Raw genomic sequence first — 57671 nt, forward strand, 5'->3', positions numbered from 1 at the left:
ACTACTCCCGTTAAGATTCGCTTTTGAGCATGAGCTGTCACCGTGAGGGCCAACATCACAATCAAAGTAAATGCAATTGATAAAAATTTTTTCATAGCTGGTAATTTGAGGTTAGCAATAAAAACTTGAAGTCATTCTCCATCGGCCGACTTTCGGGATGGATTAACGGTAAATGATGTTCCATACTAGTTTAATTTGGGGGTTTATGATAAATTTTCTAGTGCCGACTCCCTAACAATTTTCCTATCTACCACTGTCAAAGATGATTAGCACATCATAAATCTAGAAAAAAGAATTATGTATCAAACACATACATATGTTTTTTTTCTATAAAACTGATGATCTTACTGTATTTTTTATGTTAAGTAATAAATAAAGAGTACTTTTTTTTCAAAATCGAACAGTAATTCTTTCACTTTTTAACATCATTTTATAAAATGAAATGGTTTTTTTAGAGCAAGAACACTACTACACTCTTAATTATTTAAAAATGTCCTAAATAGAGGGAGGGGCTTGTTTAAAAAAGTTATATATCTGAGTAAAAACAAAAAAACCGCCCCTCTCGGGGCGGCTTTGATTAATATTGAAAGTAAAGCTTATCTAAGAAAAAGCATTTCTCTATACTTCACTAGTGGCCATGACTCATCATCAACCAATAGCTCCAATTTATCTACTGCGTATCTAATCTTGTCGAAGTAAGCTTCTTTTACGTCGGTCTGGTAGCCTTTTGCCATTTTGACGATATCAGTCTCTTTGTTCAGCTTCTTGCGTGCCTCTACCATTGCAGTGATATTAGCCTTCAAGGATTCGATATGTCTAGACACTTCTTTGATTGTCTCTACTGCAGCAGTGTGATCCAACCCAAGGCCTTTCAAACCATTAGCGTTTTGGATGATTTTATTCTGGTATAGAATAGCAGTTGGAATAATGTGATTCAATGCCAAATCTCCCATCACACGCCCTTCGATCTGAATCTTCTTCATGAAGTTCTCTAGCATGATCTCATGACGGGCATGAACTTCAATACCATTCATTACATTATGTCTTTCGAAAAGCTCCTTTGTTGCTTTAGCGGCATATACATCCAAAGCCAACGGAGTAGATTTCAAGTTAGACAAGCCTCTTTTCTTCGCTTCAGCAGCCCACTCATCAGAATAGCCATCACCTTCAAACCTTACTTTCTTGCTATCCTTGATGTATTTTCTCAATACATTAACAATCGCAATTTTCTTTTCCTTGCCGGCAGTCATCTCCTTCTCGATGTCTTTAGCCATATCTGCCAATACATCTGCCACGATTACATTCAGTACAGTCATTGGTCCAGCCACATTCGCCTGAGAACCTACCGCACGGAATTCGAACTTATTACCAGTAAATGCAAAAGGAGAAGTTCTATTTCTATCAGTATTATCAAGGATGATTTCAGGAATCTTAGAGATACCTAATTTCATGTACATATTGTCCCCCTTCTCAATTTTGATATTACCGTTTTTCTCAAGCTCATTCAAAACTTCTGTAAGCGTTGCGCCTAAGAATACAGAAATAATAGCAGGAGGAGCTTCGTTAGCACCTAGTCTGTGGTCGTTGCCTGCAGAAGCGATACTAGCTCTCAATAGATCAGAGTGATCATAAACCGCTTTAATAGTCGCTACTAGGAAAGTCAAGAACTGAAGGTTTTCTCTTGCTGAGTTGCTTGGCTGGAAAAGATTTACTCCAGTATCTGTTATTAATGACCAGTTGTTATGCTTACCACTACCATTTACTCCTGCAAATGGTTTCTCATGAAGAAGGACTTTCAAGTCATGTCTCTCGGCCACTTTCTCCATCACATCCATTAACAATTGGTTGTGATCTGTAGCTTTATTTATTTCCTCAAATAACGGCGCAACTTCGAATTGACCCGGAGCAACTTCATTATGCCTTGTCATTACAGGAATTCCAAGTTTAAGCGCCTCGTTTTCGAAGTCCACCATAAAATCCTTAACTCTTGTAGGGATAGAACCAAAATAATGATCATCCAATTGCTGACCTCTAGCCGGGCTATGACCGAAAACAGTTCTTCCACCCATTACCAAATCTGGTCTTGCAGCGAAAAGCGCTTTGTCGATGACAAAATATTCTTGCTCAACACCCAAAGAAGGCTGTACTTTTCTCACATTTCTATCAAACAGTTGGCAAATAGCTACTGCTGCTTCATTGATCGCTTCGATAGATTTCAATAAAGGTGTTTTGTAATCCAATGCCTCACCTGTGTAAGACACAAAGATTGTTGGGATACAAAGTGTGTTTTCGAAGATAAAAATCGGAGAAGTAGGATCCCAAGCAGTGTATCCTCTAGCTTCAAAAGTAGAACGTATACCTCCATTAGGAAAAGAAGAAGCATCTGGCTCTTGCTGAACTAGAGCTGATCCTTTGAATTTCTCTAGGCCACCTAATGCATCGAAAAACGAATCATGCTTTTCTGCGGTCGAACCAGTTAATGGCTGAAACCAGTGAGTATAATGTGTTACACCTTTGGATAAGGCCCAAGTTTTTACAGCGGATGCCACTTCTTCTGCCGTAGCAGCGTCAATCTTGGTTCCTTTGTCGATGGCTTCCATTACCCTTTTATAAGCTGAAGGTGCCAAAGACACTTTCATTTGAGCGGTCCCAAAGGTATTGGTACCAAAAAAGTCCGAAATTTTGTTTGATGGGGCCTTTACAGCTACTCGCTGTCTAGTCTGCACCATTCCTAAGGCTTGTTGTCTGAGTGTTGCCATTTCTACAATATGTGGTTTAAAATTATACACACAAAAATAGAAAAATATGTATATGAAATCTCTTTTGACTGATTTTTGACCTCATTTTTCGAAAAAATTACACTTTTTTCAATAAAACATGAGTAAAAGACACCATTTTCGGTTAAATACTGTGAATTGCCTCAAAAAATTGGAGAATTGAAAACAAGAGAAGATTAATTACCTTTGCAATCTCATTGTCAGAAGCGTAATTGTGAAAAAAGTAGCCTTTTATACACTAGGATGTAAGCTAAATTTCTCTGAAACCTCCACTATCAGTCGCCAATTTGAAGAAAAAGGGTATCTGAAAGTCGATTTCCAGGAAAATCCCGACATTTTCATTATCAATACCTGCTCAGTTACCGAGAATGCAGACAAGAAGTGTAAAAAGATCGTAAAAGAGGCAAAGAAGATCTCACCAAACTCCTATGTCACTATAATAGGTTGTTACGCTCAGCTTAAACCAAAGGAAATTTCTGAAATCGAAGGAGTAGACGCCGTTCTTGGCGCAGCAGAGAAATTCCGCTTGATCGAATTATTGGATGATTTTGCGAAAGCACAGGACACCAAAATTCTCGCCTCCGAAATCCAAGAAGCCACAGTTTTTAATAATGCCTACTCTATAAATGACCGCACCAGAACTTTCCTGAAAGTCCAAGACGGATGTAATTACGGATGTGCTTTTTGTACGATTCCTCTTGCCCGGGGCAAAAGTAGAAGCAACACCATAGAAAGCGTGCTTCAGTCAGCCCGCGAAATCGCTGCAACTGACGTCAAAGAAATAGTCCTTACCGGGGTAAATATCGGCGACTTCGGAATCGTAGATGGCAAACGTAATGAACGCTTTGCAGATCTTGTCTATGCACTTGATGATGTAGAAGGGATTAATCGCCTACGAATTTCTTCTATCGAGCCAAATTTACTGACCAACGAAATCATCAGTTTCGCAGCACAATCCAAAAGATTTGTTCCACATTTCCACGTACCACTTCAATCTGGCTCAAATACCATTTTGAGAAAAATGGGTAGAAGATACCTGCGCGAATTATATGTGGATCGTGTGACCAAGATCAAAACACTAATGCCTCATGCGTGCATTGGCGTAGACGTGATCGTTGGTTTTCCAGGTGAGACAGATGAGCTTTTTCTCGAAACTTATAATTTTCTGAATGAATTAGACATTTCCTACCTACATGTATTCACCTATTCTGAGCGTGCTAATACTAGAGCAGCAGAAATGGATGAAGTAGTACCTATGAAAAAGAGAAATGAACGCTCAAAAATGCTTCGTATTCTTTCCGAGAAAAAGAGAAGAAAATTCTATACTGAGAATTTAGGCAAAACATTCACGGTACTTTTCGAAGAAGATATAGAAGATGGAAAGATCCATGGCTTCACAGAAAACTACATTCGCGTAGCTGCAAAATATGACCCAATGCTGATCAACGAATTGAAGCAGGTTACCTTAGATCAGATCAATGAAAAAGGAAATGTAGAGGTTTTTGAACCTGAATTGGTATATGAAAAGCACTAAAGCCAAATTTAATTTTATTCTTAACTCCTAAACAACTTTTTCTGAAGCTCGTTAGTTTAGTATGAACTCTTTATTTAAACCAGACGGAAGAATCACCAGAAGACTGTATTTGGTGATGTTTATCATTTTCTATTTTATTAATATCCTGTGCCTAATGATCATTTGGGACAGTTTCCAATCCGAGTCATGGGCTATTTTCTATGGGGCCGGTGTAGCACTGATTGCATCAATAGCGGTATTATTAATTCAAGCAATCAAAAGACTACATGATATAGGATTGGATTGGAAGTACGCTTTATACTTATTAATTCCGCCCCCAATAAATTTTATTGGCTTTATTTGGCTAGCAGCAAAAAAAGGGCAAGATGGGCCAAATGAATATGGTCCAGACCCGAGGAAAACAGATATTGTGTAAATGAAAATTGATAAACCTCTTTTCTCAGCAATTCAAAGCGGTATAGAAAGTAATATTTCTATACCGCTTTTGCTTTTTTAGATGAAAGAATCGAAAGGGAATCCTAAATCTGATGCGCATTTACTCGCACATTTTTCTAAATTCAAATCAGCAAAAATAATAGCAGTGGAAGATTCACATAAAATCGCCTTAGTTAGAGAAGAACCTTGGCTTACGCAATACGAACCGCAAATTCAGCGGAGATTTGATCGATATAAGGACGCAATCCGAGAAATCAATGACTTCAGTGGGAATATTCTTGAATATGCCTCAGTGCACAAATTTTACGGGATACATTTCGAAGCATGGAGGAAAGGATGGGTATACCGAGAGTGGGCTCCTGCTGCCAAACAACTTTATTTTTTCGGCGATTTCAATGATTGGGATCGATCTTCCCATCCCATGAAAAAAAGTGGTCGTGGAGATTGGGAGATTTTCCTTCCTTATGAACAATACAAGGATTTATTCACACATAAAAGCAAAGTCAAAGTTCATATCATCGCTGAAAATGGCGCCTTAGACAGAATCCCCGCCTATATACGAAGTGTAATTCAGGACGAAATAACTCATGATGTGGCTGGCCAGCTCTGGTTTGCAGAGGATTTCAACTGGACAGATACTTCTTTTACTACAAAAAACAGTCTTCATCAGCCTTTGATCTACGAATGCCATGTTGGAATGGCTCAGGAGAAATTAGGAGTAGGGTCTTACCAAGAATTCGAGGAATTTACCCTTCCTAGAATCAAAGCTGCTGGCTACAATACCATTCAGTTAATGGCAATAATGGAGCATCCTTACTATGGATCCTTTGGCTATCATGTCTCTAACTTCTTTGCTCCCACTTCCAGGTTTGGCACGCCTGAAGACCTCAAGTCCCTGGTAAATAAGGCTCACGAAATGGGGATTGCCGTGGTGATGGATATCGTGCATTCACATGCGATCAAAAATGTCAATGAAGGATTGAATGAATTTGACGGGAGTGATCATCAGTATTTTCATCCCGGAGACAAAGGCTACCACGAAGCCTGGGATTCCAAAGTATTTGATTACGCCAAACGTGAAGTGCAGCAGTTTTTACTTTCGAACATCCGCTACTGGCTAGAGGAATTCCATTTTGATGGGTTTCGATTCGATGGGGTAACCTCAATTATGTATCATCACCATGGATTATTCATGGATTTTGATTCCGTAGATCTATATTTCGATGCTAACGTGGATGAGGACGCGATTCTTTATTTGCAGCTAGCAAATACTTTGATTCATAGTCTAAATCCTCAGAATATTTCCATTGCGGAAGATATGAGTGGCATGCCTGGACTAGCCCGCCCGATTGCAGATGGAGGAATTGGATTTGATTTCCGAATGGCTATGGGAGTTCCTGATTTTTGGATTAAGACGCTCAAGCACAAGCAGGACGAGGAATGGGATATGTTTGAGCTTTGGCACCAACTGACCAATCGTCCTTCTGCAGAACGATCCATTGGCTACGCTGAAAGTCATGATCAAGCCCTTGTCGGAGACCAAACACTTGCCTTCAGATTGATGAAGGAAGATATGTATTTCTCCATGTCTCAACTTCAGCAAAACTTAGTGGTTGATCGAGGGATTGCCCTGCACAAACTCATACGACTAATCACACTTACGCTAGGTGGGGAAGGATATTTGAATTTCATAGGAAATGAGTTTGGACATCCGGACTGGGTTGATTTTCCACGAGAAGGGAATAACTGGAGCCATCAGCATGCGCGAAGACAATGGTCCCTAGTGGATGATCCATTATTGCGATATGGGCAGCTTGACGCATGGGATAAGTCTATCATCAAGCTGGCTACTGACTATCAACTTCTAGCCTCAGCCCCCGCTGTTCAACTCTACTTAGACCCAGACAAAAAGATTTTAGCCTACGAAAGAGCTGGTTTGATATTCGTGTTCTCTTTCCATCCTACCGAATCTTTTTTTGGTTTGCCTATTCATGTGAAAAATGCCGGTACATACAAGATTCTACTCAATTCAGATGAAAAAGAGTTCGGCGGTTTCCAGCGTCTGGATCAAAATATAAACTACCCAACTGACAAGCACGATAGCCTACAACTCTATGTACCAAATAGAACGGTGGTTGTATTAGAGAAAATATGAACACCTCCGCGGAAGCATACTTTTCAGAAGGCTGTGGCCGTTGTCAATTAGGCGGCACGCCACAGTGTAAAGTCCATAGTTGGACTGAAGAACTGTCCCTTCTAAGAAAATTAATTCTTGACTCTGGTCTGAATGAGGAAGCGAAATGGGGAGTTCCCACATATACCTTTCAGAAAAAAAACGTGCTCATCTTGGCAGCTTTTAAGGAGTATTGCTCAATTAGTTTTTTCAAAGGCGCACTACTAAGCGATGAACACAAAATCCTTGTAAAACCCGGAGAGAACACGCAGGCGGGACGATTAATTAAGTTTACGGATGTAAAAAAAATCAAAGAGCTAAAGGCTGTAATAAAAGCATACATTTTTGAAGCAATTGAAATAGAAAAAGAAGGATTAGTGGTTGAGTTCAAAAAAAATCCTGAACCTATTCCAGAAGAGTTGAAAACAAAGCTTGAGAATGATCCTGTATTCAAATCAGCTTTTGAAGCACTGACTCCCGGGAGACAGCGAGGTTATATCTTATATTTCTCAGCACCCAAGCAATCCATAACCCGAGAATCTAGAATAGAAAAGTTTGCACCAAAGATTCTCGAAGGAATAGGATTGAACGATCGCTAAAATCGTGATACATCGTTAAGAAATATTACCCTTCTTCATCTCTTTCACTGCATAATCAACAGCTCTAGCCGTCAAAGCCATGTAGGTGATTGATGGATTTTGAGTTCCGGTAGAAGTCATGCAAGCTCCGTCGGTAACAAAAACATTTGGAGCCAAATGCATCTGATTAAAGCCATTAAGCAAAGAAGTATCAGGATCTCTACCCATTCTAACTCCTCCCATCTCATGAATATCTAATCCTGGTGATTGCTTGCTATCCCCTCTTCGAATATTTATGCACCCAGCTTTGGTAAGCATCTCCTCCCCCTGCTCATAAAAGTCCGTTAGGATTTTCTCATCATTTTCATCGTAGGCTACACTAATCTGAAGCAATGGAATCCCCCATTCGTCTTTTTGATCCGGGCTAAGCGTAACGTGATTTGACTCTTTAGGGATGGTTTCTCCTTGCATCATCATATAAACTGACCAAGGACCGGGCGTGGAATTTGCCTCTTTGAAATCTTGACCAAAAGGGACATCAGCATGCCCAAACCCTGCCCTTCCAGCGGTATAAAAAGTCATATATCCTCGCAAGAAGTCCATTTCCTGCTTTTTGACATTTCTAAAATTGGGCATCATCACTGCAGTTGGCCTTCTTCCAAAGTAATATTCGTCCATAAAACCCTCGTAATTGGCATTGATCGATCCGCGGTAATTATGAAAAGCAACGTATTTGCCTAAGATTCCAGAGTCATTTCCCAGACCATTTGGAAAGCGCTTTGATATACTGTTCAGCAAAATCAAATTTGTATTAAGCGCAGAAGCATTTAGAAAAATAACATCAGCAAAATATTCTGACGATTCCTTTGTAATTCGATCGACGATTCGCACTCCAGTGACCTTGCCTTTTTGATCATCGTAAATAAGTGAATGAACCACCGAATCCGGTCGAACAGTCAAATTACCGGTCTTTGCGGCAGTTGGCAAAGTAGATGAGTTCGAGCTAAAATACCCTCCAAAAGGACAGCCTCTGTAGCATTGATTTCTGGCCATACATTGGCCACGACCTTGGGCGAGATGGACGTCTTTTGGTTCGGTGAGATGCGCGCACCGACCTATGATTACATTTCGGTCATTGTATGAAGCTTTAATGCGTTTCTGGATTTCCTTTTCCACACAGTTCATTTCCCATGCTTTCAAAAACTCTCCATCTGGCAAAGTGTCCAACCCCTCATAACTTCCGCTTATTCCCACAAATCTCTCCACATAGCTATACCAAGGTGCTACATCTTCATACCGAATCGGCCAATCCACAGCAAAGCCATCCCGATCTGGTCCTTCGAAATCATATTTACTCCACCGCTGAGTTTGACGTGCCCAAATCAGGGACTTACCACCAACTTGATATCCTCTCACCCAATCAAATGGCTTATCCTGTATGTATGGATGCTCTGAATCTTTTACAAAAAAATGCGCTGTATCTTCTTTATAAGCATAGCAGCGATTGACTACAGGATTCTCTAATTTATCATCTAGAGGAATTCTATTGCGATGAGGCATCTCCCAGGGTGCAGCAGTCATGGTAGGATAATCTTTTAGATGTTGCACATCCCTACCTCGCTCCAAGACCAAGGTTTTCAGGCCTTTTTCACAAAGCTCCTTCGCCGCCCAGCCCCCACTGATACCTGAGCCTACCACTATTGCATCAAACTGATTCGATTTCATCTATGTGTAAAATTTGCGTCAAAAGGCCGTTAAGCCTGTTTCGAAATTCATTTTAAGATCGAAATCTATCGAATTCTACAGAGACTTTAACTAAAAATTTTACGAAGTTCCTTTTAAAACTAAAGGATAAAAGACCAAAAAATATATTTGAGAATTTAAATTGACTAGCACGATTATCCCCCACCGATGGAGGAATAAATTTAGACAATCATCTTAATAAATAAACGAAGTGGGTCGAGTCTATGATTAGATGAAATACAACTCACGCTTAGCTCCTATTTTTATCTTTATCAACATTGCTGTACAAATTATTCTCCTCATCCTCTGAGCCAATTCTCTCTTGAGCATCGTCCAATTCACTTCCGGGAACATCCAAGTCATCTCCTGTAAAGTCAACTTTTTTCTTTCGCTCAATCAGTTGCTCGTCTGCGCCACCATCGTCACTTAAGTTAGCATCTTTTGGCCCTAAAGCTTCCAAGTCCTCTTTTGTAACTTTAGCATCTTCCACAAGTTCTTTATTAGTTTTATTTTTAGAATTTTGATCTTTTTCTGGATTGTTCATAATATCAACGTTTTTGTTCACCTTATTTAAAAGCAACATAGATGCCTGGCTCATAAGAAAGATGATTTTTTTCAACAACCCGCTTTTGAAGGCTTATATCAAAGCTTGAATCCATAGTCGTAATGGGAAAAACGAATAAGTCAACTTATTTGCTGTGAAGAAAAATACCCATTGTGAGTCATTAAGGCTCTTTCAAAACTGGAAAAACCCTAAATCAATCTATCATATAGCCATAATAAGATCATGACTATCGCTTTTTAGCAATCTTATTCCAAAGTTTTTCACCCCATTTATTGAGAAAGTTTTGCTCGTTTTTGTCTGCGATATCTTCATCGCCAAGAGCATAGCCGAAGGAATTCAGCATTGGGGTAGCATCAAAAATTATCTTAGCTATACCAGCGAACGGAATACTCAATATCATTCCTACAATGCCCCAAATGGAGCCTCCAAGAATCACAACAATAATGGTAACTAGTGGATTGATCTCCACTTTGCTACCTACCACATAGGGCTCTAGAATATAGCTTTCTATAAATTGAGCTATTGCAAATGTCACCGAAACCCCAACAAACCACCACAGATCAGCACCTGAAATCACACTCATAATCATGGCCAACACAAATCCAATTATGTTTCCAATAAACGGGATTAGTGAGAGCAAGGCAGCTATAACACTAATTAATAAAGCATTTTCAATTCCTGAGATAGATAAGCCTATGCTATAAATGATGGCTAAAAAAACGATTAAAATGAATCTTCCCACCACAAAGTCCAAAGCCAGTTCAATGGAATTCCCCATTACCTTTTTTGCTTCTTCCTGATTTTCTTTATCAATAAACTTTAGAATACTGCGCTTCACCTTATTCCTGTAGACCAAAAAGAAAAAAAGATAGATTAATGTAAGTGCAGCACTGCCTAGAAACGAGAAGAGATTTTTAACAATAACACCTATTTCCTTCGCAGCTTGTGTTACGATTTTACCTTGAGATGAAGCGTTTGAAGATTTTTGTGCTGAGGAATTTGTTGCATCTAATTGAGCCTCAGTCCGACCTGAATCTACAGAAGGAAAAAGCATTTCAACCTGCTGTTTTAGATTTATACCGGTCTTTTCATTTAAACTGACTTGGATGTCTTCAAGTTTAGGCCGAAGTTGATTTTTAATCTCTGGCCAACGATCCGAAATATTTGATATCTGGGCAGAAATAATGACAAAAAAAGAAATAAAAACTGCAAAACTAGATAAAACACTTATTAGCGCTGAGATCCCTCTGGATAAACCCCAAGATTCAAGTTTTCGGCAAATAGGAATACAAATCAAAGTCAACAGTATTGCAATTGAAATCGGCTTAAAAAATCCAGCAGCCTCAATGGTTCCCAATATCAAAAAGTAGGTTCCTATAATTAGGAATGTTAAAATCTGCAGGACTTTATTGGAATTCATAGGTGATGTGTTCTAAATCGAATGTATTCTTTAATCTAAAAAGATTCGAAATGAAATGCTAGATCATGAGTTTCGCAGGGCTGAGATCAATTCCTTTTTACTCATCTTGCTTCTTCCTTCAATCCCAATTTCTTGAGCTTTGGCATAAAGGTCACTCTTTGTCCTATCCTCATATTTTTCAGCTTTGCCACCTTTTTTACCCGAATTGGGGTCGTTTGCTATTCTGGCAGCCTTGCTTTTACTCATTCCTTCTTCTCGTAGAGCTTCGTATTGTTCATCATTTTTGATGCTTGGACCATGGTTCTTAGTCATTTTACCTTGAGTTTATGGTTAGATACTATGGATTTTAGGTATTCAGCAAGGCAATTTTCTGCTTTACCAAATGACCGTAAATCAGCTTTCTCCTCCATTTAATACATAAAAAATGCCGAAACGCCACTTCCTAAAATCAGAATTAGCACAAGTGGATTGAATAAGCATGGTTTTTATTAAAAAAGATTAGGTTTAAAAGCCAGTCTTTTTAGTAAAACATATCATACTCTTTTACCTCAATAAGGTCTACTTCAAATACAGACTATTAACTAAAAAAGGTCCTTCAATTCGATAATTGAAGGACCTTTCTACATTTATTGGAGGTATTTTCTATTCGTATCTCAACGATTCTATAGGGTCTAATTTGGAAGCTTTGAATGCTGGAAAATATCCTGACATCAATCCTACCACTATACAAATTACGAAGGCTACAATCATCCACAACCAAGGAATTAAGAACCCTCCTACTCCAATAACCAAGGCAATAATATTTCCGATGGCAATCCCTAACATAACTCCCATGGCTCCGCCTAAGATACAGATCATGATTGCTTCCAGAAGAAATTGTTGTCTGATTCTTAGTGGAGTGGCTCCGAGTGCTTTTCGAATGCCGATCTCTCTTGTCCGCTCCGTTACAGACACGAGCATGATATTCATTAATCCTATAGAGGCTCCAAGTAAAGTAATAAACCCAATCCCAAATCCGCCCATTCTCAAATAGCCTGCAACCTCCTCCAAACTTTCTGCAACCGACTGACTTTTAGCCAATTCAAAAGAATTATCCTGAGTTACTCGATCTTGTCGAATCTCCCTCATCATCCCGATAGCCTGCCCCATTTCATAGTCAATTCGTTCTGGACCTGAGGCTACTCCAGTAACGTTGTAGTTAAAATTCCCTCGTTGATCAAGACGACTCGCATTTTCAATCGGGATAAGGATTTGCCTATCCGCACCTTGATCTGGACCAACTCCTCCTTGTTTTTCAAGTACACCAACTATGGTATAAGGCCTACCTAGAAAAGTTATTTTTTGATTAAGCGGATCTTCATTTTCTTCGAAAAGGGTAGATTTCAGTTCCTTGCCTATAATGCAAATATTGTATCCATTCTGTGCCTCCAAGCTGGTGAAATTCCTGCCATCCTCTAACTTCATCGCCTTAATACTCAAATAATTCTCATCACCCCCGCGAATTCGGACATTTGGGTTAGTAGTTTTAGAACCTCTCTTGACTTCAGCTGATCCACTCACAGATACAAACACGCTGGAAATACCTATTTCATTATATTTCTCTTTGAAGCTCATCACTTCTCGATAGGTGAGGTTTGGATATCTTTTCTCTATTTTACCGTCTTGAATCGCCCTTCCTCCACTGAATCCTTTATTTCTAACATCGAATGAGTTAGCTCCCAGACCAGAGAAGCTTTCGGCGATTTGAGCCTTAATTCCATCGATGGCTGTAAGCATACCCACCAAAGATGAAATGCCGATTGCAATGATTGCTCCTGTGAGTACAGTACGTAATAAATTTACTTTTATGGATCGTACAGCTTCTCGTACGTTTTCGATCAGATTCATAGTATGTTCGTAATAGAACGGATTTTTATGGCAATTGCGACTCGATAAGTCAATAATAATTAAATACGGGGGAAATGACTATTTGACTAGAAAATTTAAGAGTTACTCAATGAATCCGGTCGCCACGTACCTCAAGATTTTTGATCACATCTGCCTCGAAAGCAAGCCATTCATTCCATCGTTTGTTCACCTTTTCTGGGGCATCATATTTTCTGGCCAACTCGATGAATGTGACATAATGTCCCGCCTCAGACACCATCAATTCATAATAAAATTTCTTTAATTCTGGATCTGTCAGGTTACTAGAGAGCAGCTTAAATCGCTCACAACTCCTTGCTTCAATTAAGGCGTTCATCAATAATTGTTCAGTAAGCTGCTGTATTCTACTTCCGCCTTTTTTGACAAAATCGGTAAGCTGAACTACGTATTCGTCTTTTCTTGGAAATCCAAACTTCAATCCTCTAGATCGGATTTGCTCCAAAACGCGCTCAAAATGCCCCCATTCTTCAGCGACGATTGGAGTTAACGTATCAACCAATTCATCTAAATCATTAAACCTCAATATCAAACTGATGCAGGAAGAAGCCGCTTTTTGCTCACAGTAAGCGTGGTCGGTAAGCACATCCTGCAAATTCATTTCTGCTATACCAACCCATCTAGGATCAGTCGGCAGTTTCAAATTCAACATCTTCTGTCTCGTGCTTTCTTCCCAACTCATCATCAATCGAACAAATACCAGGTAATTCCCAAGTCTATAAAAGACTTATATCCAGTGTAATCTGGTGTAACAAAATATCCTTCATTCTCCATCAATCCACTATTCAAATGATTGTATTTCAACAAAACCCGGGTACGATTGATCCGGAAATCAAGGAAAATATCGGCAACGGGATAAGCATAAACATTGAAGTCATTCTGAAGATAAAATTGCTGGGTAGAAGGATTATATGCCTCTGCGTAATAATCCGAATGGTATCGTATATCAAGCCCAAGCTGGACATACACATTCTCATTAAACATGGGGCTGTCGAAATAGAATTTACTATTCGCATAGAGCTGAGGAATCCTAAAATTATCACTAGACTCACCTGAGATCTGGGTGAAAATAACTTCAGTATCCCATTGGAATTTCTGACCAACTCTAATGCTGGACTTCAGCCCTGGGATCAACATAAAAGCTTCTCCGCTAGCTTGCTCCGCTTCCCTGCCTTGATTGAAGAAAACGTAATTATTTACTCGATTGATAGTGAGTGAAGGCCTAAGTTTGATATTGTTAAAATCCAATTTGAACACACCCCTGACTTGATCTACACCTATGTTATTGAAGTCATTATCCCATTGATAGTGATTTCCATAATACATCTGCTGCATTGCGGTAGGCTTGTAAACAGCCTTGGTGTAATCCACTTCGAGCCATGGCGAAATAAACAGACCATGAAGTCTAAAAGCGCCAGGAATCAAGTATTCTCCATCCGCACTGATAGACCACTGGTCTGAAATCTTACCAATCAGCTCCCCTCCAATATAAACTTCATTGAAGATATTTTTATCAGGGTAAAAAGTGCTTTCCATTCTACCTGCCCTGAATTTTCCGTAAGCATTGTAATAAAAGCCCTTGAAACTACCCTTAAAACCTACTTCATTACCCCATTCCTTGAAGTCGCTATAATTTCTTGTGGTGTCCTCTTGTGTATTATCTTCCTGTGCATTTAATCTTTCACTTGGGTAAAAAAATGAATCACTTCCAGCTAATGCTGCAGTTAAGGTAAAGTCCTTATTTTTTTGATCAAAAATATGGTAAATCTGCAACTCATCACGAACACTATATTCATGATAAAATCGATACTCTTGGCGCAGATCACTGGCTTGGGTATTACTGAGCCATACTTTCGCATCTTCATAAGTGAAATACACCGAGGTGCTATCTTCCTCAGGAGGAATGATGCCCCCAATCTCATTCACTTCATGAAGCATTCTGGAAAAATTACCTAGAAACCAATATTTCCCATTTTCTGACCGGTAATTGGTATGCAAAGAATAAGAGTTCTGTACCACCATATTATCGTCACGGGCATTGGGATTCAGCGTCTTTCTAGCACGAATGGTATGAAAATTAAACCCTACATTCCACCTTGGGTTGATATTTCTGGCAAAGGCTAGATCAAGCATATTCCGTTGACCACCTCCAAAAAAAGCAGACATCTCCGTAAAAGGTGATTTCGTATCGAAATACTTATTGTCTTCTGGGGCGTGATAATATAAATCGTAAACCGAGAACCCAGACCTAGTTCCTATAACATCCGGAATCTCATAGAAAATTGGCTTGGCTGCGCTTCCAATATTCCCCAGGTCCTGATACTTCCAGTTACTTTTAGCAACAGGATCATAATTATGAAAATTATTCAAGGCAGTGTCCTGAGGATATAGGATCAGGTTATTTCTCTTGATATCCTTTTCAAAAAAGTACAAACTCGTCGTAGGCCCATAAACCATCCTGGTGCTATCATCCAGCAATGATCTCCTACCTTCAGTCTCCTCCTCCTCAACAGGAAGGACTCGTTCTTCACTTCTCTGCTGATTTGGGTTTTTCCGTGTCGGAGGGGCAATCACCTGCGCAAAAGTGGAGGTTAGACTCACTGCAAGGAAGAAAAATATGAAACCGAGTATTCGTATATTCACTTAGCTTTTGCCTTTTTTGAAGACTTTTTGTTGGATTAGTTGGACCAAAGTAAGTTCGTCATCAGCTGAAAAACTCAATTCTATGGGTAGCACAAAAATCGGAATTTCTTCCAGAAAACCTTTGGGTGCATTAGATTTAACTTTCACAGCGTCTTTTTCAGTCGTAAGTACAACGGGATTTTGTGCTGCCAGTTGCTTATAAACCCCTCGTATTTTACTGAAATCACCAGAAGTATAGTCATGATGATCTTCATATCTGATCACATCTAGCAATTCATATTTCTGCTCCACAAATTCTACAAGCGTCCGATCATTTGCCAGTCCAGTCAACAAAATGATTTTAGAAGAAAAACGGTGATATACGAATAATGGAGTGGGGTTTCCGTAAGAAATGAATGAAAAAAGCACAGGTGAATCGGGACGTTTCCAAAAGGAAGCATTTTCCTCAAACCTACTCTTTTCCAAGTCAGAAATATCATCTGGACATTTGGTAATCAAAACCACATCAGCTCTTTTTGCGCCAGCTCTACTCTCTCTCAATCTGCCCATGGGCAAAAGATAATCAGAGAAAAAAGGCTGCTGATAGGTAGTCAAAAGAACCGTCAAATCCCCTTTCACATAGCGATGTTGATAGGCATCATCTAAAATCACCAACTCAGGAGAGTCTGTCTTTGACCCTATTATTTCAAGTGCATTGATTCGATCTTCTCCTACACATACCGATATCTCATTTCCAAACTTTTGATAAATCTGGAAAGGCTCATCTCCGATTTCTTCAGGAATAACTTGTTTGCTTGCCTGGAGAAACCCCTTAGTTTTACGCCCATACCCCCTACTCAAAGTCGCTACCTTCAGTTCCTTGTAAAACTTTCGGATCAGGTATTCCACCATTGGAGTTTTGCCAGTCCCACCCACGCTTAAATTCCCAACTACTACAGTTGGCATTGAGGCAGGAACACTTTTTAGCCAACCCATATCAAAAAATAAATTTCGAATTCGAGTGACCAAATCGTATAATAAAGCAAAAGGATAAAGCAAAAAAGCGTACCAGCGCATTCCAGAATTACTATTTTTGATCAAATAAACAGAAAAAATATGGGATACAAGATTAGCGATGTGATTTCCTACTTAGAGCAAATCGCCCCTCCATCCTATCAGGAGTCATACGATAATGCCACCTTGATCACCGGTGACAGAAGTGCGGAAGTAACTGGAATTGTTTGTTCCCTTGACTGCATAGAAGCCACAGTACAAGAAGCCATAGAGCTGGGAGCTAATCTAATTGTGGCTCATCATCCGATTGTTTTCAAAGGTTTGAAAAGTCTCACCGGTAAAAATTATGTAGAGCGGACTATTATCAAGGCAATTAAAAACAACATAGCCATCTATGCTATCCACACCAATCTAGACCATGTCGCACATGGAGTAAACAAGCGGATTTCCGATCGGCTGGAACTGTTGGACACCACGATTTTACAGCCAAAAAAGCAATTGCTGAGCAAACTTGTCTTTTTCGTGCCAGAGCCAGGAAAAGAAAAGGTGCTTCAGGCTATATATGCATCAGGAGCGGGCAAAATTGGTGAGTATTCGGATTGCTCCTTTCAAGTAAAAGGTACAGGGACTTTTACTCCTTCGGCAAAAGCGAACCCTGCCATAGGTGAACGTGAAAAAGCTCAAGAAGAGGCTGAAATCAGGGTAGAAGTACTGGTTTCGAATCACCTTCTCCCAAAAGTCCTAGGTAAAATGCGCCAAGCTCATCCTTATGAGGAAGTTGCTTACTACGTCCAAAGTCTTGAAAATGAAAATCAAGAAGTAGGAGCTGGAATGATTGGAATTCTTCCAAATGAGATGAATGAAGCGGAATTTCTAGATTACTTGAAAATCAAAATGAATTTGACAGTAATAAAACACACAAGTTTTATATCCCGGAAAATCAAAAAAGTAGCAGTGTGCGGTGGCGCTGGAATTTTCCTATTGAATGATGCAAAAAGAGCTGGTGCAGATGTTTTTATCACCGCAGACGTGAAGTACCACGAGTTTTTTGATGCTGACGGAGCGTTAATTCTTTGTGACATCGGACATTATGAGAGCGAAATTTTCACAAAAGAATTACTCAGGGAGTTTTTGTCACAAAATTTTCCTAATATTGCACTCTATTTGACAAAAGTAGTTACAAATCCCACATCCTACCGATAGTACATGGAAAGTACAGTAGCACAGAAACTCGAAGCTATTCACAACCTTCAACTTTTAGATTCAAAACTAGATGCCATCATTAAAGTCCGCGGAGCTCTTCCAGAAGAGGTTCAGGATCTTGAAGATGAGATTGCTGGTTATGAAACTCGATTGGAGAAATTTCAAAGTGAAATAGATTCTTTTGAAAACGAAATAAAGGCGCTTAAAGAAAGCATCAAGGAATCTGAGAAACTGATCAAAAAGTATCAGGAGCAGCAGATGAATGTTCGCAATAACCGCGAATACGATGCAATCACTAAAGAGCTTGAACTTCAGGATCTAGAGATTCAGGTAGCTAAGAAAAAAATCACTGAGGCTGGTTATAGAATTGACACCAAGAAAGTTGACTTGGAGGAATTAAGTGCAGTGAAGAAGGACCGTCAAAAAGATTTAGATCAGAAAAACAGCGAATTGACTTCGATTGTATCTGAAAGCGAATCTGAAGAAGCAAAACTTAAAAACGATCGTGAAAAAGCAACTAAGAAAGTTGATGAGCGACTTTTAAAATCTTATACCAAGATCAGAGCTAATGCCAAAAATGGTCTTGCTGTAGTATTAGTAAAAAGAGGAGCTTGCGGCGGATGCTTCAACACAGTTCCTCCACAGAGACAAGCTGATATCCGCGAGAAGAAAAAGCTGATCGTTTGTGAGCATTGCGGTAGAATCCTTGCAGGTGTGGAAGACGAGATCGTAGAAGAGGTAGCACCTAAAAAGAAAAGAGCAACAAAGTCAACTAAAGCAAAAGCTTAAGTCCAGACCTTAAAAATTATAAGTTCAAAGAAACCCCTAGCTAATATCTTGGGGTTTCTTTTTGATCTACTTTTTTGTTTTCCTCGTAGATAATTTTCTATATTGTCAACTATGAAAAGTCTTGGAATTCTAACGATTACCTTATTTCTCTCCCTTTCAGTATTTGCGAAAGAGACCGAACCCAAAACTTTTTTGGTCCTATTCAAATCAAAAGAATTAAAATCTCTGAACACCTCACTAAAGGATATTCAGTCCCAATTTTCTTCCGATTTCAAAACGAAAACCTATTCGGGCAATTCGGAACTAGCACTTATAATTGACATTCCAGAGTGTGAATTTGATGTGTGTTTTCTCGGACAGTTTCTGGTCTCGCTACAAAAAGACAGAGAAATAAAGCTTCAGGACATTGCCTTCAGGTTGATCGATATGACTGCTAACAAAAAGTCATTGAACACCTACTTATCTGCCTTCGAAGAAAGTCAGAAAAAGGAAAAAAACGATAAACGAAATGCTACAGCTCCTTAAGGTGCTCAGTGTCGTTTCTTTTCAGTAATTCGAACGTCCCATCTACTTTTTCTGCGATCAAATACAAACACAGATTTTTGTGCTCAAACATATCCATGTGACACAAATCCTGCTTCATTATCAAGCTTAAGAAAATCCGCATCGCACGCCCATGCATACAGACTAAAATTGTCTCGCCCGGCCCGGCAATGATCGCATCAATTCCTCTTTGCATGCGCTTTGCCACAATATTCGGACTTTCTCCACCTGCGATGCAGTAATCCAGATTTCCCTGCTGCCACTGATCCAACATATGCTGGTAATACTGGCTTTCTTCTGGTGACATCGGCAATCCTTCGTAATCCCCCCACGAAATCTCATTCAAATCTGTAGTAGAAATTGCTGGGATTCCTAAGTTTAAAAAAGATTGAATAGACTGCTTTGTTCGCTGTAGTCCGGTATAATAAGCCTGATCAAATGGGATATCTTTGTAAGCTTCAAAAAAAGCCGCTGCTTGCTTTCTGCCATTCTCATTGATGGGAGCATCAATTCCACTTCCCTGCACCACACCTTTGAGATTATAATCAGTTTGACCGTGCCTAACTAAGTAAATTTTTTTTCGATTCAAGATTCTTTATTTTTGTCGTCACCCCAAAGAAAACTCATTTACATTAAAATTCATGGTATTCTCCCAAAAGGCTTCATTGAATCAAATCAACCAGAATGGGAAAAACACGATGACGGATCATTTGGGAATAGTATTTACTGAAGTTGGTGATGATTACTTGAGTGCTACCATGCCTGTCGATGAAAGAACAAAACAACCCATGGGCTTGTTACATGGAGGTGCCAATGTAGTGCTCGCCGAAACTCTTGGAAGTGTGGCAGCTTCACTTACCATTGATTTACAAAAACAAATTTGTGTAGGGCTGGAAATAAACGCAAATCACCTAAAAGGCGTTAGGTCTGGATTAGTCACCGGAATAACCAAACCTATTCACATTGGAAAAAGCACACAAATCTGGGAGATAAAAATCACAAATGAGCAAGGTCAGCTTTGTTGTATCAGTAGGATCACAATGGCGATTTTAGACAAAAAGTAATGCATACTAACGTAGCTACAAATCATACTAAAGCAGATATACTTCAACTTTTACTTCAGTTGGGATTGACTTCTGCTGGTTCTTTTGCTATCTGGCGAAAGCCAAAATCAAATACCGTAGAAATTGTTTTAAATGACACCGCGGAACCCGTTAAAGTTGACTTGTCAATTGAAAATCTGGAGCCAGGGTTTATTGTACATCCCTTTGTCGACCAAGCGGATCATCAAGCCTACTTCATTAAGGCTAACAAATACTTTTCTTTTGACCTTGAAAAACCACTTTCTACAGAGGATCTTCCTGAATGGGCTAAAATCCAACTGAAAAATCAAGAAAGGCTTTCCCCTAATGAAATCAGAGAATTGCTGATCAATCAAACCTTGGTTAGTAAAGTACAGACTTCAAAACTGAGTGAAAATAAAGATCACTTCACCCAACTGGTAAAAGAAGGAATTAAGGCAATTCAGGAAAACAAACTTGAGAAAGTAGTTCCTGCGCGAACCAAAACTATCTCTATTCCACCAAATTTCAACCTAGGCTGTACCTTGTTAAGCTTGATGGAAGCCTATCCAAATGCCTTCATAAACTTCTTTCACCTACCTCATGTAGGCACTTGGGTAGGCGCTTCGCCTGAAACATTAATCGAGACAAAAGGAGATATTTTCTGCACCATGTCCCTTGCAGGCACCCAGAAAGCTACTAGAGACAACCCTCTAAAATCAGTGGCTTGGACCCAAAAGGAAATTGAGGAACAAGCTTTAGTAAGTCGTTACATCGTTTCTTGCTTCAAAAAAATCAGATTGCGAGAATACGAAGAGCACGGCCCAAAGACAGTTCTGGCAGGGAATCTTCTCCATCTACGATCAGATTTTAGAATCAACATGCAAGAAACTGGATTCCCTGAGCTTGGATCCATCATGCTAGGTCTTCTCCATCCTACTTCTGCTGTTTGCGGTATGCCTAGATCCGAAGCTCACAATTTTCTCCAAGAGTTTGAAGGATTTGACCGCTCCTTTTACGCTGGATTTTTAGGTCCTGTAAATATTCAAGGAGAAACTTCTATTTATGTCAACCTGAGAACTGCCAGTCTTCATGACAACGAAGCTACGCTCTATGCAGGTGCGGGAGTCACCGAAGATTCTGATCCTGAAAAAGAATGGGAAGAAACAGAACTCAAGTGTCAAATCATCGGTAAATTCATCCAAAATCCAAGCGCTTGATTCTTTCCCAGATCACAGAATTAGTGGCCATTTGTGCCAAAAAAGGCATCGAAAATGTAATCCTCTCCCCTGGATCGCGCTGTGCGCCTTTGACATTGGCATTTGCCAGACATCCCGAAATTCATGCCCGAACAATCTCTGACGAACGCTCAGCGGCTTTCGTTGCTTTGGGGATGGCTCAGCAACTAGAAGAACCTGTGGTTTTGGTTTGTACTTCCGGGTCAGCTGCTTTGAATTACTTTCCCGCTGTAGCTGAGGCATTTTTTCAGCAGATTCCTCTATTGATCCTGACTGCAGATCGACCTGCAGAGTGGATCGATCAATACGATGGGCAGACGATTTTCCAGCCTGAAGTGTACGGAAAGCACGTGAAAGGAAGCTTTCAGTTGCCTGATACAGTCCGTAATGCAGATCAACTTTGGCACTCATCCAGGATCGTAAATGAAGCGGTTAATCTTTCCAAGCAATTACCTTCTGGGCCAGTTCATATCAATATTCCACTGAGAGAACCTTTCTACCCTGATAAAGACGAAAAATTAGTTTTCCCAGAAAAACCTCGGGTTTTTAATTTAGTAAAAAACAAAATTCAGCTAACGGATGAATCCCTGATCAAGCTTAAAAACAGGCTGGAGATAGTCCAACGGGTTTTAATCATCCCGGGACAGCAGCGACCTGATTCCCAACTCCAGAATTTACTGGATGAGCTTGCCAAAAATAAAAAAGCGGTCATCGTCACTGATACGATCAGCAATCTTCAATCTGATCACACAATCTCATTTCATGATCACTGGTTGGGAAATGAAGTAATTTCAGAAGGTTTGAAACCTGATCTGATTATCAGCTTTGGGAAGTCTGTCATCTCAAAGTCACTTAAGCTTTTCTTAAGAAAAACTCAAGCTTCACATTGGCACATTCAAGAGGACGGAAATGCAAAAGACACATTCCAGAGACTGACGAGGAACATTGCATCTTCACCAGCATACTTCATGAATTGGCTAAGCCAAAATCTTGGAGCCCAAAATACTGAGTTTTATCAGGCTTGGCATTGGTTAGAAAAATCCACTGGCCATAAACTCCTGCAAACCTTAGAAAAACAGGCCTTTGGGGAATATCCAGCTTTGGCTTACTGCTTGAGTAAAACTCCCACCCTTTCCAAAATCCATGTAGCCAATAGCATGGCTGTCCGTTATTTGAATTTGATGGGAAAAAGAAGTCAAGAAATCATTTGTAACCGTGGCACGAGTGGCATCGATGGATCTAATTCCACGGCGGTCGGTTGCACGTTTACGACCAAGGAAATCGTAACGCTAATCACTGGCGACATGGCTTTCTTCTATGATCGCAACGCCTTTTGGCATAATTACGCGATGCCAAATCTTAGGATTATTTTGCTCAATAACCACGCTGGAGGAATTTTTAGATTGATTGACGGGCCAAAAAACCAGCCTGAGTTGGAGGAATATTTTGAAACCAAACAAAAGTTAACAGGGCAGCATCTGGCAACTGAGTTTGGATTCTTCTATTCCAAAGTGGTGAATGGGGAAGAGTTGGAGGATTCACTAGCCGATTTTTATGAAGAATCACTTCATCCCAAAATCCTGGAGATCGAGACCTCAAGTCTTGAAAATGCCGAAATTTTGAAGGCCGTGAAAGAAAAAATTAAGCTGTCACTTGAGAACTGAAAGTAGAATCGGGAGAACTGGTTCCCCCGATTTTTTGAATCCAATAAATCATCAAACCAAGTTGCCCCAATTCTGCCAAAGTCAAAGGAATCAAGGCTAAAAGTGCGCCTATCCCCGAAAACAATAACACCCCTGCAACTAAAGTCAAGGCTCCAATCACCATAGGAATGGAGGAGAATTTATTTTTGTAGCCTAAAAATCCAATCCCAATAAATGCATATGCAAAACCGAATGAACTGATTTTGACAAAATAATAATCACTAATCTCAAAAGCGAGGGAAATCATGGCTACCATATCTGTCACATACCAAACCAGAGTAAAGGAAAGCATGGTCCATAAAGCATATTTCAATAGCTCATTTTTATAAAAAGCCACTAGCCTGATCCAGCCATAGATAAATATCGAATAACCAATAAAACTGGCACTTTTTGCCAGAATAAAACCAATCATTTTAAAGGAGTATTCTCCAGCAACATATTCAGCCTCCATGCTGATTTCGAAGATCGAAGCGAAGAAATAGACGATGCCCGCAGCAAACCCCAAGTATAAAACCCAAGGAGCTTTAGCAGGCTGAGTTACTAATTGCTCCGGTATGCCTTGAAAACCCAACGCTTCAAATAATGCCTTGATCGTGTAACTCCTCGGAGTCACTTCTCCTGATTCGATGCGCTGTATGGTCCGCACATTCAGGTTGCACAGTTCGACCAACTCTTCCTGAGTCAATCCTTTTGCCTTTCTCAATTCAGAGATTTTCTTGCCAAGTTCTGGTTGTTTCATCGTGTGTATAGTTTGATTTACCATGGCAATTTCTGTTTTTGAACTGTGACTTGGGACGAAATAGGCTCGGTTTTGACCCGACATTCGCCCGACATTAGGGTTTAAAGGCTCAATTTAAGGATTTACCTAAATCAATGGCAAAACCTGTCTTAGCGCCGGGTTCCTATTTCCCGCCTTCCAAATTGCGGAAAGCTCCGTGAATTGCGGAATATGCGGAATCTGCATAAATCGGACATTCAGTTCATATCCTTCCTTTAAAGAAGTTGGTACAATTGCCACTCCCATCCCATTTTCCACCAATTTGAAAATCGTCAGCGCATGCACAGACTTATGCCTGATCCTAGGTGAAAAGCCCGAGTCACGACAAATGCCGATAATCTGCTCGTAATATAGATTGCTATAATCTGAGGAAAAAAGCACAAAAGATTCATCTTTAAACTGACTGACTGAGGTAAAGTCATGTTCCTGAATTGGATGATCCTTCGGAACTACCAATGAAAAACTATCACGTAAAACCACCTTCATCTCGAGATCACTTGGCACCGACGCCAACCTTACAAAACCCAGATCCAACTTGTCTTTTTCTATCATTTCCACTTGAACAGCGTTACTGAGCTCTTCCAAACTTGTGCTGATCAAGGGTTGATGAGCATTCAATTTTGAAAGCAAATCCGGCAAAACCTGATTGGACGCTGATCCCAAGAACCCAATTCTCAGCTCACCAACTTTTCCCTTAGCTATCAATTTCAATTGGCTTTTAGTAAGCTCCAAGTGGTTCAAAACAAAATCTACTTCATCCTTGAAAAATGCTCCTGCAGCTGTCAGTTCCACATGCTTTTGATCCCGCTCAAAAAGTTTTACCTCCAGCATTTCTTCCAATTGCTTGATTTGTCTACTCAATCCTGGCTGGGAGATAAATAGTCTTTCTGCTGCCTTTCGGAAATTCAATTCCTCTGCAACTGCCTTGAAATAACTCAAATGTCTTAATTCCATGATGCCTCAAAGGTATCAAATAATGACAATATTGATATCAAAAATTATCATTAATGCTTGGTATCTTTACACAGACCCTAGAATATTTACCCAAATAGTTATGGAAACTTTCAACTACGGATTAGACCAACTGACAGTAGCTACAGCAATGAAGCTCGCTCGGAAAGAGATCAAAGGGATTTTGAACCCTGAAACTCGCAGTAAAGTAGAAGCTTCTGCTTTGGCAGTTTCAAATATTGCCAGAGGCGAAAAAGCCGTCTATGGAATCAATACAGGATTCGGCCCGCTTTGCACCAGCAAAATCTCAGCTGCTGACACGCAGACTTTACAGGAAAACCTATTGAAAAGTCATGCCGTCGGATTGGGGGAACCTGTCCCGATTGAAATTTCCAAATTGATGCTTGTGCTGAAACTTCAGGCTTTAGCTCAGGGATTCTCAGGAATACAGCTTGAGACTTTGGATCGAATGCTTTGGATGTTGGAAAATGAGGTAATTCCTGTAGTGCCTATTCAGGGATCAGTTGGGGCATCCGGCGATTTAGCCCCACTTTCCCATTTGTTTCTACCTCTATTAGGTTTGGGAAAAGTGCATTATGAAGGTAGCATTTTCAAAACTTCAGAACTCTTCGAAAAGCTTGGAGTAAAAGCCCTTTCCCTGGGCCCGAAAGAAGGCTTAGCCTTAATAAATGGCACCCAGTTCATGGCGGCCTACGGCGTAAAAATCGTGGACCGTTTGCATAATTTGCTAGTTCATGCTGATATCACCGGTGCGATGATGATCGAAGGCTTGATGGGTTCTATCAAACCTTTTTCACCTGAATTGCATCAGCTAAGACCTTTCGCAGGAAACCAACATGTCGCTCAGACTATCTTGAACTTACTCCATGAATCAGAAATAGTCAATTCACATTTGGATTGCGCTCGAGTTCAGGATCCATATTCTTTACGCTGTATGCCGCAGGTTCATGGAGCATCGAGAAATGCTTGGTTACATTTGAAGGATGCCATAGAAACAGAAATCAATTCCGTCACGGATAATCCGGTTGTATTCAGCGAGGATCACACCATCTCGGGCGGAAGTTTTCATGGTCAGCCTATCGCTTTGCCTTTGGATTATGCTTGTCTTGCAGCTTCGGAATTGGGAAATATTTCGGATCGTAGAATCTATCTTTCCCTTGAGGGTGACACGCCAGGGGTGCCAAAATTACTTTTGAAAGAGACTGGTTTGAATTCCGGCTTGATGATTCCACAATACACCACCGCAGCTTTGGCATCTGAAAACAAAGGACTTTGTTTCCCTGCTTCTGCGGACAGCATACCTACCTCGCTTGGTCAGGAAGATCACGTGAGTATGGGTTCAATCGGTGCAAGGAAAGCTTTACGAGTTATAGAGAATGTGGAGAAAATCCTGGGAATTGAGCTATTTAATGCTGCTCAGGCGATGGATTTTCATGCTCCGCTGAAGTCAGGAAAAGTCATGACAGCCATCCATGAGCACGTGCGTACCAAAATCACTCCTGTTATTAATGACCGAGTGATGACCGAAGATATGGAAACCGCCATCGAGATGATTCAAAGTGGTGAGTTGATCGAGCTTGCAAATCGCATAGCAACGCAAGAAGGATTGCCGTTTGAGACGGAGTGGAGTGAGATATTTAGACTTTAAGTCAACAGACCACAGTCCACAACCATCCAAATTTCACAACAAATACATTAGTTCTCAATTCTTTAAATTAGATTCATTATGGTAAAACTAATCGGCCCAATAACTCAACTTCTAACACTGAATAATCTCCCAGTCAAAGGAGCTTTGAAAGACGAGCAACTGGAAATCTTAGAAGATGCTGGGATTTTGATGGAAGATGAAAAGATCCTGGAAGTCGCAAGTTTTACTGAACTTTTGAAAAAAACTAAGGCTCACAATATTGAAATCATCGAACTGGAAGGTGAGTTTGTCGCACTTCCAGGCTGGATAGATTGCCATACACATATTTGTTTTGGAGGTACGAGAGCTAGGGATTTTGCCATGCGAAATGCTGGAAAGACCTACTTGGAAATCGCTGAATCTGGTGGTGGCATTTGGGACACGGTAACTCAAACTCGGAAACTAACTCAAGTAGAGCTTGCTGAGAGAACCGCTAAAAATGCTAATCGCCATTTAAATGAAGGCGTGACCACGATTGAGGTGAAAAGCGGCTACGGTCTGACGATAGATGAGGAGGTAAAAATGCTACGTGCCATCAAGGAGGCCAACAAAGAGACTTCAGCTGATTTGATTTCAACTTGCTTAGCAGCTCACATGAAACCACGTGATTTTGCCGGAACAAATGCGGAATATCTGGAATTGATTTCTCAGGAGCTTTTCCCCATTCTTAAGTCAGAAAACCTCACGAACAGAATAGATTCCTTCATTGAGAAAAGTGCTTTTTCACCGGAAGAAATAGAAAGCTATTACCAAAAGGCAATCGATTTAGGCTTTGATCTCACCGTTCATGCCGATCAGTTTACCAGTGGCGGATCTGAAGTTGCTGTTAAATTCAACGCGAAATCAGCAGACCATTTGGAAGCTTCCACTGAAAAAGAAATAGCAATTTTAGCCAAATCAAATACCATTCCCGTAGCACTTCCTGGAGCTTCGATTGGCTTGGGCTGTGCCTTTACTCCCGCCCGCAAAATCTTAGATCAAGGTGGTTCGGTGGCCATTGGAAGCGATTGGAATCCTGGTTCTGCTCCCATGGGTGACTTGGTCACTCAAGCCGCAATTTTAGCAACCTTCGAAAAACTCAGTACTGCAGAAGTATTGGCAGCACTTACCTTGCGAGCAGCAGCAGCTATAGGATTAAAAGATCGAGGAATTCTCAAAGAGGGAATGATGGCAGACTTCAACCTTTTCCCAACTGACAATTACCAAGAAATCCTTTATCAGCAAGGTAAACTCAAACCAGCACAAGTCTGGAAAAGAGGAAGTAAGATCTGAGACTTTAGGCATTAGATTTTAGATCCAAGAATCAAGACATTCAGTATAAACTTCAGATCATAGAATTACGACAGAGGTTCAAATAAAGCTCGTAAATCGTAATTCAAAAATCGTAAATAGCATGACTTTTAAAGAGCAAATATCACAAGGTATTCCTTCACAATTCCCTCCCAAAAAAGATAGAAATACAACGGTAAGCCATGCTCCTAAGCGAAAGGACATTCTTTCGACGGACGAGAAGAAACTGGCTTTAAGTAATGCGCTACGCTATTTCCCGAAAGAATGGCATGCGGAATTAGCAAGTGAATTTTTAGCCGAACTCAAGGAGTTTGGTCGAATCTACATGTACCGGTTTATGCCAGATTACGAAATGCGAGCTAGACGGATTCAGGATTATCCCGCAAATTCCCAGCAAGCTGCAGCCATCATGCTGATGATCCAAAACAACCTAGATCCTGCAGTCGCTCAGCATCCAGAAGAGTTAATTACATATGGTGGAAATGGGGCAGTTTTCCAGAATTGGGCGCAGTACCTTCTAGTGATGAAATACCTCTCGGAGATGACTGAGGAGCAAACTTTACATATTTATTCAGGTCATCCCATGGGACTTTTCCCCTCTTCCAAAGAAGCCCCACGAGTAGTAGTCACTAACGGAATGATGATTCCAAATTACTCCAAACCCGATGATTGGGAGAAATTCAATGCGCTTGGCGTGACTCAATACGGACAGATGACTGCGGGTTCATTTATGTACATCGGTCCGCAAGGAATTGTGCATGGCACGACGATCACGGTGATGAATGCTTTTCGCAAAAAACTGAAAACTGGAGAAAAGCCAGCGGGTAAGATTTTTTTGACGGCAGGTCTTGGCGGTATGAGTGGAGCGCAACCAAAAGCTGGAAATATCGCTGGTTGCATTACCATTTGTGCAGAAGTGAATCCATCTGCAGCAAGGAAAAGACATGAACAGGGATGGGTGGATGAATTGCTAGAGAATCTGGATGAATTGGTACTCCGCACTCAACTGGCCAAGCGAAACAATGAGGTGGTTTCCATCGCTTACATTGGAAATGTTGTTGATGTATGGGAGCGATTTGATACTGAGGATGTTTTCGTGGAACTTGGCTCTGATCAGACTTCCCTTCATAATCCTTGGGCTGGGGGCTATTACCCTGTTGGCCTTACTTTCGAAGAATCCAATCAATTGATGGCAGAAAATCCCGCAGAGTTCAAGGCTAAAGTTCAGGAAACCTTAAGAAGCCATGCTGATTCAATTAACAAGCATGTGGAGAAAGGAACCTACTTTTTCGATTATGGAAATGCCTTTTTGCTGGAAGCATCCAGAGCTGGTGGTGAGGTCATGGCGGAGAATGGAATTGATTTTCGCTATCCTTCCTATGTACAAGACATCTTAGGTCCCATGTGTTTTGATTATGGATTTGGTCCCTTCCGCTGGGTTTGTACTTCTGGAAAAGCTGAGGATTTGCGAAAATCCGATCAGATAGCTGCTCAAGTTTTGAAAGAAATCATGCAAGAATCTCCTGCTTCTATCCAACAGCAAATGCAGGATAATATTACTTGGATCGAAGAGGCTGAGAAAAACAAATTGGTAGTGGGCTCCCAAGCTCGTATTCTCTATGCAGACGCCGAAGGAAGAGCAAAAATTGCGAAAGCTTTCAATGATGCGATACAATCCGGCGAAATCTCAGCTCCAATCGTTCTTGGTCGAGATCATCACGACGTCAGCGGAACTGATTCTCCATACCGCGAAACGAGCAATATCTACGATGGAAGCAAGTTCACAGCCGACATGGCTATTCATAACGTAATTGGCGATAGCTTCCGTGGTGCCACTTGGGTTTCGATCCATAATGGAGGTGGAGTTGGCTGGGGGGAAGTGATGAATGGGGGTTTTGGGATGGTGCTGGATGGGTCAGAAGATGCGGAGCGAAAGCTGAAGTCTATGCTTTTCTACGATGTGAATAATGGAATAGCGAGAAGAGCTTGGGCAAGGAATCCTGGTTCTTTGGAAGCTATTCAACGAGAAATGGATCGAAGTCCGGGGTTGAAAGTTACTATTCCTAATCTCGTGGATGATGAGATTTTGGATCTAGATTCTTGAAATCCTACTTCTGGAGAAGCAGGATAAGGTTTTAACGTGATTCATTAATTATTTATCCTTCGAAAATAGCTTCGAGATTGAGAGAAAAACCTGGAAGAACAATCGACTTGATCTGATCTCCCGAAGTAAAAAGCCTAGAAGGCTCGAATCTTCCATTGACCAATGTATAAATCAAAACGGTACAATCGGTGGGATGAACTACCCAGTATTCTCTCACCCCATATTCCTCGTACAAGTCATATTTATTCTGAACTTCCACCCGGCTATTTCCCGGAGAAAGAATTTCTACAATTAAATCCGGAGCTCCCCAGCAGCCTTTGTCGTCCAATTTGCTAAGATCACAAATCACAGAAATATCGGGCTGTACTACCGAATCTGTTTTCGAATACTCTGGATTTTTAGAAAACCTTACATCGAAAGGAGCCGAGTATACTTTGCAGGAATGACCTTTCAGAAAATTGAATATTTCATTAAATATATTCCCTGAGACTTCCTGATGCCTACGATTCGGAGCGGCAGCTTTGGCAAAAATTTTCCCTTTGATCAGCTCAACGATTTCCTCAAAATCCCATTTCAAATAATCTGCATAAGTATATACTGCTCCTTCAGGCTCATTGAAAGCATCCAAATCAATCTTTTCTTTTTGGGGAATTCTATATTCTTTCATAACCTCTGATACGATCTAACTGAAAATTTGAATACTACCTAAAAACCAAATACATAATTTCTGGTATCTTAAGTATCAAATCGCGTTTTTTAAGTTACTATAAAATAATACCATCATCAATATGCTGCATCAAAACCCTAATCCTTCACTTTGGTCTGGAAGAAAATCCGAAGAAATTGAATACTGGCATCAGGCAACTATCTCTGTCAAAGACCTGAATCTAGACGATAAGCAAGACACCCCTAAAGTCGGCATATTAGGATATGCAGGTGAAGAAGGGGTGAAAAGAAATCAAGGACGATTGGGAACTGCAGAAGGTCCAAATGCCATACGTAAGAATCTAGGCACCTTGGCCTTTCACCTACCTGAAAAAAGTAGAATTTTCGACTATGGTGATATTTACACAGAGGACGATGATATGGAGTCCAGCCATAAATTGATTTCAGAGACTGTTTTCAATCTCTTGGAAACAAAGCATTTTCCTATCCTTTTGGGCGGTGGACATGATCTGGCTTTAGCTCACGGAAGAGGGATTTACAGGCACCTTGCTTCCAAAAATCAAAAATTGGGTATAATCAACATGGATGCTCACTTTGACCTTCGTCCTACCCTAGATGGCAAAGGACATTCTGGCTCTCCATTTTTTCAATTAGCTGAAGAAAACCCTGATTCTTTCCAATATTTATGTTTGGGAGTACAGCGCTCTGTAAATCCAAAATCGCTCTTTAGTACCGCGGAAAGTGTTGGAGCAAAATGGATGGTAATGGAAGATTTCAGGATGAATAACTGGGAAGTAATCCAGGAAAAAATCCTCTGGTTCCTTGACTCAGTAGACAAAATCTATCTCAGTGTGGACATGGATGGTTTTTCCTCAGCTTTTGCTCCAGGAGTATCGGCTCCTTCTCCTATGGGTTTCCGGCCTGAGTTTGCCTTCAAGGTTTTCGAATTACTCGCTTCATCAAAAAAACTCATTTCAATGGATGTTGCGGAGTTAAATCCAGCATTTGATCATGATCAAGCAACTTCCAGATTGGCAGCCAGATGTGCCGAGTATGTAGCAAGGAAGGTGTTAGCCCTCAAAGACTAAACGACACATAAAACAAACTTGCAATTTCATGAAAAATCTATCCCACAGCTTTTTCATCATTCTAATATTTTCATTTTTTAGTTGCCAATCTTCTGAAGAAGGTTCTGAAATTCAGACTTTCGCAATTTCGGAGTCAGACATCTCCGCATTTGATGAGGTGGTCACTTCAATTGAATTTATCCCACTGAAAAACAAAGCAGATGAACCTGTAAATCTGAATTGCAGTGTCTGGAATCTGAAAGTCACCGAAAAGTTTTTGGTCTATACGACTCTTTGCAATCCTGAATCAAAAATCCACCTTTTTGACCATAACGGAAATTATCTAAAAAGCTTCGAAAGAAGCGGAAATGGTCCCGAGGAATATCAAATCATGCAAGGAATAGATTTAAATCAAGACACACTTAGCATTACAGTCGGTGCGGGCCTTATCAAACAATACCACTTTCCTGATTTTGAGTTTATTGGGACAGTTAATTTGGATAAAGAGGCAATGTTCCTTCCGTATTTCACCAAGATTTCAAAAACCAAGTGGCTAACCGCACCGATGCATACTGGGGAATTGGATGAAAATGGGGAGTATAAACTTTACAAAATAATGGACAGCTCCGACGGTAAAACAGTCGAATTGCCAATTGGAGCAACTCCATTGACTGCAGAAATCAGCGAGGGGGAATTCGCAAAATTGGGACAGAGTTATTTACTGAACTATGCATTTTCAGACACCATATATCAATATAAAAATGACCAAGTGACACCCTATGCCAGCTTGGATTTCGGGGAGAGAAAACCATCCGCAGATGATTTGAAAATGGACGGGGCACAGCTAGAAGCAACTGTCACCAATCAGCCTTTTGTAATCAACATGGGTAAAATATGGCAGACTGATTCTATCTCTAGAATAAAAACTTTTGCGCTCGCAAAGAATCCTGACATGGACATCACTAACATGAGAACATTTCCTGTGCATGAAGTTTTTCTAAACCATGAGACAAATCAAGTCACCGCATTCAAATCATTAGCCGGCTGGTCGAATGGCAAAGGAGATGCAAAAGATGGCTATTTCTATGACGTTCTTCGAACGGATGATTGGATTTACGCTTTGGAAAATGGGACGCTGGGCAAATATGCTGAACAGCTAGAAAAGTCGATTGGAGAACTTGGAGATTTCGAAGATCCTATTCTTATTAAATATCAAGTGAAAATGAAAAATTAAGAGACTAAGATTCTCAAAGAAAACCTAAATACAATAAACCTATACCCATGAAAAAACCTATTCTAACCTTATTCGCCTTTGCCATCCTCTATTCGGCCAATGCGCAAAATATTACGCCTACAGCGACTATAGAATTCCTGTCTGAGGATCTTTCCCGAATTATTCAAAAGAATGCAACTGTAGAAGTGATCGCCGAAGGATTTCAATTTACCGAGGGTCCTCTTTGGATAGAAAAGGAAAAAATGCTTCTCTTTTCAGACGTTCCAGCCAACACGATTTACAAATGGACTGAGGAAAAAGGGAAAGAAGTTTACTTAAAACCAGGTGGTTATACCGGAGCTAAGGAAAGAGGGGGTTTTATGGGACCAAATGGATTGCTACTTTCCCCGGATGGCAAGCTTTGGATTTGCCAGCATGGGGACAGGCGGATCGCAGAGATGGACGCTCCCCTCTCAAAGCCTAATGAGTCTTACAGTACCGTAGTGGATTCTTTTGACGGTAAAAAACTAAATAGTCCCAATGATTTGATTTTATCCAAAGCTGGGGATCTATATTTTACTGATCCATCTTATGGTCTGGCAAGTGATGCAGAAAAGGAAATTGACTATCAGGGAGTTTACAAAATGAGCCCTACCGGAGACGTCACCTTACTTCTTGACTCCATCGATCAGCCAAATGGAATAGCTATTTTCCCAAATCAAAAAACCCTATTGGTGTCAAACTCTGATCCTGTCAAAAAGAAATGGTATGCATATGACTTGGCAAAAGACGGCTCAGTAACTAGCGGGAAAGTTTTTCATGATGCCAGCGATGCTTCAGAGCCGGGCTTATGTGACGGATTCAAAATTGACAAAAAGGGGAATGTATTTGCCTCCGGCCCAGGAGGAATCTGGATATTCAATCAATCAGGTGACTTATTAGGGAAGATTAAATTAGAAGGAGCTTCCGCTGCAAATTGTACTTTATCCCCGGATGGAAAAACACTTTATATAACAGCCGAACAGTATTTACTCAAAATGAAGATGAGATAAACTCCGCCTCATTAAGCCTAAAAAACCTCCAAGAGATCCATTTCTTGGAGGTTTTTCTATTTCTATACTATTGAGGAATTTAGATATTGATTTGGCTCAGACCAAATCGACTGAAACCTTACCGCTGATCATCCTCTCCCATCACATCATAGCCACGCCATTTATATGACTCTGCTAGTTGAGAAGCAGCCGGCCAGGCAATCTGGTGCTGTGGACTAGCCACCCATTTCATTCTGTTTTCTTCTGTATCAAAGGAAATCTGGATTTGATAATTGAAGGCCGTAGGCTCTGCTTCTATACCTTTTGCTTGCTCCTCTGGAAAAAGGCGAAGTAATTTGGAGCTCAGGTATCCATCCTGAACGAGCATGGCCGGGACATATATAGAGTGATACATTTTCTCAAAAGCGGCTGCATTTTCTAGCGAAACCACAAAATCCATTTGCAAAGCCATAGCTATCGGCTCAGGCGATCCACCAGAGTAATTGGCACTTTTATCTGCAGAAACTGACACGCCAATGACCAACAATTCAAGATCATCAGCACCCGTATTTTCCAACGAAATACTTTCTCCCAACAATCCTGTGAACGCATCATCAGCTGCAATCTCATTCGTCACACCATCAATGGATAACTTGCCCTCACCTTTCAAAACATAATAAACCTCCTCGATGCCTTCCAATTGCCGAGGACCAACAGATTTCCCCGCTGGAATCACCAAATGATCTACACTATTCCAGCTTGTTCTGAATACTTCTGGACCAAAAGCTCTGCGGGCAAGCACACCATTTCCCAAATAGGGGTGATTATCAGCCCGAAGTTTATCTTTTGTGAATTCATACGAAACAAAAACAGGAACCTTATCTATTTCTGCTCCTTCCCGGGTATCACCCAGATCAAAAGCATCACCCTGAGCTTTTCTTTCCGAAACAGCATAATTCAACCATTTTAAAGGTTTATCACTAGAATTATAAATGGCATGAGCATCTCCCAGCTTGCAGGGTACTGCCACAGGTCCCTTGAGTGTAGAAGTACGTCCATTGACAGTAAACTCAGCTTCACCATCGAGTAGAATATACATCTCCTCGATCGAATGATGAAAATGGTGACCGATGCCCGACTTTGGCTGAATCACTCCAGAATGCAGGTAGAGAAAATTAGTAGATAGGTCATTTCGCCCAACCAATTGAGTAAAGCCCATTTTACCAGCCCCTGCATGTACAGCGGATAGTTCCCGGTACTTTGCTGGGTCATTATGGATTATTCGTTCTTTGGATTCAGATTGCTGAGCCCAAGATGCCATCGTGGCAAGAGAAATGGCTAAGGTTAAAATACTTTTCATTTTATTCTAGGTTTAAGAGATTGAATAGAAGTAATAGGATTAAGCTGCTCCTTTATCAGTTCAGGTTATTACTCTGGTAGAGAATAAACCACGTATCCTTTTGGCAAAGCCCCAGGCCTTTTGGAGAAATCGTAGCTCGTAGGGTCAAACCTGTTGGAAGCATTGATCACTAAATATTGCTTTCCATTTACCACGTACATTCCAGGCTGTCCGGTCGATTCGTTGTCCAAGGTAGTTTCCCAGAGGATTTTTCCGTTATCAGCATCGAATGCATAGACAATCCCTCCTTTGCCAGTGGCAAAAACCAGATCTGTTGAAGTTATCACCATTCCTTTTCTTATCGTTCCGCTTGGAGCACCTGTGGTTTTATCTCCATTGGTAAAAGCAGAATCCAGCCCTATTGGCTGTCGCCATTTGATGGTTCCATTGTTAAGATCATACGCAAATATAGATGCCCAAGGAGGAGCGGTTAGCGCTTGCCACTCTGTACCGTAAGCAGTAGTATATCTATCCTCTGGGTGAATTACATCCTCTGGATAATCCTCTAAAGGGGCAGCACGAGTTGTGTCTTCTGGGATGTTCACGCCTCCAGAAGCTACTATCGGCCCAGTAATTTCAGGAGCTTCTGAAGCATTCATCATTCCTCTAAACCGGTTTGGGGATCCGCCAAGATATCTGTGCATTGCCAAAACAGTAGCTTCCTCAATATGGACAAATGCTGGCATTCTTCCTCTGCCTTCCGAAAGCAGGGTTTTAAATTCATCGTATGAATACCGTGCACCTACATTTATTAACGAGGGACCAGCTCCTCCTCCTTTCATTTCCTCTCCGTGACAGGTCTGACAAGACCCCGCGTAAAGCGTACTTATTTTATTCTTTTCATCATCCGAAAGAACCGGCTCCACCGGAACTACTTTTGAAAGTTTATAGATTGATGCATAGTCTTGGGCCATGATGTACATGATTCCTTTGTCAGGGTTTGTTCCCGTATTCCCATAGCTGGCGCCTCCCAAAGCACCTGGCATAGTGACGGTTTCATATTTATCAGACGGAGGAATATACAATCCTGATTTTGCGGTATCCAATCGAGCATACCACTGTTGCTTCAATTCTTCGGAGAAATATGGGTTTAAGGTTTCCTTCGTTACTTCATGCCTGGTAAAATCCGGAATTACGGCAGGTATAGGTTGGGTAGGCCAAGCTTTTTCACCTGGCATTTCGCTGGCTGGAAATGGTCTTTCTTCAATTGGAAAGACCGGCTCTCCAGTATCTCTATCAAAAACAAAAACAAACCCATGTTTAGTCGCTACTGCGACCACATCAATCTCTTTTCCATCCTTATTAATTGTCAATAATTGTGGTGCTGAAGCCAAATCATAATCCCAAAGGTCATGATGTACAGTTTGATAATGCCAGATTCGCTTGCCGGTTTTGGCATCTAATGCTACCAGAGAGTTCCCAAAAAGACCTGTGCCTTCACGGTCTGCTCCATAAAAATCATATGTTGGTGAGCCTATAGGTAAAAATACTATCCCCCGTTTTTCGTCCACTGTCATTTCACTCCAGACATTGACGGCTCCTACGTACTTATAGGCATCTTTTGGCCAAGTGTCATAACCAAATTCACCGGGCTGGGGTATCGTGTGGAATGTCCATTCTAACTTTCCAGTTACAACATTATAAGCCCTCACATAACCAGGTGGAGAAAAAAACGTCTCTCCTGGTGCGGAACCTAAAATCACCAAATCACCAAAAATAACACCCGGCATCATTGATTGCATTCGACGAATACTTGTCGGATCGCGATCCAGACCTATTCGTAAATCTACATATCCGCCAGTTCCAAAATCAGTGATACTTTGGCCTGTGAGCGCATCGATTTCCTGAAGCGAGTTATTCAGTGTAAATACGAGCCTTCTATCGCTTTTATCCCTGCTTTCCCAGTAGTTTATCCCTCTTCTAGACAAACCTCTCAAGTCCGTATGTATCCAGAGCTCCTTCCCCGTGACTGCATTCAAGGCAATCAGGGAGTTGTTTTTCCCATACACATACATGATGGTATCGACGATAATCGGGCTGAAACTGTAGAAGCTATTATCCTCTACGGGATAATTCCAGACTACTTCTAGCTGATTCACATTTTCCTTGGTGATCTGTGAAGCGTTGAAATACTTGGATTGATCTGGACTGCCACCGTAATGCGACCAGGTAGTATGATCGTTTTGTTGGTCAGATGTACAATTGAAATTAGTCCCGAGAATTAAAACAATAATGAGACTTTTTAATAGGCTTAGGGTATTTTGGAATTTCATTTTATATAATGAATTAATTTTGCTTAAAGCTAATTTTTCAATATATACTTCGCTAATACCAATTGCAATATTAATTATATAATGACAAGAATTTTAGGTGAATTTGGCACCCAGAAACCTTAGGGTCAAGTACTTTTCAAGAGTTTTATCTGAATACTAAAGAGATAAACGCTTTCAGAACAACGAATAATACCCAAACAGCAAAATGAAAATCAACATTAAAGGTTAGATTTTACTCGTATAAACTCTTGATTTTTACCCTCAAATTCTATTGAATTAACCAGACTGCGCCCCATTCCTTCCCATTGTACTTTCATCTGATCACCTGTTTGCAAACTAATGCCGGCGCCGAAACTAAAGGCTCCTGTACCAAAAAAATGAACATGTGCCTGAAATGGCTGACGATGATCAGGATATTTAAAATGATGATATTCCAGGTTAGCTAAGCTATGGGCCATGTTGTTTTCACCAGTTTTTAGATCGGCGGACCATAGCACTTCTTCTCCACGGGACACACTTACCTTTCCACTCAAATCCGAAAACTCATCAGTAAGAACGAGTTCAGGACCGATGGAGCAAGTACGCAATTTGGATGGCGCCAGGTAGAGGTAATTCTGCTTTTCCATGACATGATCTGAGAATTCATTACCTGTTGTAAACCCAATCCTAATCGGCTGGCCTTTTCTGTCTATGATATAAATACCAGCAATCTCCGGTTCTTCTCCACCATCATTTCCAAAAGCAGGAACATCCAAGGCCTCACCATGTCCTTTTAGAATAGACCCAGTTCCTTTATAGAACCATTCTGGCTGAATACCGATTTTGCCGTCCGAAGGTTTTCCGCCCTCTACTCCCCACTGATAAACCTTCATGCTGTCTGTCAAGGCGTTTCCCGCTTCGCTTTGATGCATGACATTTCGATTCATCGCGCTGCTGTGATGTGTCAAGCCTGTGCCAGATACCATGCAATTTGAAACTACATCTGGATTATCGAAAGACGGCAACAACCTCCATTCGCTTGTTCCAAAATAAACTTTATCGTAATCCAGCTTTTCAGTTGAAAGTTGTTGCTGTAAAAGCATATGAATCGAGACCTCAGAGTCCAGTGATTTTAAAGCTAACTGGTAAATAGAAGTGAATTCATTCAGCAAAACCAGGAAAGGTTCTGCTACTACTGCTACTTTTCTCCCCTTTACTGGATGGATAAGCTGGACTAATCTAGTATTCTCTTTCATTTTGGTTTATTTAATAGGTCAAAAGTTATAGTTGCAAGTTGAAGTTATAGTAATCGACATAAAAAGCCTTATTTCTTTTTAAGTAATTCCGCAACTTTTTAGCCCGACCATACATGTTCTGCGAAAACCTACTGCAAAAGGGTGTATAATAGAATATTTCTCTTGCTAATTCCCCTTTTACATATCCAAACTTTTTTCCTCAAAGCCTTCGGGCAATTTTTATTTTAAATCCCTCAATCCAATCTCATAACTCACTTCGTATATAAAAAAGAAGAGTTTAAACGCTTTAAAAGCCCTTTTAAAAGATCTAGCAAATTTTAAGAAGAGAGCTTAAAGGCTTTAAATGGTATTATTTTTTAATCTTTTATAGATAGGAATCAGAGTAGTTTAGTATATATTTTATTCTTTTTTGAATTTAAAATTACCCATCTAATAATGGGTTGAGGTACTCTGATTGTTCGAATAATTTTAACCATTTAAAAACAATCATCATGTCAAAACAAACTTTACTAGATGAGTCAAATGCTGCTTTGAGCCAAAACAAAGGCGACCGCAGAAAATTTCTCAAGTTCAGTGGAGCAGCTATTGCTACCACTGGAATTTTATTATCAGGCTGTCAGGAAGTATTCGAAGCACTACCGAATGCACGAACTGAAGGAAAAGGACCTGCAATGCGATCAGTGCCACTTGGAAAAGGAGACATTGGTATTCTAAATTATGCCTACGCTTTAGAACAACTGGAAGCGGCATTTTACCTGCAAGTTGTCGCTACGATGTATTCAGGAATCTCTGAGTCGGAAATGGTAATGATGGAAGATATCAAAAACCATGAAGTAGCACACAGAGATTTTCTAAAAGCTGCCTTAGGGAAAAATGCCATTGTCGACCTGAATTTTGATTTTAGCAGTGTAGATTTTAGTGATAGAGATAGTGTATTAGCTACCGCTAAAGTTTTTGAAGACTTGGGAGTGGCTGCCTACAATGGAGCTGGCCAACTTTTAGAAAGTCCTGACTACCTACTAATTGCAGGTAAAATCGTCTCTGTAGAAGCTCGCCATGCCGCAGCCATCAGAAGTATTTATGACAATGATTTCACCTCTTTTGCGGGAGATGATATAATTGATGCAAATGGATTGGATAGAGCCTTTTCACCTACTACTGTTTTGGAAGCTGCCGCACCATTCATCATGAATAAAATCATTGCGAATCAACTTCCTACTTCCTAACCTTAAAGAATCACAACATGAAAATATTAGAAGTACTTAAAAAATATGACATCAAGACAGAAGAGCTTGATGCATTTACCTCAAGACGTGAAGCATTCAGGAAACTGGCAAGCTTTGGAAAAAGCGTGGCATTTGCAGCAATTCCTGCAGGAATGGTCGCTGGAAGCACACAGAACGCATCTGCAGCGCATATTCCTACGGTAATCAATGTGCTCAACTTTGCACTCACGCTAGAATACCTGGAAGGAGAATACTACACTACTGGTATCAATTCTCCGGGACTGATTCCAGCTGGCAAAGACATGGCTATTTTCGAAACCATCGAAAAGCATGAAGTAGATCATGTTGCTTTTCTGAAGGCAGCAATTGCAAGTTATGGTGGAACTCCAGTGGAAAAACCAACATTCGATTTTACGGCTGGAGGAAATTTCTCACCATTTACCGATTATGAACAATTTCTAATCTTAGCTCAGGCATTTGAAGACACTGGTGTACGAGCCTATAAAGGTCAGGCAGGAAATCTTATAGAAGAGAATTCCGCCCTGACAGCTGCACTGCAAATCCACTCAGTAGAAGCGAGACACGCATCTGAAGTCAGAAGACTAAGAGGGCTGAAAGGCTGGATCACTCAAGCGGAAAGAGGGACTGGAATGCCTGCAGCAACACAGGCAGTCTATAACGGAGAAGACAATTTAATCCAAGGGGGAGTCGATGTTACTACCGTTACTCCAATAGGTTCTGATGGTATTACAGAGAGTTTTGATGAACCACTAACCACCGAAGAGGTTTTGACCATAGCTGGATTATTTATAGCTCAGGCCTAAAAAGGGTCGTTTCAAAACATATAAGGCCGGATCAATATCCGGCCTTATTTTTTTAAACGCTTACAAACCACTTTTCCTAATTCAATGCCTCCCACAAAATCTCCACGGGATGCTTGGCTTTTCGCCCAGTCCCATCGGCAATCTGATGTCTGCAGGAAGTACCTGGCGCTGCAATGACGGTTTCAGCCTCGGCGCTTCTTACTGCTGGAAAGAGTACCAACTCTCCTACTTGCTGTGAAACTTCATAATGCTCCGCTTCGTAGCCAAAACTTCCGGCCATTCCACAGCATCCACTTGGGATAGTTTCCACAGAGTAATTGACTGGCAATGACAATAACTTCTGAGTCCAAGTCATGGAAGAAAGTGCTTTCTGATGGCAATGACCATGAAGTTTTATCTTTTGGGTTTTGGTGGTAAAAGAATCAGATTTTATGTTTCCCGCAGCGATTTCCTGAGCCAAAAACTCATCGATTAACTTCACATGAAACTTCAGTTTCTTCGCTTCCTCCACCAATTCTTTTTTTACAATTCTCGGATACTCATCCCTAAAACTCAGAATAGCCGAAGGTTCCAAACCAATCAAAGGAGTATTTCCATCAATGATTTTTGAGAAAATGGACACATTTGCTTCAGCATGTTTCTTAGCTTTTGGCAACAAGCCCTTAGAAAGCGCCGATCTACCACTTTCCTCATGATCCACGACTTTTACATCGTACCCTAGCTTTTTAAGAAGAGAAATAGCTTTTATTCCAATCGCAGTATCGTTGAAATTTGTAAACTCATCTACAAAAAAGTAAACCGATTTGATCTGTGGCGTAGCACTTGGCAAAGATTGATAATTCTTTTTGTACCATTTGCGCAAGCTAATCTTACTGATCTCAGGGAGATTTCGCTGCGGAGCTACACCCAAAATGGACTTCATTATACCTCCAGTCAGCCTATTTCCCAACATGAAATTCGCCAGCCCACCAGTTTTTGAGCCAAGCTCATTCAGTTCATTGATGTAGGCAAAAGCTCTGGATCGAAGCGGTATTCCATTTGTCTTTTGATATTGATAGAGGAATTCAGCTTTCATGCTGGACATGTCCACATTGGAAGGACATTCGGCAGTACAGCCCTTGCAGGAAAGACACAAATCCATCGCTTCCTTGATTTCGGGATGGTTGAAGGCGTTTTCCTTTTGGTCCATCGTAAGAAATTCACGTAAGGTATTAGCTCGGCCACGAGTCGTATCCTTTTCATTCCGAGTCGCCATGTAGCTAGGACACATCGTACCACCAGAACCTGGCAATTTTCTGCAATCTCCAGAGCCGTTACACTTTTCTGCCAAGCGAAGTATTCCACCTACATTGGAGAAATCCATCAACGTATCATGCGTAGGTGTCTCCATATCCGGCTCGTAGCGCAGAAATTTATTCATCGGAGCAGCATCAACTATTTTCCCTGGATTGAAAATATTCTGTGGATCCCAGGAGAATTTGATCCTTCGGAAAAGCTCGTAATTCTTTTCCCCAACCATCAGCGGAATAAATGCAGCACGAACTCGACCATCACCATGCTCGCCACTCAGGGAACCCTGATACTTTTTTACCAATTCGGCAGAGGCTTTAGAAATATTGTAAAACTCCTCCACGTCTTTGGACTTTTTCAAATCCAAAATAGGTCTCAAATGTATCTCTCCAGCGCCAGCATGTGCATAATAAACCGGCTTTTGATTAAAGCCATCCATCATTCCTCCGACCTCATCAATGTAATCCGCCAGATCTTCTATATCCACCGCAGTATCTTCAATACAAGCAACAGCCTTCGCATCGCCTGGAATATTTGCCAAAAGTCCCAATCCCGCTGAGCGAAGAGCCCAAGCGGTAGAAACCATCGCAGGCTCAATAATCGGATAGGCGTAACCAAGTCCAGTGGCAATCAAATCATCGACCAAAGCCTTGCCTTTCGCCATAGCTTCTTCTAGAGTTTTTCCCCGAAACTCCACCATCAAAATCGCCTCAGGATCACCCTCAACGAAGTAGCGATTTTTGCTATATTCAATACTCTCTTTGGTGCAGTCCAAAATAATTTTATCCATCAACTCAACAGCTGTAGCTGGATGCTTCATTGCCGTCTGTGCAGAAACCATACTCTGATGAATCGTCTCAAAATGTGCTGCAACTACGATTTCGATAGGTTCAGGAAGTGGATCAAGACTGATTTTGATTTCTGTGGTAAAAGCCAATGTGCCTTCTGAGCCACTCAAGAGCTTACAAAAGTTGAATTTTTCTTCTCCCTCAAAAACATCAGCTTTCAGCAATTCATCAACAGCATAACCCGTGTTTCTTCTATGAATTGACTTCTTCGGGAATTGTGCATGAATCTCTTGCCGAGCTTCTTCGTCTCCTAACTCCTCTACTACTTTTCTATAAATATCGCCTTCGAGTGATTTTAGTTTGGTTTTCTTTTCAAACTCACCTTTCGAAAGTGCCTCAAACTTCACCGGGTTCCCATCACTTAAAATCGTATCAAGAGAAATGACTTTGTCCCGTGTCACTCCATAGACTATCGAAGTGGTTCCCGATGAATTATTTCCCACCATTCCACCAATCATCGCTCGGTTGGCAGTAGAAGTAATCGGACTGAAGAAAAGTCCATGTGGTTTCAAATAGCGATTGAGCTCATCACGTACTACCCCTGGTTGCACTCGAACCCATCGTTCTGCCACATTCAATTCCAGTATTTGAGTAAAATGTTTGGAGACATCCACTACGATTCCGTTGCCCACACATTGCCCGGAAAGGGAGGTGCCAGCAGTTCTAGGAATCAGAGAAGTGCCATTATTGGAAGCAAAAAGTATCAGCTTCTGTATATCTGATTCAGTCTTTGGAAAAGCAACAGCTAGCGGCATTTCCCGATAGACTGATGCATCAGTGGCATATAGAGTTTTTGTTAATGAATCAACTTGCAAGGTTCCTTCCAGTTGAGCGGAAAGTTCTTGAAGCAAAGGCAATAAGTTAGGCTGGTTTGAAGACATGCCCAAAAATAACCCGATGTGATGGAATTAAGGAAAAGTTGAGGGAAAAGAATTTACAAATGATCAATCTTCAAATTCAATGCTCAATGGATCAAACTTGGAAATTGAATTTGAACCTTGAGAATTGATAATTCCGCCATTCTCTCCTTTCTTTGGTTCTTGATCAAATCAAAACCATGTTCTTCTACCTCTCCCAATTTCTGAGTTTCTTGGCAATGCCTCTAACTATCATCAGTTTGCTGATCGTGATTGGGGCTTTATATGTGAAAGAGAAATGGGGCAAAAGAAGTCTCTGGACAGGAATAATACTATTGTGGTTTTTCTCCAACCAGTTTATCTCAAACCAAGCCATGCTAGCTTGGGAACCGGATTTTAAAGAGTTTTCTGAGATCAAAAATTATGAAATAGGCATTGTTCTTACTGGTGTGACCAACCTCAGCAAAACTGCCTATGACCGCACTTTCTTCAATAAAGGCGCAGACCGGATCACTCATGCGCTCCAGCTTTATCGCATGGGAAAAATCAAAAAAATCCTCATTACTGGAGGTCAAGGATTAAACCCAACCAATTCAAATTCAGAGGCTTTACTATTAAAAAATTTTCTACTCATGACTGGAGTGCCAGAGGCAGAGGTACTCATAGAAGATCAGTCCAAAAACACAGCTCAGAATGCTGAGTTCACGAAGGAATTTTTAATTAAAAACGGAATCAACACCGATCAGGAATTTTTATTGATTACCTCAGCTTTTCACATGTATCGTGCAAGAGGCTGCTTTGACAAAGTTGGGTTAAAAACTGAGACTTTCCCTACAGACTATTATGGTCACGATACACAGTACGATGTCCCTGCCTTTCTTTATCCTAACCCTACCTCGATCGAAAACTGGCACAAACTGTCAAAGGAATGGATCGGGATTTTGGTGTACAAGATAGTGGGCTATATGTAAGTGAAAATTGTGAAATGGAATTGTAAATCTTTCAATTTATTACGTACTTTACGTAACGTACTTTGCGTAACGTACTTTGCGTAATAAACGTAGCTGATAAAATGAAAGAACCATTCAATCCATTCGTAATCAACACCTATCAGGGAAAAGAGTATTTCTGTGATCGCGAAAACGATCTAGAAATGCTCATTTCTCACATAGAAAATGATAGAAATGTAGTGCTTTATGCCTGGAGAAGACTAGGAAAATCAGCACTTATTCATAGACTTTTTGATGAATTAGAGTCTTCTCAAAATTACGAAACACTCTACATCGACCTTCTCGCTACGCAAAATATCGATGAAGCCATCCAAACTATTTCGGCTGCGATCTATCAGAAATATGGAAAAACAAGCGGTGGGATCAGCGCAAGTATTCAAAAACTGCTGGCTTCCATAGGCGCGACTATTAGCTTTAATCCAATATCTGGAACTCCCGAGCTCACACTTGGAGTAAACAAATCCGAGCAGCCAAGACAGTCTTTAGCTGCATTGGGCGAATTTCTGCTCTCTAGAAAAAAACGGATTGTAATCGCAATCGATGAATTCCAGCAAATCAACGACTACGAAGGAGAGAAAGCGGAAGCCGTATTCCGAGCGTGGGTGCAGCAGATTCCTGAAGTTCGCTTTATCTTCAGCGGAAGCCATCGCACACTGATGGAAGATATGTTCACAGAGAAAAAGCGGCCTTTCTATCAAAGTTCAATGCTGGAATCTCTACAGCCCATTTCCTTGGAAGCTTATACTGAGTTTATCATCCAGCATTTTCAAGCAGCCAAAAAGACAATCGAAGCTGAATCTATAGCAAAGATCTATACTTGGAGTCGTGGCCAAACCTACACAGTTCAGTTGGTTTGCAATCACCTTTTTTCCAACTACAAAAAAGTCACAAATGCTGATGTTGACACGGTATTTAATCAAATTCTAGTTCAGCAGCAGGCGATTTATGCCAATTTCCAAAAAATGCTCACCCGCACGCAGTGGAATGTATTCCGGGCCATCGCCAAAGAAGAGCCGCTTCAAAACCCCTTAAGCAAAGATTTTCTTCAAAAGCATAAGCTCGGCGCAGCAAGTACCGTGAGCACGGCTTTAAAAGCCTTAGAAAGACTGGAACTGGTGATCAAAGACGAAGGAAATTACCTGGTTCACGAAGTGCAGTTAGCGAGATGGATGGCGAGACTTTAACTCCGCGTTGTGCTGCTTCTCCAGAAGCAGCACAGCAGTCAAACTAACAAAGTCACCGAATCAAACAACGTAAGAAACATAAAGAAAATGCTCAACCTGAGCCTCACCCGAAAATTAAGCCAGTCCCGTAAACCTCTGCTCACTGATCACTTGACAACTCACTCACACTATACTAATAATGTATTCTGAATCGAATTGCCGATGTGAGTGTCTTCACTCATATCAAATCAGTAAAGTGCTTTGAATACCATCTCTCAATTCAGTTTCCACTCCCACTTCATCCGCAAAATCCCTCCATCGTCGAATAGCAGCCTTCACTGATTCTAACTTTTCCTCCGGCTTTTTGATATTCATTTTCTTGGCTACTTCCAAAAAATCATCACCTGTAATATTTTCTCTCTTCCCATTCACCATCAGCGACTGAGCACTCACCCAGAGACTTCCAGGACGATAAGCATAGCAGATATCATAGGCGGGAGAAAGTCTCCATTTTCCAGTTTTATCCATCAAAAACGCAAAGTTCTTGGTATGATCATCACAGTTCCTCGCCAGCACATTGAATACCATACGAATGAACATTTGCTCCGCCTCAGGATAAGTGAGTCGAAGCATTCTCATAGTTTCGAAAACTTGCTCATAACTATAGAAACCAACTTGATTGAAGTCAAAATGACGAATTCCACATAAGCTTTGCATGTGAACTTTCTCACCATTTTCCAATCGATCAAAACGTTTGGTCATAAAATGTGCTCTGCCATTTTCCTCTAGCAATCGACATTCACTCATTTCAACCCCAGCTTCCACAGCCATCAAGTAATAGGCCATTTCCACCCTTCCATACCCTACCGTGGCTCCAAACTGAGAATCATGAACGCCATCAAACTTGATAATCCAATACGAAAATCCGGCTGGAGCTTTCACTTGCCCACTTTTAACTGCCCCTGTTTTTGGATTAAAAGCAATCACAGCCTTTGCACGAGCACCGCCTGCAGAAGTACCAATCTTGAGAATATCAGAAAGAGCAGATTGCTCCTCACTTGTCAAATTTGATTGAAAATCGGCTCTGGAATTGAGAATCTTACCTGCAATATCAACCAAACTATCAATCTCAATCGCACTTGCTTTCACTGCCTCAGTTCTGAATGAAGGCCTGATTTCCAAAGCCCCAATCCCACGCTTCCCTATAAAACACAGTTGCTCAACAGGATTCAGACTATCAACCGCTCTGCCATTTTGGGTGAGCCAAGCATTAATAAGCTGATTCCCATATTTGTCAGGAAGCATATCGGCCAGCAAACCCGGAAGACCCTTGAATGTATCGAAGACATCACCCCGGGACTTACGGATTTCAGGAAATGAATAAATCCTTTTCCCCTGACTCAAAGGCATTTTTATCGGTGATATATCGAGACCTGAGCGGAGAAAATTTTGGTCAAACTCAAAACTTCCTAATTGCTCAGAATCATCCCAGAGGATAGCACCGGCAAGCTTATCCCATATCCATATTTCTGCCGCTACTACCATTCTAAAGGAGGATCTTCAGCTGCCATATTGCTATTCCTCACCCGTTGACGCTCATGCTTCTTTTGAAGCTTGATGTAGGACATAGGGCTAATGACTGGCTTTACTTCAAATGACTCCAGCCATTGTAACTGATCGAGCACTCGGAGCACTTGGATCAAAGTGATCAAATTCACCTTTTCACCACGCTCCAACAAACTCAGGGTGGACCTACTCACACCAGCCTCTTTCGCCAACTGCTCCTGAGACCTGTTTTGCTCCATGCGATGATGCTTGACAAAATCTCCCAGCTTTTGTAGAATTCCTAAATCGCTTAATTGCTTGTAATCCATGACTTAAATATCATTCATTATCCTCAAATATACATATTATCGAATGAATTATCATACAATTATAAAAATTTCAAATGAATGATAATTCATTCATTTGAAATGAAAATACGACTTAAGGAATGACTTATAAGTCAAAAATAACTAGTACCTCTTGATAAATAGTTGCCTGCTCCACTTCCACTCAAACCGCCAACCCTTCTGTTCAAGTAAAATAGGATGATATGCTACAGCTGCTTTTGCCGTAGGCGTATTAAAAAATCGCTGATCATCTGTAAGGATTGCCTTCATTTCTCCTTTTGAATCATCAAAAACCAAGTCCATCACAACTGAAGGGGTTTCTTTGGTATAGCCTTTATTTTGATCCATCAATATATTTTTTAAGCTCCAATCAATCTCATAGCCTTTAGCAGTAGGCTCTGGGGCAAGAACTAAGGCACTTTTACTGTGCTTCTGTACAAAACTCAAAAACTCTCTCAATAGGACCAATCCAGGATTCTTAAGTTGGCCTGGTCGAAAATCTGAAGGCTCAATACTACTGATGATATGCATCTTTTTTCGACTTCGGGTGATCGCAACATTAAGGCGATTTTCAGCCCCAGCTTTACCCAACAGCCCAAAGTTGGTCACCAACTTCCCATCCGGGTTTGGAGCATATCCCAAGGATAAAATCACCTGATCAAACTCATCACCCTGCACATTTTCAATGTTTCGAACCTTGATCTTTGAATCCTGAAAACCAGCAGTCCAGAGTTTTTCGCGAATTAACTCCATCTGGAAATAATTCCCCGTAACTACCCCAATAGTATCAGTTGGGCTTGAGCTTAAAATTGATTCTACTTTTAAAACCACTGCATCAGCCTCCATTTTATTAACCTGACTAGCCCATATTCCTTGGACTTTTTCCCAAGTAAATGCAGGTTCAGCAGCCATAGAAGTAGAGAAATCAGGTAATGTCTCTAACTGATTATCGTAAAAATGTGTATTGGAAAAATGAATCAAAGCAGGATCAGCCGAACGATAATGCCCTTTTAGCTGATGCTTTTCAAAGAAATTCCCAGCCAATTCCAAAAGAGACTCCGCTTCATACTCCAAGCCTTCCTCATCCGAGTCCCATTTGACCTGATAGAAATCCGAAGGGCGCAGCTGTTTGGAATCACCTGCCACAACCACTTGCTTGCCACGGAGCATAGCAGGTAACCCTCGCTCAACCTGACATTGAGAAGCCTCATCAAAAATCACCAAATCGAATTCTTGACCAAGTGGAAATAAGGCAGAAACAGTTTCTGGACTCGCAAACCAACAGGGTAATAAGCGAAAAACTTCCTCTCCCATTTCTTCCATCAGCTTCCGAATCGGCCAACGCTGACGCTTTTTACTCACCTGATGGAACAAATCCCGATAAGTCAGTCGATTGCCCAAGCGATTATAGTCTAGCTCAGAAGTAACTTGTTCTCTAAGACGGAGCAAAGCGATATGCCTGGCTATATTCCTTTTCTCTAGAATCCCTTGCTTCAATTCTTCCAATTCATGTTGCATCGTCAAACTTCCAGCTTCTGCCAAAACAGGAGTTTTAGCTTCCAACTGAGCTATCCAAGCCAAATACCACGAATTCCAAAAAGCGCTGGTCTGATCCAAAACACTCAATTCAGAGTACTCTTCAGCAATTTTTCCAGCTAGGTCAAGAGTGATTTGGTCCAAACTATCCAGAAATCGATCAAATGAAACCAGTTCCGAAAATGTCTGATTTAGCTCTAATTCAGAACCAATTTCCGGTATTCCATTTTTGTATGCATCCAAAATCTGGGGAATACTTAGATAAGATTTCCATTGGATTGATTTGGTATAAAATAACTCAGAAAACGCCCAAAGCTCGCTAATTTGAGTCCTGAAGTCAGAGATGTTCCATTTTGCTAGTTTGTGAAAATCACTCTGATTTCTCCAGCTTAAAACCCATTCTAACACCGGATTTACCTCATCGAGAATACCTTGTAAACCCTCGATAGAAAGCTCACTTAATTCTAACCCATCAATTTTAGGCAACTTCTCAAACTCTTGATTTAGCAATTTCAATCCCTCAAGCTCTCTTTGCAAGTCAGATAAAACCACTGAATTAAGCTTTAAATTACCAGAAGCTAGTATCGAAAAAGTCAGCGGAAACTTACTTTTATTGAAATTCGCTTGAAGCCTACCGAACCAAGAGCCTACTTTAGACTCAAGCGTATTCAACTCTAATTCTAAAATGGAAAGGTTTTGGTCCGCAGGTGAAATCCCGAACGAATAGTTTTTAAGCTTCTCTATGGTTTTAGTAGACCATTCCTGAATCTTTGCCAGATTCTCAAAACACTCAGTATCTACCACTGAAGAAATCGCCAACTGCGGTTTTTCCAGTTGAAAAAAGGAAGAGTTTAGCTTCTCAACATTCTTAGAAAAATTCGAATCGGCTAGAATAAGTCTGACCAAACTCTCAAAATCAAGTTCTGAATACTCCCTATACTTAGAATTGAAGTCAGCGACCTCTTTCAAACTTTGAGCTATTCTTGGAAAAACTGCTGGCACAAAATGCGCAAAGGAAATTCGCTTTTCCCAGAATGTCCCGCTGAACTGTTTTTGGTACGAATGATAAATATTAAAAGACCTCTCAAACTCCTGAGCAGATTGAAAATCAAGCTTTATTAACCCTTCATGCTCGAAGAAGGACTTCTTCAAACTAGCCTTCAAATACATTCCTTTAATTGGAATACCTGCTGTATTCACATCAAAAAGCGCAGTTCGTAGGTTTTCAAACTTCTCTGAAAGTCTGGAAATAGTCTTGGAGTAATTTGAAATTTCCCGCTCTAGTTCTATGGAATCAAATCCCCGGTTATGCTCTTGATAGCTGTCAATTGACTCAATCTGCCCTTTTATTTTATGAAAAAGTTCCTTTTGATCGGCACGAAAATCATGCACCAAACCTAAAAAATCTCCAAAACCTGCATTTGATAATCGCTCAAATACAACATCCAAAGCTGCTCGCTTTTGGGAAACTACCAAGACTTTTTTGCCTCTAGAGCAATAGTCAGAAACTAGGTTAGCTATCAATTGAGACTTACCTGTACCTGGAGGTCCTTCTACAACTAGGCTTTTTCCTTTGCGAACTTTCACTAATACATTCTCCTGCGAAGCATCCAGTGGAAAAACAGGAAAAAGCTGATCTTCTCTTGGAACAGGCTGATTTTCATCACTAGTGAAATGCTCAGTGAATAAATCATCCAAGGTCTTTTCTCCAAATTCTATCTCCAGCTTTTCATAATCAGAATATAGAAAACTGCCTTTTTGAGCAAACAAACCTAAGAGCGCATAGCTTTTCAAAACCAGTTTCCCATCTTGAAAGAGACTAGAATCAAGGCTTGACTGGGAAATCGGAAAGGAGACGAGCTGATCCTCGAAAAGGGAAGAACTCAACTGAATCGAAAAATGCTCATTGAGAAGCACGGTAAGTGCAGTTCGGAATTCTGTCGCATCGTTGGACAATTCCTGCAAGGCCAGATTTAAAACTTCCTCATCTAGCGCTTTGCCGTATGCAAGACTATAGGCCAAAAGAAAAGCAGGATTCCACTGCCAATCATCTGTTTTGGAAAGATTCCACTGTTCTTTATCTACTTTTAGCTTTACTCCTAAAAGCAACAAAGGAGCACGAAGAACTTGTCCATTAAGTAATTTCCCCTCCACAAATGGCCAACCAAGATAAAGGGTTTGCTCGCCTGTCTCTTCCTGTGTAAGTTGATCTCGAAAGGAAAGTCTGGAAAATGCCTTGGAAATACTATTTACGTCAGCAAGCCGAGGGTCTGATTCTGGAATTAACGAAATTTGTTTATTTGAAGAAATAGCCTTCTTGATGATTTCAAAGCTATTTTCCCCATTCAAAAAATCTAATTCTTTCAGATCTACAACTCCGAAACCTTCTGCCTTTGGCAAATAAAGTGACCTGTTTTTGGTGGACAGGTCGACAAGACGGTTTCGGTAAGTCTGAAAGATCGATTCCTGCATTTACTGGAATGGTGAGTCTTTTTCCTTTTTCAACTGATTGTAAACGATGTAATCCAACCTTCCTGGCATCCATTTATTAAGGAATTTCAGCCACCATCCTTGAGTAGTCAATGTCAGATCGCGCTTTCTTTTTAAAGTGGCTTTCAGGATTCTCTCTGCTACCTCCTCCGAACTCATCATTTTTGATTCATCTCGTGGTGATTCGCCTTGCAAAGCACCGTGCGCATCTAGCGCGTTCTTACGGATATTTGAGGCAGTAAATCCAGGACAAGCCACCAGTACATGAACTCCTTTTTTCATCACTTCCGTTCTAAGAGATTCGAAAAACCCATTCATAGCATACTTACTGGCTGTATAGGCAGTTCTCGCTGGCGTGCCTCGAAATCCGTTGACTGAAGAAATTCCAATCACAGATCCTTTTTGCTCTAAGATTGACGGCAAGCAAAACTTTGTAGCATAGACTGCTCCCCAAAAATTTGTATTCATTACTTTATGAAACACCTCGAAGTCTAGATTTTCAAACAACGCTCTCATGGTTATTCCGGCGTTGTTAATCAGAATGTCAATTTTACCAAACTTCGCCAAAGTAGCCTGAGCCATTCGCTCATTGTCATCAATCACGGCCGCATCTGCGGTGATGGCTAGCACTTCTATGCCTTCAGCTTCCATTTTGGCTTTGACAGAATCCAGCTTATCCTGATTTCTGCCTGTAATGACGATTTTAGCACCTGCTTTACCGAATGCAAAAGCACATGATTCTCCTATTCCTGAGGAAGCTCCAGTGATGATTACTACTTTATCTTTTAGGCTATATTGTTTCATTGATGGTGCAAATATAGAGAAATGACAAAAAATAGATAGGATAGGTTTCAATTGAGATAAAAGGATGGCGCAACAAATCGCACCGCTGGTGCTCTGACCAATTCTGGATCACAATGCTACAGTCAAAATGCGCCGCTGGCGCTTTCCAAACACCATTTGTTTCAAAAGCTAAATGGTTTCAAAAACTAGCAGCTTGTAAGATCTTCTAGCTTCAGAGAAGCTTATTGATTGTAAAAAAACGATGAATGTTAACAGCATGAGCTTCGGAAAAGCGATTTTCTTCCATAAAAAATTGCACCGCTGGTGCTCTGGTTAATTCTGGATCACATTCCTACAATCAAAGTGCGCCGCTGGCGCTGCTTCCATACAAAGCAACCTAAGGCATTTGCAAGTCTTTCAAACTAGTTGCAAATCATTTTTAGCTTCGGAGAAGCTTTTTGATTGTAAAAAAATAATTACTAAAGTAAACGAGCTTCTGAGAAGCGATTTGATCCTCACCATACATTCACTTATAAGGGTACGTCATCCAAAAATTCGAACAAATATTCATCTTTAAACTCAATCTCAAATTTCTTTAGAAGCATCATATACTCATCTTTAAAAGTAATTTTTTGATGATGCGCTTCTTGATTTAAAATGTACTGATACACCCGTTCAACATGGGATTTGGAATACGAAAAAGCGCCATACCCTTTCTGCCAGGAGAAACTTCCGTCAGCCCAGTTCTTATCTTTTAAAAAATGATTGGATGATGTCTTTAATTTTTCAACCAAATCCGAAATTGTTTTGTCGGGATTTAACCCAATAAAACAGTGGACATGATCAGCCACTCCATTGACTATAATGGATTTGTGACCAAGATTTTGAATCATCGAAGACATAACTTTGAAAAAATCCTGACGAAACTCCCTTTTCAAAAGGCTTCGTCTTCCCTGTACTGCAAAAATCAATTGGATGTAAATCTGATGATAGGTATTTGCCATATTTTATAGCCTTATTAAGAAAGTAATTTACATAGTTCATTCTTAATTTCTACGCTCTCATTTAAGTTGCACAAAGGTCTTACGCCCTTTTTTCCCTAATTTTGCGCCCATGTCGCGAAAAATGAAAAACAAGGTGATCACCAACCTGCATATCGAGCGTATAGCTTCGGAGGGAAAATGCTTGGGACATCATGAGGAAAAAGTGGTTTTTGTCACAGGTGTAGCTCCGGGAGATGTGGTGGATGTGCGGATTACGAAGGGAAAAAGCTCCTTTATGGAAGGTGAACCGGTGAAATTCCACGAGTATTCTAAAGAACGCATCGATCCTTTTTGCTCGCATTTCGGAATCTGTGGCGGCTGCAAATGGCAGCACATCAATTATGATTTACAGAAAACCTACAAGCGTCAGCAAGTCCTCGATCAATTTCAGCGAATAGCTAAAGTGGATATCCCAGAAGTGATGCCAACTTTAGGCTCTGAAAAGACCCGATATTATAGAAATAAACTTGATTTCACTTTTTCCAACAAGAAGTGGCTGACCATAGAGCAGATTCAGTCTGGAGAAGATTTTGACAGAAATGCATTGGGTTTCCATATCCCAAAGATGTTTGACAAGATCGTCGATGTGGATCATTGCTACTTGCAGGGAAATATCTCCAACGATGTCAGAAATGAACTGAGAACTTTTGCGCTAGCTAACAATTTGAGTTTCTACGACATCAGAAATCAAGTGGGACTACTTCGGAATTTGATCATCCGAACCACTAGCACAGAGCAATCCATGGTCATCGTACAGTTTGGAGAAAATGATCAGGAAGGAATCCAAAAAGTAATGGAATTCCTTCATGAGAAATTCCCTCAGATCACTTCTTTGCTATATGTGATCAACACAAAAGGAAACGAGACTTTCCATGATTTGGAATTAGTGACTTTCTCAGGAAATGACTTCATCGAAGAAGAAATGGAAGGCTTGAAGTTCAGAATTGGACCAAAATCTTTCTATCAAACCAACTCCGAGCAAGCCTACGAATTATACAAAGTCGCCCGAGATTTCGCCGATTTGCAAGGCGATGAAGTGGTCTATGATCTCTACACCGGGACTGGAACTATCGCCAATTTTGTAGCCAAAAAAGCCAAGCAAGTCATCGGGATCGAATACGTACCTGCAGCGATAGAAGATGCGAAAATCAATTCTCAGATCAACGGGATTGACAATACGCTGTTTTACGCAGGTGATATGAAAGACATGCTGAACGAGGAGTTCATCGCGACGCACGCTGCTCCAGACTTGATCATCACCGATCCTCCACGTGCAGGAATGGACGAGAAAGTCGTGCAAATGCTCTTGAGATTAAATGCGCCGAAGATCGTCTATGTCTCCTGTAATCCAGCGACTCAGGCTAGAGATGTGGCACTTTTGGCAGAAAAATATGACGTTGAAAAAATTCAACCCGTGGACATGTTTCCGCAGACCTATCATGTAGAAAATGTAATCAGCTTAACCCTAAGGAAATGATGAGAGATGAAAATGCCCCCGAATTAGACGGGAAATATTTGGGAACGATTACCAGTGATTTTGTGAAGATTTCTGATACGTTGAAGGAAGCTTCTTACCAGATTCGCTCACGCAAATTTTCTGAATACCCAATCTTCCCTATCTCCAAAGAGATGCAACCCATCGGTAAAATCTTTATCGGAAAAGCTGAGAAAGATTTGGATTGGAATTACTTCATTACCTATCTCGATGAGTTTATTCAGCGAAAATTGATTGGAGAAGATGCCGTAGAGGAATTCCAAAATGCTTACAAAGACCCAGATGAATTTTGCTGCTTATTTGTGATCGACGGGGCCTTTACCAGTTTTGTTTACATTCCTTATCCAAACGATTAAGATCAAAACCAACAAAAAAGCTTTACCAAATGAATCGGTAAAGCTTTTTTTGTTTTTAGTAAGATAAGATTGCACTTGCTATTATGACTATTCGGCTTTCTACTATTAAAATGTTCAAAGCAATGTAGGGGTTGCCAAACTTTTAAAATGATGCCACTTCGGTCATCGGTCATCCCCGCCTGCAGTTCGGGCAGGGGTCTTCCAGCCAGATCACCAACGAAACCAAGGCTTCTGGCATAATTGCATATAATGAAATTAACCATTCATCAACTCCTCAATCTCTTCCGCTTCAATTGGGATATTTCTCATCAAATCGAAGTATCCTTTGCCTTCTTGGATCACGATGTTGTTTTCCAATCGCACTCCAAGCCCTTCTTCCTGAATGTAGATTCCTGGCTCTACTGTGAATACCATTCCAGGTTTGATCGGTCCATGCATAGTACCCACATCATGCACATCTAATCCCAAGTGGTGCGAGGTGCCATGCATAAAATACTTTTTGTAAGCCGGCCATGCAGGATCTTGATTTTTTATGTCTGTCTGATCGATCAATCCCAACCCAACTAATTCACTTTGCATAATTAGTCCTACTTCCTTGTGGTAATCTTGGATATTTGTTCCAATCATCAAAATCCGAGAAGCTTCCTTCTGCACCCTCAGAACAGCATCATAAACAGCACGCTGTCTTTCGGTAAATCTTCCGCTCACTGGAATTGTCCTCGTCATATCAGCATTGTAATTCCCATACTCTGCACCTACGTCCATGAGAAGCATTTCGCCAGCTACGCAAGCCTTGTGATTTTCGATGTAATGAAGCACGCAAGCAGAAGCTCCTGAGGCAATGATTGGCTGATAAGCGAAACCATTGCTTCGATTTCTTACAAATTCATGCAAGTATTCAGCTTCGATTTCATACTCTGTCACCCCAGGTTTCACAAAAGAGAGGATTCTTCTAAAGCCCTTTTCGGTAATATCACAAGCTATTTGAAGTTGCTCGATTTCCTCTTTTTCCTTCACTCCTCTCAGCTCATGCATGATCGGAGCAGCTCGATGATAGGTATGAAGCGGGAATTTCTCTTTGCATTCTTTTATAAATCTCGCGTCCTGTGTTTCTACGACTACACCGGCACGCAGATGCTCATTGGTATTCAAATACACATTGCAGCAAAGCGCCATCACCGTATTGAATACCTGATTAAAGTTCGAAAGCCACTGGATATTTTTGATTCCAGAAGTAGCCTCTGCTTCTTCTTTGGTGTATTTGTGACCTTCCCAGATGGCAATATGCTCATTCGTTTCGCGGAGAAAAAGAACTTCCCGCATGTTTGGATTTGGACAATCAGGAGCTACTAAAAGTATGGTTTCCTCTTGATCTATTCCTGTCAAATAAAACAAATCGTTATTCTGACGAAAGCGCATCGTCCCGTCAGCATTGGTAGGCATGATGTCGTTGGAGTTGAAAATTGCCACACTGCTTTCTGCAAGTTTGTAGCAAAACTTCTCGCGATTCTTAATGTAAAGGGAACTGGAAAGAGGTTGGTATTTCATATTTTTCTTAGGCTTATAAGGTGGAAAGTTACAAATTCTCGGGCTAAAATCAGGTTTGAAATTCCTCTGGAACCATTTTCCTGCTTTACTTTGTATATTACCGACAGGGTAAAATAAAGCATGGAATTAAACATCAAAGAACTTAGTAACGGCATTCGGATTGTCCATCAGGAAGTTACCCATACCAGACTTGTTCACTGCGGATTTATATTAGACATAGGAAGTAGAGATGAGACCAAAGAGCAAGAAGGGCTTGCACACTTTTGGGAGCATA

Annotated in this window: 47 protein-coding genes (2 of these 47 cut by a window edge); 23 read left to right on the top strand and 24 right to left on the bottom strand. The window is 40.8% G+C overall.

Annotation, left to right across the window (positions count from 1 at the left end; all coding sequences use genetic code 11):
* Both LV83_RS14320 and LV83_RS14325 read right to left on the bottom strand, forming a co-directional pair.
* Window positions 1–95 carry the 5' portion of a SusC/RagA family TonB-linked outer membrane protein gene (locus LV83_RS14320; RefSeq protein WP_111612234.1) on the bottom strand. 3223 nt of this gene lie to the left of the window's left edge, so only the first 95 of its 3318 coding nucleotides appear in the window; the start codon lies at window positions 93–95; the stop codon falls past the left edge of the window.
* Window positions 96–596: 501 nt separating this feature from the next.
* Window positions 597–2759, bottom strand: coding sequence for a glutamine synthetase III family protein (locus LV83_RS14325; RefSeq protein WP_111612235.1), 2163 nt, complete (start codon window positions 2757–2759; stop codon window positions 597–599).
* A gap of 232 nt (window positions 2760–2991) precedes the next feature.
* On the opposite strand from LV83_RS14325, the gene mtaB reads away from it, so the two are divergent.
* The 4 genes from mtaB (at window position 2992) to LV83_RS14345 (ending at window position 7518) form a co-directional block, all read left to right on the top strand.
* Window positions 2992–4311, top strand: coding sequence for a tRNA (N(6)-L-threonylcarbamoyladenosine(37)-C(2))-methylthiotransferase MtaB (gene mtaB, locus LV83_RS14330; protein ID WP_111612236.1), 1320 nt, complete (start codon window positions 2992–2994; stop codon window positions 4309–4311).
* A gap of 61 nt (window positions 4312–4372) precedes the next feature.
* On the top strand, window positions 4373–4726 hold the full coding sequence (locus LV83_RS14335) for a DUF805 domain-containing protein (protein WP_111612237.1): 354 nt from the start codon (window positions 4373–4375) through the stop codon (window positions 4724–4726).
* A gap of 165 nt (window positions 4727–4891) precedes the next feature.
* Entirely contained in the window at window positions 4892–6901 is a 2010-nt protein-coding gene (locus tag LV83_RS14340) for an alpha amylase C-terminal domain-containing protein (RefSeq protein WP_170124574.1), read from the top strand.
* Window positions 6898–7518 carry a YdeI/OmpD-associated family protein gene (locus LV83_RS14345; RefSeq protein WP_111612239.1) on the top strand — a complete coding sequence of 207 codons (621 nt, stop codon included), beginning with the start codon at window positions 6898–6900 and terminating at the stop codon, window positions 7516–7518. Before LV83_RS14340 ends, LV83_RS14345 begins: the two co-directional genes overlap by 4 nt.
* Before the next feature lie 15 nt (window positions 7519–7533).
* On the opposite strand, the gene LV83_RS14350 is transcribed toward LV83_RS14345, so the two are convergent.
* The 8 genes from LV83_RS14350 to lpxK form a co-directional block, all read right to left on the bottom strand.
* Complete coding sequence (locus LV83_RS14350) at window positions 7534–9222, bottom strand: GMC oxidoreductase (RefSeq protein ID WP_111612240.1); 1689 nt, start codon at window positions 9220–9222, stop codon at window positions 7534–7536.
* A 268-nt stretch (window positions 9223–9490) separates the two neighbouring features.
* Entirely contained in the window at window positions 9491–9838 is a 348-nt protein-coding gene (locus LV83_RS14355; protein WP_146613726.1) for a hypothetical protein, read from the bottom strand.
* A gap of 193 nt (window positions 9839–10031) precedes the next feature.
* Window positions 10032–11225, bottom strand: a complete 1194-nt coding sequence (locus LV83_RS14360; protein WP_111612242.1) for an AI-2E family transporter — start codon at window positions 11223–11225, stop codon at window positions 10032–10034.
* A gap of 63 nt (window positions 11226–11288) precedes the next feature.
* Window positions 11289–11537, bottom strand: coding sequence for a DUF7218 family protein (locus LV83_RS14365; protein ID WP_111612243.1), 249 nt, complete (start codon window positions 11535–11537; stop codon window positions 11289–11291).
* Between the two features lie 330 nt (window positions 11538–11867).
* Window positions 11868–13112, bottom strand: a complete 1245-nt coding sequence (locus LV83_RS14370) for an ABC transporter permease (protein WP_111612244.1) — start codon at window positions 13110–13112, stop codon at window positions 11868–11870.
* A gap of 106 nt (window positions 13113–13218) precedes the next feature.
* A complete protein-coding gene (miaE, locus tag LV83_RS14375; protein ID WP_211320490.1) occupies window positions 13219–13830 on the bottom strand; it encodes a tRNA-(ms[2]io[6]A)-hydroxylase in 612 nt (203 codons plus the stop codon).
* Window positions 13831–13832: 2 nt separating this feature from the next.
* Window positions 13833–15791 (bottom strand): putative porin, encoded by a 1959-nt coding sequence (locus tag LV83_RS14380; protein WP_245947064.1) that lies wholly within the window; start codon window positions 15789–15791, stop codon window positions 13833–13835.
* Window positions 15792–16847 carry a tetraacyldisaccharide 4'-kinase gene (lpxK, locus tag LV83_RS14385; protein WP_111612245.1) on the bottom strand — a complete coding sequence of 352 codons (1056 nt, stop codon included), beginning with the start codon at window positions 16845–16847 and terminating at the stop codon, window positions 15792–15794. It lies immediately after the preceding gene.
* 39 nt (window positions 16848–16886) lie between these two features.
* On the opposite strand from lpxK, the gene LV83_RS14390 reads away from it, so the two are divergent.
* From LV83_RS14390 to LV83_RS14400, 3 genes are all read left to right on the top strand, one after another.
* Entirely contained in the window at window positions 16887–17987 is a 1101-nt protein-coding gene (locus LV83_RS14390; RefSeq protein WP_111612246.1) for a Nif3-like dinuclear metal center hexameric protein, read from the top strand.
* A 3-nt stretch (window positions 17988–17990) separates the two neighbouring features.
* Window positions 17991–18776 carry a zinc ribbon domain-containing protein gene (locus tag LV83_RS14395; RefSeq protein ID WP_111612247.1) on the top strand — a complete coding sequence of 262 codons (786 nt, stop codon included), beginning with the start codon at window positions 17991–17993 and terminating at the stop codon, window positions 18774–18776.
* A 111-nt stretch (window positions 18777–18887) separates the two neighbouring features.
* Complete coding sequence (locus LV83_RS14400) at window positions 18888–19301, top strand: hypothetical protein (RefSeq protein WP_111612248.1); 414 nt, start codon at window positions 18888–18890, stop codon at window positions 19299–19301.
* Here the strand turns inward: LV83_RS14400 and LV83_RS14405 are convergent.
* Entirely contained in the window at window positions 19288–19908 is a 621-nt protein-coding gene (locus tag LV83_RS14405; RefSeq protein ID WP_111612249.1) for a histidine phosphatase family protein, read from the bottom strand. The genes LV83_RS14400 and LV83_RS14405 overlap by 14 nt on opposite strands.
* 52 nt (window positions 19909–19960) lie before the next feature.
* On the opposite strand from LV83_RS14405, the gene LV83_RS14410 reads away from it, so the two are divergent.
* The 3 genes from LV83_RS14410 to menD are packed head-to-tail and all read left to right on the top strand — an operon-like array spanning window position 19961 to window position 23282.
* On the top strand, window positions 19961–20383 hold the full coding sequence (locus LV83_RS14410; protein WP_111612250.1) for a hotdog fold thioesterase: 423 nt from the start codon (window positions 19961–19963) through the stop codon (window positions 20381–20383).
* Window positions 20383–21600: a chorismate-binding protein gene (locus LV83_RS14415; protein WP_111612251.1), complete on the top strand. Its 1218-nt coding sequence runs from the start codon at window positions 20383–20385 to the stop codon at window positions 21598–21600. Before LV83_RS14410 ends, LV83_RS14415 begins: the two co-directional genes overlap by 1 nt.
* On the top strand, window positions 21597–23282 hold the full coding sequence (gene menD, locus LV83_RS14420; protein ID WP_111612252.1) for a 2-succinyl-5-enolpyruvyl-6-hydroxy-3-cyclohexene-1-carboxylic-acid synthase: 1686 nt from the start codon (window positions 21597–21599) through the stop codon (window positions 23280–23282). The genes LV83_RS14415 and menD overlap by 4 nt, the downstream gene beginning before the upstream one ends.
* Here the strand turns inward: menD and LV83_RS14425 are convergent.
* Both LV83_RS14425 and LV83_RS14430 read right to left on the bottom strand, forming a co-directional pair.
* Window positions 23260–24060 (bottom strand): helix-turn-helix domain-containing protein, encoded by an 801-nt coding sequence (locus LV83_RS14425; RefSeq protein ID WP_111612367.1) that lies wholly within the window; start codon window positions 24058–24060, stop codon window positions 23260–23262. The genes menD and LV83_RS14425 overlap by 23 nt on opposite strands.
* A gap of 126 nt (window positions 24061–24186) precedes the next feature.
* Window positions 24187–25053 carry a LysR family transcriptional regulator gene (locus tag LV83_RS14430; RefSeq protein WP_111612253.1) on the bottom strand — a complete coding sequence of 289 codons (867 nt, stop codon included), beginning with the start codon at window positions 25051–25053 and terminating at the stop codon, window positions 24187–24189.
* A gap of 100 nt (window positions 25054–25153) precedes the next feature.
* Between LV83_RS14430 and hutH the strand changes: the two genes are divergently transcribed.
* The 3 genes from hutH to LV83_RS14445 all read left to right on the top strand — a co-directional run bounded on the left by hutH (window position 25154) and on the right by LV83_RS14445 (window position 30152).
* Window positions 25154–26719: a histidine ammonia-lyase gene (gene hutH / locus LV83_RS14435; protein ID WP_111612254.1), complete on the top strand. Its 1566-nt coding sequence runs from the start codon at window positions 25154–25156 to the stop codon at window positions 26717–26719.
* A gap of 78 nt (window positions 26720–26797) precedes the next feature.
* Window positions 26798–28030, top strand: a complete 1233-nt coding sequence (gene hutI / locus LV83_RS14440; RefSeq protein WP_111612255.1) for an imidazolonepropionase — start codon at window positions 26798–26800, stop codon at window positions 28028–28030.
* Between the two features lie 121 nt (window positions 28031–28151).
* Window positions 28152–30152, top strand: coding sequence for a urocanate hydratase (locus LV83_RS14445; RefSeq protein WP_211320486.1), 2001 nt, complete (start codon window positions 28152–28154; stop codon window positions 30150–30152).
* Window positions 30153–30204: 52 nt separating this feature from the next.
* Here LV83_RS14445 and LV83_RS14450 read toward each other — a convergent pair whose 3' ends face one another.
* Complete coding sequence (locus LV83_RS14450; RefSeq protein ID WP_111612257.1) at window positions 30205–30819, bottom strand: Uma2 family endonuclease; 615 nt, start codon at window positions 30817–30819, stop codon at window positions 30205–30207.
* A gap of 121 nt (window positions 30820–30940) precedes the next feature.
* On the opposite strand from LV83_RS14450, the gene hutG reads away from it, so the two are divergent.
* Genes hutG through LV83_RS14465 form a run of 3 tightly spaced genes read left to right on the top strand, consistent with a single transcriptional unit; the run spans window position 30941 to window position 34150 of the window.
* Complete coding sequence (gene hutG, locus LV83_RS14455) at window positions 30941–31906, top strand: formimidoylglutamase (RefSeq protein WP_111612258.1); 966 nt, start codon at window positions 30941–30943, stop codon at window positions 31904–31906.
* A gap of 28 nt (window positions 31907–31934) precedes the next feature.
* Entirely contained in the window at window positions 31935–33119 is a 1185-nt protein-coding gene (locus LV83_RS14460) for a 6-bladed beta-propeller (RefSeq protein WP_111612259.1), read from the top strand.
* Window positions 33120–33166: 47 nt separating this feature from the next.
* The gene (locus tag LV83_RS14465) at window positions 33167–34150 is read left to right on the top strand and encodes an SMP-30/gluconolactonase/LRE family protein (protein ID WP_111612260.1); all 984 of its coding nucleotides are present in this window, start codon (window positions 33167–33169) and stop codon (window positions 34148–34150) included.
* 118 nt (window positions 34151–34268) lie between these two features.
* Here the strand turns inward: LV83_RS14465 and LV83_RS14470 are convergent, their stop codons facing one another.
* The 3 genes from LV83_RS14470 to araD1 all read right to left on the bottom strand — a co-directional run bounded on the left by LV83_RS14470 (window position 34269) and on the right by araD1 (window position 39036).
* Window positions 34269–35489 carry a cupin domain-containing protein gene (locus tag LV83_RS14470; RefSeq protein WP_111612261.1) on the bottom strand — a complete coding sequence of 407 codons (1221 nt, stop codon included), beginning with the start codon at window positions 35487–35489 and terminating at the stop codon, window positions 34269–34271.
* A gap of 68 nt (window positions 35490–35557) precedes the next feature.
* Window positions 35558–37801, bottom strand: a complete 2244-nt coding sequence (locus LV83_RS14475; protein ID WP_111612262.1) for an outer membrane protein assembly factor BamB family protein — start codon at window positions 37799–37801, stop codon at window positions 35558–35560.
* 218 nt (window positions 37802–38019) lie between these two features.
* Window positions 38020–39036 (bottom strand): AraD1 family protein, encoded by a 1017-nt coding sequence (gene araD1, locus LV83_RS14480; RefSeq protein WP_111612263.1) that lies wholly within the window; start codon window positions 39034–39036, stop codon window positions 38020–38022.
* A gap of 491 nt (window positions 39037–39527) precedes the next feature.
* Here araD1 and LV83_RS14485 point away from each other — a divergent pair, with 491 nt between their 5' ends.
* Window positions 39528–40262, top strand: coding sequence for a ferritin-like domain-containing protein (locus LV83_RS14485; protein WP_111612264.1), 735 nt, complete (start codon window positions 39528–39530; stop codon window positions 40260–40262).
* A 17-nt stretch (window positions 40263–40279) separates the two neighbouring features.
* The gene (locus LV83_RS14490; RefSeq protein ID WP_111612265.1) at window positions 40280–41086 is read left to right on the top strand and encodes a ferritin-like domain-containing protein; all 807 of its coding nucleotides are present in this window, start codon (window positions 40280–40282) and stop codon (window positions 41084–41086) included.
* Window positions 41087–41162: 76 nt separating this feature from the next.
* On the opposite strand, the gene LV83_RS14495 is transcribed toward LV83_RS14490, so the two are convergent.
* Entirely contained in the window at window positions 41163–44105 is a 2943-nt protein-coding gene (locus LV83_RS14495; protein ID WP_111612266.1) for an FAD-binding and (Fe-S)-binding domain-containing protein, read from the bottom strand.
* Between the two features lie 176 nt (window positions 44106–44281).
* Between LV83_RS14495 and LV83_RS14500 the strand changes: the two genes are divergently transcribed.
* A complete protein-coding gene (locus LV83_RS14500; RefSeq protein WP_111612267.1) occupies window positions 44282–45052 on the top strand; it encodes a YdcF family protein in 771 nt (256 codons plus the stop codon).
* Window positions 45053–45153: 101 nt separating this feature from the next.
* Window positions 45154–46275 carry an AAA family ATPase gene (locus LV83_RS14505; protein WP_111612268.1) on the top strand — a complete coding sequence of 374 codons (1122 nt, stop codon included), beginning with the start codon at window positions 45154–45156 and terminating at the stop codon, window positions 46273–46275.
* A 222-nt stretch (window positions 46276–46497) separates the two neighbouring features.
* Here LV83_RS14505 and LV83_RS14510 read toward each other — a convergent pair whose 3' ends face one another.
* From LV83_RS14510 to tnpA, 5 genes are all read right to left on the bottom strand, one after another.
* Complete coding sequence (locus LV83_RS14510) at window positions 46498–47799, bottom strand: type II toxin-antitoxin system HipA family toxin (protein ID WP_111612269.1); 1302 nt, start codon at window positions 47797–47799, stop codon at window positions 46498–46500.
* Window positions 47793–48128, bottom strand: coding sequence for a helix-turn-helix domain-containing protein (locus LV83_RS14515; RefSeq protein WP_111612270.1), 336 nt, complete (start codon window positions 48126–48128; stop codon window positions 47793–47795). Before LV83_RS14515 ends, LV83_RS14510 begins: the two co-directional genes overlap by 7 nt.
* Window positions 48129–48269: 141 nt before the next feature.
* A complete protein-coding gene (locus LV83_RS14520) occupies window positions 48270–52154 on the bottom strand; it encodes an AAA domain-containing protein (RefSeq protein ID WP_111612271.1) in 3885 nt (1294 codons plus the stop codon).
* Window positions 52155–52976 carry an SDR family oxidoreductase gene (locus LV83_RS14525; RefSeq protein WP_111612272.1) on the bottom strand — a complete coding sequence of 274 codons (822 nt, stop codon included), beginning with the start codon at window positions 52974–52976 and terminating at the stop codon, window positions 52155–52157.
* Window positions 52977–53485: 509 nt separating this feature from the next.
* Complete coding sequence (gene tnpA / locus LV83_RS14530; protein WP_111612273.1) at window positions 53486–53959, bottom strand: IS200/IS605 family transposase; 474 nt, start codon at window positions 53957–53959, stop codon at window positions 53486–53488.
* A 109-nt stretch (window positions 53960–54068) separates the two neighbouring features.
* On the opposite strand from tnpA, the gene rlmD reads away from it, so the two are divergent.
* A complete protein-coding gene (gene rlmD, locus LV83_RS14535; protein WP_111612274.1) occupies window positions 54069–55475 on the top strand; it encodes a 23S rRNA (uracil(1939)-C(5))-methyltransferase RlmD in 1407 nt (468 codons plus the stop codon).
* Window positions 55472–55849: a hypothetical protein gene (locus LV83_RS14540; RefSeq protein WP_111612275.1), complete on the top strand. Its 378-nt coding sequence runs from the start codon at window positions 55472–55474 to the stop codon at window positions 55847–55849. The genes rlmD and LV83_RS14540 overlap by 4 nt, the downstream gene beginning before the upstream one ends.
* Window positions 55850–56104: 255 nt before the next feature.
* On the opposite strand, the gene LV83_RS14550 is transcribed toward LV83_RS14540, so the two are convergent.
* On the bottom strand, window positions 56105–57397 hold the full coding sequence (locus LV83_RS14550; RefSeq protein WP_111612277.1) for an aminopeptidase P family protein: 1293 nt from the start codon (window positions 57395–57397) through the stop codon (window positions 56105–56107).
* A gap of 120 nt (window positions 57398–57517) precedes the next feature.
* On the opposite strand from LV83_RS14550, the gene LV83_RS14555 reads away from it, so the two are divergent.
* Window positions 57518–57671 carry the 5' end (the start) of a M16 family metallopeptidase gene (locus tag LV83_RS14555; protein ID WP_111612278.1) on the top strand. It continues 1076 nt past the right edge of the window, so 154 of the gene's 1230 nt are visible here — the first part of the coding sequence; the start codon lies at window positions 57518–57520; the stop codon falls past the right edge of the window.

The sequence above is a fragment of the Algoriphagus yeomjeoni genome (assembly GCF_003259505.1).
GTDB classification, from domain to species: domain Bacteria; phylum Bacteroidota; class Bacteroidia; order Cytophagales; family Cyclobacteriaceae; genus Algoriphagus; species Algoriphagus yeomjeoni.

What these genes read in the sequence shown, in the direction of transcription:
- LV83_RS14325 (WP_111612235.1), bottom strand. Translation starts at nt 2,759, where the DNA reads ATGGCAACACTCAGACAACAAGCCTTAGGAATGGTGCAGACTAGACAG.
- LV83_RS14335 (WP_111612237.1), top strand. Translation starts at nt 4,373, where the DNA reads ATGAACTCTTTATTTAAACCAGACGGAAGAATCACCAGAAGACTGTAT.
- LV83_RS14345 (WP_111612239.1), top strand. Translation starts at nt 6,898, where the DNA reads ATGAACACCTCCGCGGAAGCATACTTTTCAGAAGGCTGTGGCCGTTGT.
- LV83_RS14350 (WP_111612240.1), bottom strand. Translation starts at nt 9,222, where the DNA reads ATGAAATCGAATCAGTTTGATGCAATAGTGGTAGGCTCAGGTATCAGT.
- LV83_RS14355 (WP_146613726.1), bottom strand. Translation starts at nt 9,838, where the DNA reads ATGAGCCAGGCATCTATGTTGCTTTTAAATAAGGTGAACAAAAACGTT.
- LV83_RS14360 (WP_111612242.1), bottom strand. Translation starts at nt 11,225, where the DNA reads ATGAATTCCAATAAAGTCCTGCAGATTTTAACATTCCTAATTATAGGA.
- LV83_RS14365 (WP_111612243.1), bottom strand. Translation starts at nt 11,537, where the DNA reads ATGACTAAGAACCATGGTCCAAGCATCAAAAATGATGAACAATACGAA.
- LV83_RS14370 (WP_111612244.1), bottom strand. Translation starts at nt 13,112, where the DNA reads ATGAATCTGATCGAAAACGTACGAGAAGCTGTACGATCCATAAAAGTA.
- miaE (WP_211320490.1), bottom strand. Translation starts at nt 13,830, where the DNA reads ATGAGTTGGGAAGAAAGCACGAGACAGAAGATGTTGAATTTGAAACTG.
- lpxK (WP_111612245.1), bottom strand. Translation starts at nt 16,847, where the DNA reads ATGCGCTGGTACGCTTTTTTGCTTTATCCTTTTGCTTTATTATACGAT.
- LV83_RS14390 (WP_111612246.1), top strand. Translation starts at nt 16,887, where the DNA reads ATGGGATACAAGATTAGCGATGTGATTTCCTACTTAGAGCAAATCGCC.
- LV83_RS14395 (WP_111612247.1), top strand. Translation starts at nt 17,991, where the DNA reads ATGGAAAGTACAGTAGCACAGAAACTCGAAGCTATTCACAACCTTCAA.
- LV83_RS14400 (WP_111612248.1), top strand. Translation starts at nt 18,888, where the DNA reads ATGAAAAGTCTTGGAATTCTAACGATTACCTTATTTCTCTCCCTTTCA.
- LV83_RS14410 (WP_111612250.1), top strand. Translation starts at nt 19,961, where the DNA reads ATGGTATTCTCCCAAAAGGCTTCATTGAATCAAATCAACCAGAATGGG.
- LV83_RS14415 (WP_111612251.1), top strand. Translation starts at nt 20,383, where the DNA reads ATGCATACTAACGTAGCTACAAATCATACTAAAGCAGATATACTTCAA.
- LV83_RS14425 (WP_111612367.1), bottom strand. Translation starts at nt 24,060, where the DNA reads ATGAAACAACCAGAACTTGGCAAGAAAATCTCTGAATTGAGAAAGGCA.
- LV83_RS14430 (WP_111612253.1), bottom strand. Translation starts at nt 25,053, where the DNA reads ATGGAATTAAGACATTTGAGTTATTTCAAGGCAGTTGCAGAGGAATTG.
- hutH (WP_111612254.1), top strand. Translation starts at nt 25,154, where the DNA reads ATGGAAACTTTCAACTACGGATTAGACCAACTGACAGTAGCTACAGCA.
- hutI (WP_111612255.1), top strand. Translation starts at nt 26,798, where the DNA reads ATGGTAAAACTAATCGGCCCAATAACTCAACTTCTAACACTGAATAAT.
- LV83_RS14445 (WP_211320486.1), top strand. Translation starts at nt 28,152, where the DNA reads ATGACTTTTAAAGAGCAAATATCACAAGGTATTCCTTCACAATTCCCT.
- LV83_RS14450 (WP_111612257.1), bottom strand. Translation starts at nt 30,819, where the DNA reads ATGAAAGAATATAGAATTCCCCAAAAAGAAAAGATTGATTTGGATGCT.
- hutG (WP_111612258.1), top strand. Translation starts at nt 30,941, where the DNA reads ATGCTGCATCAAAACCCTAATCCTTCACTTTGGTCTGGAAGAAAATCC.
- LV83_RS14460 (WP_111612259.1), top strand. Translation starts at nt 31,935, where the DNA reads ATGAAAAATCTATCCCACAGCTTTTTCATCATTCTAATATTTTCATTT.
- LV83_RS14465 (WP_111612260.1), top strand. Translation starts at nt 33,167, where the DNA reads ATGAAAAAACCTATTCTAACCTTATTCGCCTTTGCCATCCTCTATTCG.
- LV83_RS14470 (WP_111612261.1), bottom strand. Translation starts at nt 35,489, where the DNA reads ATGAAAAGTATTTTAACCTTAGCCATTTCTCTTGCCACGATGGCATCT.
- LV83_RS14475 (WP_111612262.1), bottom strand. Translation starts at nt 37,801, where the DNA reads ATGAAATTCCAAAATACCCTAAGCCTATTAAAAAGTCTCATTATTGTT.
- araD1 (WP_111612263.1), bottom strand. Translation starts at nt 39,036, where the DNA reads ATGAAAGAGAATACTAGATTAGTCCAGCTTATCCATCCAGTAAAGGGG.
- LV83_RS14485 (WP_111612264.1), top strand. Translation starts at nt 39,528, where the DNA reads ATGTCAAAACAAACTTTACTAGATGAGTCAAATGCTGCTTTGAGCCAA.
- LV83_RS14490 (WP_111612265.1), top strand. Translation starts at nt 40,280, where the DNA reads ATGAAAATATTAGAAGTACTTAAAAAATATGACATCAAGACAGAAGAG.
- LV83_RS14495 (WP_111612266.1), bottom strand. Translation starts at nt 44,105, where the DNA reads ATGTCTTCAAACCAGCCTAACTTATTGCCTTTGCTTCAAGAACTTTCC.
- LV83_RS14500 (WP_111612267.1), top strand. Translation starts at nt 44,282, where the DNA reads ATGTTCTTCTACCTCTCCCAATTTCTGAGTTTCTTGGCAATGCCTCTA.
- LV83_RS14505 (WP_111612268.1), top strand. Translation starts at nt 45,154, where the DNA reads ATGAAAGAACCATTCAATCCATTCGTAATCAACACCTATCAGGGAAAA.
- LV83_RS14510 (WP_111612269.1), bottom strand. Translation starts at nt 47,799, where the DNA reads ATGGTAGTAGCGGCAGAAATATGGATATGGGATAAGCTTGCCGGTGCT.
- LV83_RS14515 (WP_111612270.1), bottom strand. Translation starts at nt 48,128, where the DNA reads ATGGATTACAAGCAATTAAGCGATTTAGGAATTCTACAAAAGCTGGGA.
- LV83_RS14520 (WP_111612271.1), bottom strand. Translation starts at nt 52,154, where the DNA reads ATGCAGGAATCGATCTTTCAGACTTACCGAAACCGTCTTGTCGACCTG.
- LV83_RS14525 (WP_111612272.1), bottom strand. Translation starts at nt 52,976, where the DNA reads ATGAAACAATATAGCCTAAAAGATAAAGTAGTAATCATCACTGGAGCT.
- tnpA (WP_111612273.1), bottom strand. Translation starts at nt 53,959, where the DNA reads ATGGCAAATACCTATCATCAGATTTACATCCAATTGATTTTTGCAGTA.
- rlmD (WP_111612274.1), top strand. Translation starts at nt 54,069, where the DNA reads ATGTCGCGAAAAATGAAAAACAAGGTGATCACCAACCTGCATATCGAG.
- LV83_RS14540 (WP_111612275.1), top strand. Translation starts at nt 55,472, where the DNA reads ATGATGAGAGATGAAAATGCCCCCGAATTAGACGGGAAATATTTGGGA.
- LV83_RS14550 (WP_111612277.1), bottom strand. Translation starts at nt 57,397, where the DNA reads ATGAAATACCAACCTCTTTCCAGTTCCCTTTACATTAAGAATCGCGAG.